This window comes from Nocardioides alkalitolerans DSM 16699, from assembly GCF_000426525.1.
GTDB lineage: Bacteria > Actinomycetota > Actinomycetes > Propionibacteriales > Nocardioidaceae > Nocardioides > Nocardioides alkalitolerans.
Genome location: NZ_AUFN01000010.1, coordinates 114,412 through 171,928, shown reverse-complemented (window position 1 = coordinate 171,928; position 57,517 = coordinate 114,412). Strand labels below are relative to the sequence as shown.

Here is a 57,517-nt window from a genome sequence, read left to right as displayed (position 1 = left end):
AGGTCGTCATGTTCTCTTCCGTGGTGTTCGGCCGGTGACGGCTGTGGTGCGGGTGTGGTGCGGGCGGGCTGTGCGGGTGTGCCGGTGCGGCAGGGCGTACGGCGCGAGCGGCGTCGCTCAGGCCTTGAAGCCCTTGTAGCGGCGCAGCAGCTTGGTCATCATCCAGCCGGTCTGGAGGATGGTGATGATGCCGAGGATCGGCCAGCCGAACGCCAGCAGGTCGGACTTGGTGTCGATCGGGATCTGCAGCCAGATGGCGGCCATGACGGCCACGATGATCAGCAGGACGGCGAGGGGCGCGAGGTAGGCCTGGCCCGCGCCGCGCTCCGCCTTGGCCTGGGCGGCCCAGTTGTCGGTCTGCGCGCGGGAGGCGAACTTCGTCCAGGCGCGCAGGAAGTGCCCGATCCGGATCCACATGTAGACCTCGGCGGGCGCCAGCAGCAGGGCGAAGAGGTAGTCGCGCCGGTTGGCGTAGTACATCGACTTCGCCACGCGGAAGTTCAGCAGGATCGCGGCCACCGGCGGCAGGAGCCACCACGGGGAGAACACGAACGCGTTGATCGAGGCCGAGCCGAGGAGCAGGAGCAGGAACAGCAGGCGGGTCGTGATGTTGATGACCATCGAGATGTGCTCGAACCAGCGCAGGCGCAGGTTCGGGTGCAGCGGCTGGCCGGGCGTGTCACCGCGCTGGCCGGGCCACATCAGGTCGATGGCGCCGAAGTTCCACTTCACCTGCTGCGCGTCGAGCGAGCGCAGGGTGGTCATGCCGCCCACGTGCGCGCGGGCCGCGGCGGAGATCTTCGTGAGGTAGCCGGCGCTCTTGATCTGCAGGGAGAGCAGCGAGTCCTCGACCTCGGAGTCCTTCACCCACGGGGTGCGCTGGTGGCTGTCCTCGAGCACGTCGCGCAGGGCCTGGGTGGCGAAGATGGAGAACTGGCCGCCGAGGACCGCCATGTTGCGGCCCCGGAGCAGGTTCTGCATGTTGAACGCGGAGAACTGCGCGCGCTGGCCGGCGATGAGGAACTTCGCCATCGGGCCCGAGAGCGCGCTGTCGTCGATGCTGTAGATGGCGGAGATGCCGCCGATCCGGTCGTCGCTCGCCATCTCGTTGACGAGCTCCTCGACCGCGTCCGGCTCGGGCGTGGTGTCGCCGTCGACGCCGAGGAGGTAGTCGTAGCCCTCCACCAGCGAGTAGCCGTAGTTGAGCGCGCCGACCTTCTTGTCGGGGTTCTTGCCGATGTCGTGGACGAAGATCTCGGTCATCTGCTCGCCGTTGCGCGTCATGCGCACGTGCTCGCCGGCGTAGTAGCCGGCCACCTCGACCGTGTCGTCGTTCGTGTTGTTGACGATCACGTGGATGACGTCGGGCAGGCGCGTCTGCGCCAGGAGCGCGTCGAGCACCCCGGCGATCGTCTCGCCCTCGTTGTAGGCCGGGATGACGCACCCGATGGTCGGGCGGTACGTCGGCAGGTCCTCCACCCCGGCGAGGAACTCGTCGGCGTACGACGCCATGCCGGCGTCGGGCACGCGGACGTACTGGTTGGGCGACGTGTTGCCCACGGCGGGCGGCGCCTGTCGGCCGGCCGCGTCAGGACTGTTCATGCTCACGTCCGTCAGTCTGCTGCCCAATCCTCGCGCCGGGGTGCGGAAACGACGAACTTCTCCTCAGTTTTCCCCCAACGGCGCCGTGGTGCCCGTCGCGGCCGCTCGGGCGGGTCGGGTCGACCCTCGGACGGGGCGCGGCGCGCCTCAGCGCGGCAGCGACGAGGAGCGCCACGCACCCGGTCCGGCGGCGTGGGCGGGGCGCACGCGGCGGTGGTGGGCCGACCACTCCGGCGTACGACGGGGCGCGGGAGCACCGCCCGACCCGGCGCCGATGGCCGCGAAGACCGCCACGAGGGCGGCGATCTCCTCGGGCGTGGCGTCCGGGTTGACGACCCGGAGCAGCGGTCGCTGCTCCGGAGCCGTCTCGTCGGTGGTCGCGCCGGTGTCCTCGGGACGCTCGTCGGTGCTCACAGCGGGATGTTCCCGTGCTTCTTCGGCGGCAGCGTCTCGCGCTTGGAGCGCAGCAGGCGCAGCGCGCGGACGATCTCGATGCGGGTCTCGTGGGGGGAGATGACCGCGTCGATGTAGCCGCGCTCCGCCGCGATGTACGGGTTCGCCAGGTGGCGGTCGTACTCGTCGACCAGCTCGGCGCGCTTGGCGTCGGCGGTGCCGTCCGCCGTCGCCTGCTTGATCTCCTTGCGGTAGAGGATGTTCACCGCCCCCTGCGCGCCCATCACGGCGATCTGGGCCGTGGGCCAGGCGAGGTTGATGTCGGCGCCCAGGTGCTTGGAGCCCATGACGTCGTACGCGCCGCCGTACGCCTTGCGCGTGATGATCGTGACCAGCGGCACCGTGGCCTCGGCGTACGCGTAGATGAGCTTCGCGCCGCGGCGGATGATCCCGTTGTACTCCTGGTCGGTGCCCGGCAGGAAGCCCGGCACGTCGACGAAGGTGAGCACGGGGATGTTGAAGGCGTCGCAGGTGCGCACGAAGCGCGCGGCCTTCTCGGAGGCGTCGATGTCGAGCGTGCCGGCGAACTGGATCGGCTGGTTCGCGACGATGCCGACGCTGCGGCCCTCGACGCGGCCGTAGCCGACGACGATGTTCGGCGCGAACAGGCCCTGGACCTCGAGGAACTCCTCGTCGTCCAGGACGGCCTCGATGACCTCGCGGATGTCGTAGGGCTGGTTCGGCGAGTCCGGGATGATCGTGTCGAGCGTGCGGTCGAGGTCGGTGACCTCGAGGTCGGCCGGCTCGTCGAAGACCGGCGGCTCGTCGAGGTTGTTCTGCGGCAGGTAGCTGAGCAGCGTCTTGACGAACTCGAGCGCGTCGGCCTCGTCGGCGCCCATGTAGTGGGCGTTGCCCGACTTCGTGTTGTGGGTGCGGGCGCCGCCGAGCTCCTCGATGGTGACGTCCTCGCCCGTGACGGTCTTGATGACGTCGGGGCCGGTGATGAACATCGCCGAGGTCTTGTCGACCATCACGGTGAAGTCGGTGACGGCGGGGGAGTAGACGTGGCCGCCGGCGCAGTTGCCCATGATGAGGCTGATCTGCGGGATGACGCCCGAGGCGTGCACGTTGCGGCGGAAGATCTCGCCGTACAGGCCCAGGGAGACGACGCCCTCCTGGATGCGGGCGCCGGCGCCCTCGTTGATGCCGATGATCGGGCACCCGGTCTTCATCGCGAGGTCCATGACCTTCGTGATCTTCTCGCCGTACACCTCGCCCAGCGAGCCGCCGTAGACGGTGAAGTCCTGGCTGAAGACGCAGACCTGGCGGCCGTCGATGGTGCCGTAGCCCGTCACGACGCCGTCGCCGTACGGGCGGTTCTTCTGCAGCCCGAACGCGGTGGAGCGGTGCCGGGCCAGCTCGTCGAGCTCGACGAAGGAGCCCTCGTCGAAGAGCTGCTCGATGCGCTCGCGCGCCGTCTGGCGACCCCGCGCGTGCTGCTTCTCGACCGCCTTCGCCGAGCCCGCGTGCACGGCCTCGTCCAGCCGACGCTCGAGGTCCGCCAGCTTGCCGGCCGTCGTGGTCACGTCGATCTCGTCGGGCACGTCCGTGCCCTCGCCCACCTGTGCGCTCATGGACGGCAATGTAGCGCCCCGTACCGATCGGACGTTCAAGGGCCCACCAGTCGATCCGGCGCCCCCGCAAGTGACCCGCGGGTAGGTCGGCAGGTCGACGGGACGGCTCAGCGGTAGAGCCAGTGCGACGTGCGGCGCCGGGCCTCCCGGTAGCGCGGCGAGGCCCCCGCGACGAGCTGCTCGGTCGGCTCGTCGTCCACCGGCGGGGTCGGGGTCGTCACGACGCGGACGGGTCCGCGGGGCCAGGTGGCGGCCCGGCGCCAGGCCGGGGGACCCACGCGGTCCGGCCACGCCGGCGCGGGGTGGGCGCGCCCGAGGTCGGCCAGCAGCGCGGCGATCGTCGAGGCGCCGTCGGCTGCGGGCAGGTCGGCGCAGGCGGCGGCGAGACCGGCCCGCACCCCCGCGTCGAGCAGCCGGTCCACGCCGGCGACCAGGTCGTCCGCCCCGGTCGCGGCGAGGGCGGCGCCGATCTCGGTGACCCCCCGGACCCGCGCGACCTGGTCGTCGGTCTCGTGGCCCGTGCTCGGCACGAAGAGGGTGGGCAGCCCGACGGCGAGCTGCTCGTGCACGGCGTTGTAGCCGGCGGCGCTGACGGCGGCGTCGAACGCCGGGAGGTAGCGGGCGAGGGGGTAGACGTCCTGGAGCACCACGACCTGGTCGCTCGCCCGGGTCGCGTGCCGGGCGATGGCCTGCCGCGTCACCGCGACCTGCCAGTCCGGCGCGACCTCGGCGACCCGGGCCAGCACCGCGGCCACGAGGGTGGACACGTCGGCGTACGCGCCCGATCCCGGGGCGAGCAGCAGGGCCGGCCGCGTCGGGTCGAGCCCGAGCGCGCGGCGCGCCTCGTCGCGCGGCAGCGGGGGGACGACGGAGGTCAACGACACCGGGGCGGTGCGGGTGGTCCCGGACCGGCCGGCGGTGGGCCCCGTGTCGGCGGCCGCGCCGAAGTCGCCGGGCTCCACCACGAGGTCGAACGCGTCCGAGCGGGCCAGCCACTCGGCGCCCACGCCCGCCTGCCACATGCCGCGTCGCACCCACACGAACGCCGTGGTCGGCATGGCCTCGCGGGCGGCGAGCAGGCCGGCGTACGGGACGACCCCGTCGAAGACCACGACCCGGGCGCCCGTCTCGGCGGCCAGGGTGCGCACGCGGTCGGCGAAGTAGTGATCCCAGGTCGCGCGCCACGCGACCTTGGCCGCCCCCTCGCCCTGCCACGGGCTCGTGCGGCTGGGGCAGTGCTCGAACCGGACCCCGACCGCCCCGGGCAGGCGTCCGTCGGCGCTCGCCCGCGCCACGGTGGGCAGCGCGCCGGAGAGGGAGAGCAGCATGACGTCGAGCTCGGCCGCGCCGGCGAGGGCCACGGTCAGCTGCCGGGTGAGGTGCCCCATCCCGACACCGTTGCTCGTCGCCAGCAGGACGGGGGTGCGCAGCGCGGTGGGGGACACGGGTGCGGAGTTTACGGCGCGAGGGTCCGCCGTCCCGCCGCCGTCGATGGCCTAGGTTGGCGGCGCCCGACCGACCCAGGAGGACCCGTGCCCGACACGTCCGACGCCGCACGCCGTACGGCGGACCCCGCGGCCCGCCCGCCGCTGCGGGCGAGCGACCTCGCCGCCCTGCCCGGGTGGACGGTCGAGGTCGTCGAGGCCTCGCCGTCGACGAACGCCGAGCTCGCCGACCGTGCCCGGGCCGGCGCACCGGCGGGCAGCGTCCTCGTCACCGAGCACCAGACCGCGGGCCGGGGCCGCATCGACCGGTCGTTCGTGACGCCCGCCCGGGCGGCGCTCACCTTCTCGGCCCTCCTGCGCCCGGACGTGCCGGTCACCGCCTGGCCGTGGCTCCCGCTCCTGACGGGCCTCGCCGCGCGGCGCGCGGTCGAGGCCCGGCACCCCGGCGTGGCGGTGCACCTCAAGTGGCCGAACGACGTGCTCGTCGCCCCCGCCGACGACCCGGACGCCGTCCCGGGCAAGGTCGCGGGCATCCTGCTCGAGCGGGTCGACACGCCGACGGGACCGGCGGCCGTCATCGGCATCGGCATCAACGTCTCCACCACCCGCGACGAGCTGCCCGTGCCCACCGCGGCGTCGCTCGCGACCGCCGGTGTCGCGGACGCCGAGCTCGACCGCACGCTGCTGCTCGAGGCGATCCTCGGTGAGCTCGCCGCGCACCTCGACCGCTGGCAGGCGGGCGACCTCGAGGCGCTCCGCGCGGCGTACGGCGCCGCCTGCACCACGGTCGGTCTCGACGTGCGCGTCGAGCTGCCCCACGCCGACGCGCTCGTCGGAAGAGCCGTCGCGATCGACACCGGGGGAGGGCTCGTGGTCGACACCGGGGGCGAGCTCACGGTCGTCGGCGCGGGCGACGTCGTGCACGTCCGGCCCCGGACGACCGGAGCGCCGCACGGCCGGAAGTGACAGAATCGCGCCGTGCCGTTCCCAGAGAAGCTCCTCAACCCCGGTGAGCACGTGGTCGTCAGCACGCGCACCCACGTCAAGGAGCTGTTCGGCGCCACCGCCGTGCTCCTGCTGACGCTCGCGGTCGCGGTCGCCGCCACGACGCTGGGCGACGGCGCCGACACGGTCGTGCGCGTGGCCCGCATCGCCGTCTGGGTGCTGGCGGCCGGGGTGCTCGTCTGGTTCGTGCTGCGGCCCCTCGTCCGCTGGCTGACGACCACCTACACCTTCACCAACCGCCGGTTCATCAAGCGGTCCGGCTTCATCGCGAAGGAGGGCCGCACGATCCCGCTCAACCGGATCAGCGGCGTCGACTTCGAGATCGGCATCGTCGACCGCGTGTTCGGGTGCGGCACGCTCGTGGTCTCCGACGCCAGCGAGCTCGGCCGCGTGGAGCTGCACGACATCCCCCGGGTCGAGAAGGTGCAGCTGCTCGTCTCGGAGGAGCTGCACCGCATCTCGGGCGCCCGCAGCGACGATGGCACCTGAGCCGGCGTCGGGCCCGACGCCCGACCTCCCGCCCGACCTGCCGCCCGACGTCCCGCCCGTCGCCGAGCCGCCCGAGGCCCGGCCGACCCGCGGTGACCTGGAGCGCGCCATCCTGGGCGAGGTGCCGGTCTTCACCGCCCACGACCTCGACGACTCGGGCATCCCGGTGGCCGACGTACGGCGCCTCTGGCGCGCTCTCGGGCTGCCGCTCAACGAGTCGTCGGTGACCTTCACCGGCTCCGACGCGACCTCGCTGGGCGCCCTGGTCGAGACCGTCGCGCGCGGCGGCATCGACATCGACACCGCCGTCAACCTGACCCGGGCGGTCGGCCAGACCATGTCGCGCCTCGCCGACTGGGAGGTCTCCACCCTCATCCCGCTGATCGAGCGCATCGAGTCGGGCCCGGACGCCACGGGCAGCCGGATCGGCTCCGCCGTGCGCATCGTCGAGGAGTTCCGCGACGTCTTCGAGCAGCTGACCCTCAACGCCTGGCGACGCCACCTCGCTGCGGCCGTGAGCCGGGTCGAGGGCCTCGACGAGCTCGACGACGAGACCGACACCTCCCGCATCACCGTGGGCTTCGCCGACCTGGTCAGCTTCACCGCCCTCTCGAACCGGCTCGACGAGGGCCGCATCGGCGACCTGGTCGAGCTGTTCGAGTCTCGCTGCCACGACGTCATCCAGGCGCACCAGGGCCGGCTCATCAAGAGCCTGGGGGACTCGGTGCTGTTCGTGAACGACGATCCCGTCGCCGCGCTGGAGATTGCCGAGGGCATCATCGCCGTCATCGGACGCGACACCCGCATGCCCGACGTGCGGGTCGGGATCGCCAGCGGCCACGTGGTGACGCGTCTCGGGGACGTGTTCGGCCCGCCGGTGAACATGGCGGCGCGCCTGACCCCGATCGCGCGCCGCAACCGCGTGATCATCGACCACGAGACCGCGGCCCTGCTGCCCACGGACAAGTTCGAGACGCGCCTGCTGCCGGCGCGGCCGGTGCGCGGTTTCGGTCTCGTCGAGCCCGTCACCGTCCGCCGGACTTGACCAGTCCCCGGGCCTAGGCAAAATTTCGACGGTTCCGCCGCGGGGACCCGCCCGGGTTCCTAGGTTTGACCCCGTGCTCGAGGTCCAAGGTGTCCGGGTCGATCCCGCCACGCGTCGCGTGTGGTCCGGGGTCGCCGAGGTGACCCTGTCGCGCAAGGAGTTCGACCTCCTCCACGCGCTCATCTCCCGAGCCGGCGAGATCGTCAGCCGCGACGAGCTGATGAAGGACGTGTGGCACACGACCTTCTGGACGTCGTCGAAGACCATCGACGTCCACCTCGGCTGGTTGCGCCGCAAGATCGGTGACGATCCCCGGTCGCCCCACCTCATCACCACCATCCGCGGCAAGGGCCTGCGCTTCGAGCTGCACGCCCCCGTCCGGGTCGCCGTCGGCGCACCCCGCACCGTCGAGGACGCAGCCGAGGTCGCAGCGCCGGCCGCCGGCACGCCGGCCATGAGCCCGGCCGACCCCGCCTGACCTCGTCTGGCCCCGCCCGACCCCGCCCCGCCCGCGCCGTCCGGCTCGCGGGCCGCGGCCCTGTGCCCGCGCCGGCCCACCGGCCGGGTAGGTTTGGGCACCGCTGCGGCCCCCCGGCCGTGACGCACCGGTCCCGGGCGGCTCCACCGCGCCGGCCGACCCGTACGACGCCGATCGGCCCCCGATCGACCCGAGCGAGAGGTGACCTGATGCGCACAGCCGTCGTGGTCCTGAACTACGGCGACCCCAGCGACACCCTCGCCTGCGTGGCGTCGCTGGAGCGCTCCGACGAGCTCGACCTCGAGCTCTACGTCGTCGACAACGGCCCGGAGGACGAGAGCCACCGCGCCCTGCGCGACGCGATCGGCAGCCGCGGCACCGTGATCGCCACGGGCGAGAACCTGGGCTACGCCGGCGGCAACAACGTCGGCGTGCGCCGGGCGCTCGAGGGCGACTGCGAGTTCGTCTGGATCCTCAACCCCGACACGCGGGTCGAGCCGGGCACGCTGGGCGCGCTGCTGGCCCACATGGCGGCGTACCCCGACTGCGGCATCGTCGGCTCGCGCATCGTGTACGACGGGCAGCCCGCCGTCATCTGGTTCGACGGCGCCACCATCGACCGCACCACGGGCGAGACGAAGCACCTCAACAACGGCAAGCGCGACGCGGTCACGCGTCGGGGCGTCGTCGACGTCGACTACGTGACCGGCGCGGCCCCGCTGATCCGGCGCACGACGCTGGAGGACGTGGGCCTGCTGCCCGAGCACTACTTCCTCTACTTCGAGGAGACCGACTGGTGCGTGCGGGCGCAGAACGCGGGCTGGCGCACGATGGTCGACCAGCACGCGCGGATGGTGCACCTGAAGCGGTCGAGCGGCACGCTCCCGAAGCCCTACTACATCTACTACATGACGCGGAACCGGTTCGGGTTCGCGCGCGACGCGCTCGGTGTCGACCCGGAGGCGGCCCTGCAGCAGATGCGGGACACGTTCCTGACGGCCTGGCGCAAGAAGGTCGAGGCCGGTGCGCCCGGGTGGGTGGCCGACTTCGACCAGCTCGTCGCCATGGCAGAGGCAGACGCCCGGGCCGGTAGGTTCGGGCGCAACGATGTGATCACTGGTTTCCGGACGGCGGAGGAAGAACTTGCCAGCGTTGAAGTATGACTACTCCTTCGACCCGGCGGACGAGAACAACACGGCGGCAGCCGTCGCCTCGTTCGCGCTGACCGGGGGCGACGACGTCCTCGACATCGGGTCGGGCCCGGGCTGGGTCTCGCGCTACCTCGCGGCCGAGCAGGGGCGCCACGTCACCTGCCTCGACTACGACCGTGACGCCCTCGCCTCCCTCGAGGAGGCGGGCCTGCGCGCCCTGTTCTGCGACCTCGAGACCGAGGAGTGGGACAGCGAGATCACCGGCGAGTCCTTCGACGTGGTGATCCTCGCCGACGTGCTCGAGCACCTGCGTCGACCCGACGCGGTGCTCCGCCGCCTGCGCGACCAGGGGCTGCTGCGCGACGACGGGCGCCTCGTCATCTCGGTGCCCAACGCCTCCCACCAGAGCGTCGTCGCCGAGCTGCTGGTCGGCGACTTCCGCTACACGGAGACGGGCATCCTCGACGAGACCCACATCCGCTGGTTCACGCTCACCAGCCTCCGCCGCCTGCTGGAGAGCTGCGGCTTCGTGATCGAGCAGGTGCACCGCACCACCCGCATCCTCGAGAACGTCGACTCCCGCTCCCGGGCCGCCCTCCTCGGCGACAAGGTCCGGCGCGAGATGTCGGAGCTCAACCACGACTCCACGACGTACCAGTTCGTCGTGCTCGCCCGTCCCCGCGCCTTCGCCGGCGAGCTCTCGCAGCGCGACGCCGAGCACGACCGCGAGACGCGCGAGCTCTTCGACTCCCGTGAGCGCCTGCGGGCCGACCTCGCCCGCAAGGAGCGCGAGGTCGAGGAGGCGCGCATCCGCGCCGACGAGGCGCGCACGCTGCTGGAGGAGGAGCGCGTCTACTTCGCCTCCGAGCTCGCGCTCGGGGCCGACGAGGTCGCCGGCATGCAGGCCGAGCTCGCCAACGTGCGCCAGGGGAGCGTCAACATCCAGCGGCAGCTGGAGAAGTGGAAGCGCGAGTACGACCGGCTCGTCGACCCCGACGGCACGCCCCGCGCGGGCGCCGTGGTCTACCGCCGCGCGCGCCGCAAGGCCAAGAAGGTCGTGCAGGGCAACCCGACGCTCCACCGGGTGGCGCGTCGCGTCCGCTCGGCCGTCAAGGGCAAGTGATGGCGGCAGTCACCCTGCCCGACGACCGGCGCGAGGCCTACGAGGCGCTGTGCCGCGGCGAGTACGCGCACGGCACGCGCGAGTCCGTCGTGTTCTGCGTCTACACCGACGACCTCGCCGAGGGGCGCGGCGACATCTACGTCGCCGCCGGCCTCGGCCTGGAGCTGGTGGCGCTCGGCCACGGCGTCCGCCTGGTGCGGCGCCAGGAGTGGGCCCACATCACCGACGCCGACGTCGTCGTGGCGATGCTCCCCGACCTCGACCCGTCCGGCCTGCCGGACGCGGCGTGGAAGGTCGCGTGGGTGCGCAACGAGGTGCTGCGCTGGACCCGGACGGGCTCGCTCCGCGGCTACGACCAGGTGCTCGCCTCGTCGCGCCTCGCCGCCGACCGGCTCGCCCACCACACCGACCGCGTGCACCCCGAGCTGATCTCGATCGCCGCCGACGCGAAGCTCTTCGTGCCGCCGGCCGCCGAGCGACGCGACGCGACCGCCGTCACGACGGCCAACTTCTGGGGCTCGCTGCGTGACGTCCACCAGGTGCTGGTCGACCTGCCGAAGGACGCCGACGTCACGATGTACGGCGAGGCGAAGCGGGCCCCCGCGCGGCTCAAGCGCTGGCACAAGGGCACCCGCTCCTACTTCGACCTGCCGGCCGTGTACGGCGCGCACGCCTTCGTGATCGACGACGTCAACAAGTCGAACGTGGGCTTCGGTGCGCTCAACAGCCGGCTCTACGAGAGCGCGGCCTGCGGTGCCCTGCCCATCGTGAACAGCGGCCTCGGCCTCGCCGACGCCGGGTTCGAGGACCTGCCGCGCTACCGCACCGCCGAGGACCTGATGGCGGTGCTGCGCGAGCTGCGCGCCGACCCGGCCCGGACGGCGCGCCTGGCCGCGCAGACCCGTGCGACCGTGCTGGAGCGCCACACCTACGAGCGTCGCGCCCAGCAGTTCGTCGCGGCGCTGGAGACCGGTCGCACGACCCACGCCGCGGCCCCCCGCGGCCGGGCCGTGCACTTCTTCCCGGACTACTCGCCGACGAACCCGTACCAGCCGATGCTCTACTCCGGCCTCGCGGACGTGGGCGCCTACGCCACCTCGGTGGCCGACGCGCAGCTGCACCTGGACGCGGCCGTGACCCGTCCGGGCGGCCCGGGCACCTTCAACATCCAGTGGACGAACCCGATCCTGCAGCCCAGCCGCGGCCCGTTCGCCGCGCGCCTGGCGCTCGACAGGTTCGCCGCGTCGCTGCGCCGCTTCAAGGAGGCCGGCGGCCGTCTCGTCTGGACGGTCCACAACGTCCTGCCCCACGAGGCGAAGTTCCGGTGGGCGGAGATCGAGCTCGCCCAGCTGCTCGCCGACGAGGCCGACGTGGTCCACCTGCTGTCGCCCGGCACGGTCGACGCGGCCGCGCCGTACTACCGGATCGACCCGGCGAAGACGGTGCTCGTCGAGCACTCCAGCTACGCCGGGCAGTACCCGTCGTGGATCTCGCGCGCGGGTGCCCGGGCGCGGCTCGGCATCACGCCGAGCGAGAAGGTGCTCGTCGCGCTCGGGGGAGTGCGTCCCTACAAGGGCCTCGACCGGCTCGTCGACGTGTTCGACCAGATGTCGAAGCAGGACCCGGCGCTGCGCCTGCTGATCGCGGGCCGACCCGGCAAGGAGGCCGACTCGGCCGCCTTCGAGTCGCGCTGCCTGCGCCACCCGCGGATCGTCACGCACTTCTCGTTCGTGCCCGACGCCACCCTGCAGGTGTGGATGAACGCGGCCGACGTGGCCGTGCTCGCCTACACCAACATCCTCAACTCCGGCTCCTTCATGCTCTCCCAGACGTTCGGCCTGCCGACCGTCCTGCCGCGCTCCGGCGCGCTCGCGGAGTTCGAGGGCGCCGAGCAGGTGCGGATGTTCGACCCGGCCGACGACGACTCGCTGCGCGCGGCGATCGACGACGCGCTGCGCAGCTGGGTCGGCGACCCGGCGGCCGGCGCACGCGCCCGCGACGCCGCGCTGGCGCTGGCCCGGGAGCGGTCCCCGCGCCGCATGGGCGAGCAGTTCGCGGCGGCCGTGGCCTCGCTCGATGGCTGAGCCGGGGGTCCCGGGCCCCACGCCGACGACGGCGCCCACCGTGGCCGTCATCGGCGGGGGCCAGCTGGCCCGCATGCTCGCGGAGCCGGCGGCGGCGCTCGCCGTACCGCTGCGGCTGCTGGCCGAGGGGCCGGACGTCTCGGCGGCGCAGGTGATCGGCGACCACCGCGTGGGCGACCACCGCGACCTCGACGACCTCCGGGCCGTCACGGCGGGCTGCGCGGTCGTCACCTTCGACCACGAGCACGTGCCGACCGAGCACCTCCACGCGCTGGCGGCCGACGGCATCGCCGTCCGGCCCGGGCCCGACGCGCTCGTGCACGCCCAGGACAAGGCGGTCATGCGCCGTCGGCTCACCGAGCTCGGCGTGCCGTGCCCGCGCCACGCCGTCGTCGCCACCCGTGACGACGTCGCCGGCTTCGGGCTGCCCTGCGTGCTCAAGACCACGCGGGGCGGCTACGACGGCAAGGGCGTCTGGGTCGTGCGTGCCCTCGACGAGGCCGACGCCGCGTTCGCCGCGGCGCATGCCGCCGGGGTCGAGGTGCTGGCCGAGGAGCTGGTCGACTTCGCGCGGGAGCTCTCGGCGATCGTCGCGCGCTCCCCGAGCGGGCAGGCGGCGGCGTACCCCGTCGTGGAGACCGTCCAGCGCGACGGCGTGTGCCACGAGGTGACCGCCCCGGCCCCCGACCTGGCGCCCGACCTCGCGGCCCACGCGCAGGAGATCGCGCTGCGGGTCGCCGGCGAGCTCGGCGTGGTCGGCCTGCTGGCCGTCGAGCTGTTCGAGACCTCGGACGGTCGCGTGCTGGTCAACGAGCTCGCCATGCGGCCCCACAACACGGGCCACTGGACGCAGGACGGCGCGGTCACGTCGCAGTTCGAGAACCACCTGCGGGCCGTGCTCGACCTGCCCCTCGGCTCGCCCGCCCCCCGGGCGAGGTGGACCGTGATGGTCAACATCCTGGGCGGCGCGCACGACGCCGGGCGGCTCTACGACGGCTACCCCCACGCACTGGCGCGCGACCCCGGTCTGCGCGTCCACCTCTACGGCAAGGCCCTGCGGCCGGGCCGCAAGGTCGGGCACGTCAACGTGTACGGCGACGACCTCGACGAGTGCCGGGAGCGGGCGCGGCACGCCGCCGCGTGGTTCGCCGGCGACCTGGGCGACGAGAGCGAGTGACATGAGCGAGCAGAGCACCACCGGGACGACGGGCGCCACCGCCGGGGGCGCCCGCGTCGGGATCGTGATGGGGTCCGACTCGGACTGGCCCGTCATGGAGGCCGCCGCGACCGCGCTGGCCGAGTTCGACGTGCCGTTCGAGGCCGACGTCGTCTCGGCCCACCGGATGCCGGAGGAGATGATCGCGTACGGGCGCGACGCCGCCGACCGCGGACTGTCGGTGATCATCGCTGGCGCCGGGGGAGCGGCCCACCTGCCGGGCATGCTCGCCGCGGTGACCCCGCTGCCGGTGATCGGGGTGCCCGTCCCGCTGCGCTACCTCGACGGCATGGACTCGCTGCTCTCGATCGTCCAGATGCCCGCCGGGGTGCCGGTCGCGACGGTGGCGGTCGGCGGTGCCCGCAACGCGGGCCTGCTGGCGGTGCGCATCCTCGCGGCCACCGACCCGGGGCTCCGGGCCCGCATGGTGACCTTCCAGGCGGGGCTCCGCGACGCGGCCCACGCCAAGGGCGAGGTCGTGCGCAGCGCCTCGGCCGGGGCAGCCGGCGCCCGCCGCGCCGGCTTCTGACCCGGTGGCCCTGAGCCGGTCCTCCTCGTGACGACCGGTACGGCACGGCTCGTCGGGCTGGACGTCGCGCGGTGCCTCGCGCTGGTCGGGATGATTGCGACCCACACGTACGTCGACCGGACCCCGGAGGGCGACCTCACGCTCGTGCAGGCGGTGGCCGGGGGCCGCTCCTCGGCCCTCTTCGCGGTGCTCGCGGGCGTCGGCATCGCGCTGGCGACCCGCGAGCGGGCCACGACCGGGGCACCGCTCGGCGCCTCCGGCGCCTCCGGCGCCTCCGGCGCCGCCCGCGCCGCACGGGGTCGGGAACGGCTCGCGCTGTCGTCCGGGATCGTGGTGCGGGCGCTGCTCGTCGGGCTCCTCGGACTGCTGCTCGGCGGTCTCGAGTCCGGCCTGGCGGTGATCCTCACCTCCTACGCCGTCCTGTTCGTCCTGCTGCTGCCCTTCGTCGGGCTGCGGGCGCCGGTGCTGTTCGCGCTCGCCGGCCTGTGGGCCGTGGTGGTGCCCGTCGGGTCGCACCTCGTCCGGCCCTCGCTGCCGCCCCGCGGCTTCGACAGCCCGTCCCTCTCCCAGCTCGGGGAGCCCGTTCGGCTGCTGTCGGAGCTCACGGTCACCGGCTACTACCCGGCGCTCACCTGGCTCGCCTACGGGCTGCTGGGGCTCGCCGTCGGACGCTGCGACCTCGCCGGACGCGTGGTGCCGGCCGTGCTGGCCCTCGTCGGTGCCGCCCTCGTCGTGGTCGTGCCGCTCGTCTCGGCGTGGCTGGTCGGCGCGCCCGGCGTGGTCGCGACCCTGGCCGGTCGACCCGGCGGGCCCGACACGGCCTTCGACGCGACGACCGTGGACCGTCTCGCGGAGCAGCTCTCGGGCACGACCCCCACCGGAGGTCCGTGGCAGTGGCTGCTGGTGACGGGCCAGCACAGCGGCACGCCCGCCGACCTGCTGCAGACCCAGGGGAGCGCCCTGCTCGTCATCGGCTCGGCCCTGCTGCTCGCCGGGGCCGTGGGCGCGACCGGTCGGCGGGTGCTGGCCGTGGGGGCGGGCGCCGGGTCGATGACGCTGTCGCTCTACAGCCTCCACGTCGTGGCACGGCAGCCCGACGTCTGGCCGCCGGACGACGGCACGGAGGCGTGGGTCTGGCACACGCTCCTCGTGCTCGCCCTCGGCGCGGCGTTCGCCGCCGCGGGCCGGCGCGGGCCCCTCGAGGCCGTGGTGTCCCGGGCCTCGCGGGGCGCCGCCGACGCCGTACGACGCCCGTCGAGGCGCTGAGGCGCCGGTGCCTCCGTCGGGCTCAGCCCCGGCGGCGCCACTCGATCGCGGGGCAGGTGTCCATGACCGCGAGCAGGCCGGCACCGCGAGCGCGCTCGAAGGCCTCCGCGTCGACGACGCCCAGCTGCAGCCACACGCCCTTGGCGCCGATGGCGATCGCCTCGTCGACGAAGGCACCGGCGGCCTCGGAGCGGCGGAACACGTCGACCACGTCGACCGGGAAGGGGATGTCGGCGAGCGTCGCGTAGCCCCGCTGGCCGAGCACCGTCGGTGCCTTCGGGTGCACGGGCACGACCGTCTTGCCGCGCTCGATGAGCAGCTCCGCGATCCGGTACGCCGTGCGGTCGGGGTTGTCGGACAGGCCGACCACCGCCCAGGTGTCGAGCTCGTCGAGCATCGTCGCGACCGCGGCCGGGTCCTGCCAGGACGTCACGACCGGTCACCGAAGACGTCGGGGACCTCCGAGGCCCGCGAGGTGAAGTCGGGCGCCCGCTTCTCCAGGAACGCGGCCACGCCCTCCTTGCCGTCGCCCTGCGACGCGTAGTAGATCGCGAGCGAGTCCGAGCGGTGCGCGTCGATCGGGTGCGGGGCGCCGGCGTTGCGGTAGAGCAGCTGGCGGCTGAGGGCGACCGCGACCGGCGAGCGCGACTCGACGAACTTCCGGGCGAGCGCGTACGCCGCCGGGAGCAGGTCCTCGGGCTCGTGCACCGAGCGCAGCAGGCCGCCGGCGTGCGCCTCCTCGGCGGTCAGGATGTCGGCTGCGTAGACCCACTCCAGCGCCTGCGAGAGGCCGACGAGCCGCGGCAGGAACCACGAGGAGCAGGCCTCCGGGGTGATGCCGATGCGGCCGAACACGAACCCGACCCGTGCCTTGGTCGAGGCCATCCGCACGTCCATCGCCAGCGTCATCGTGGCGCCGATCCCGACGGCCGCGCCGTTGACAGCGGCGATCACGGGCTTGGTGCAGTCGAAGATGGCGAGCACGACCCGGCCGCCGGTGTCGCGGACGCCGTCGTGGATCTCGGGCGCGTCGAGCCGGTCGACCATGTCCTGCGGGGTGGGGGCGAGGCTCTCGTCGAGGCCGAAGACGTTGCCCTCGCGCGAGAGGTCCATGCCGGCGCAGAAGGCCTTGCCGGCGCCGGTCACGACGACCGCGCGCACCTCGTCGTGCTGGTTGACCCGGCGGAACGCGTCCTCCAGCTCGTCGGCCATCGTGACGGTGAACGAGTTCATGGCCTCGGGCCGGTCGAGCGTCAGCGTGAGGATGCCGTCGTCGACGGTCCAGTCGAGGGTCTCGTACGTCGGGGTGGGGTGCGTCGTCATGGCGCCAGTCCGTTCGCGGTGCAGAGGTCGTCGGTGATCAGGTCGGGGTCGTCGGTGGCCAGGGCCGAGAAGAGCTGGTCGGCACGTTCGGTGTCGCGGCTCTCCGCGGAGCCGTCGGTGACCGGCACGGTGCAGTTGCGGGCGCCCCCGCCGATCGCGCGCAGCGCCAGACCGGCCCGCGCCGCCTCGACGACGTTGGTCTGCTCGTCGACCGCGACGAAGTCGGTGGCGGCCGAGTTGAGGGAGACGTAGCGCCAGGGGAGCAGGATGTTGAGCGGCGAGGCGACCCGCTTGCCGACCGACGCCACGACCTCGCGCTGGTTCTGCACGCGGTCGAGGTCGGAGGAGACGAACGGGCACTCGGGCGGCCCGTTCTTCGAGCAGCGGGCCCGGGAGTAGGAGAGAGCGGTGACGCCGTCGACGTCCTGGCACCCGGCCTCCATCTCGAGGTGGGCGCCGTCGTCCTTGATGCTGGCCTCGGGACACAGCTCGATGCCGCCGATCGCGTCGACGATGCCGGCCACGCCGCCCATCCCGATCTCCACGTAGTGGTCGATGCGGACGCCCGTGTTCTGCTCGATCGTCGCGACGAGCAGCTGGGGCCCGCCCTGGGAGTAGACGGCGTTGATCCGCGTGCTGTCGCCGCCGGGCACGTCGACGAAGAGGTCGCGCGGGAACGAGACCACGACCGGCTCGCCGCCGCCCGTGTGGAGCATCATGATCGTGTCGGTCCGGTCGCCCTCGTTGCTGCCGGTGCCGAGGCGGCGGCGCTCCTCGTCGCTGAGGCCCGCGCGCGAGTCGCTGCCGACGACGAGGTACGTCGTGCCGGGCTGGTCGGCCGGCCGGTCGCCGGTCGGCATGGCGTCGATGCGCTCCACGTTGTTCCACGCCCAGATCGGCACGGCGACCAGGAACACGACCCAGAGGAGCAGCAGCACGAGCAGGACCCGGAACACGGGGAAGCGGCGGCGACGGCGCGGTCGGGCGGCCGCCGGGGGCGGGGGAGAGACCGGTCCCCGCGGCGGGGGCGGTGGCTGCCGGCGCGGAGGCGGGGGCGGCGGGGGAGCGCCGCGACCGCGGCCGTCGTACAGGTCCTGCGCGGGCGGACCCGTCGGCAGCAGTCGCGTGCCCTCGTCGGCGGCAGCGGACGGGGCGTCGCGCCGTGCCCGGCGGCCGGGCCTGGTGGACGGCCCGGACGGGTCCGGCGGAGGTGTCGCTCCGCCTCCTGCCCCGTAGAGCCACTCGTACTCGGGAGTGCCCTCCTGGGGCCTGCCGCTCCCGCGCGGTCGATCTGCCATGGGGTGACGCTACCGCGCGGGTCCCCGCACGACTGGGCGCGTCGCCACCGGCGTGGCTGCACGCCAGTGACGCATGGGACTGGTGATACTTGCCCGGCATGCCCAGGCGTCCCTTCCCCGGCGAGAAAGGCCTGCTGATGCCGCCCACCGACACGACCCCTCCGGCGCCCTCCGCCGAGGAGTCAGCGCGCGCGCAGACGAAACCCGCCGTCCGCGCACCGCAGGCCGTCCGTCTTCCCCGATCCACCCGTACCGCCGCCCCCGTGCGCGCCGCCCGCGTGCGGTTCCGCCGCGCGGTCACGCTCATGCTGATGACCCTGGTCCTGCCGGGCTCGGCGCAGCTCGTCGCCGGCAACCGCCGCGTGGGCAGGATCGCCCTGCGCATCTGGCTCGTCCTCGTCGCCACCCTCGTCGTGCTGGCGCTCGCCGGCATGACCTGGAACGGGCTCGTCATCCAGCTGGGCCTCAACCTCGAGGTGCTGGCCGTCGTCCGCCTCGTGCTCATCGCGCTGGCCGTCGGCTGGGCGGCGTTGTTCGTCGACGCCTGGCGCATCGGCGAGCCGATGACCCTCGTGCGCAACCAGCGGCTCGTCGTCGTCGGCATCAACGGGGCGCTCTGCCTCTCCGTGGCCGGCACGCTGCTCTTCGGTGCCCACCTGGTGGGCTCGACCCGCGACATGGTGCAGGCCGTCGCCGGCGACGGCCCGGTCACCGAGGCCGAGGCCGGCCGCTACAACGTGCTGCTCCTCGGGGCCGACGCGGGCAAGGGCCGGGTCGGCCTCCGCACGGACTCCATGACGCTGGCGAGCATCGACGAGGAGACGGGCGAGACGGTCCTCATCTCGCTGCCGCGCAACATGGCCAAGTTCCCGTTCGCGGACGGGTCGGTGATGGCGCGCGAGTTCCCGGACGGGTTCGACTGCGACGGCTGCTACCTCAACGGCGTGACCACCTGGGCCACCGACAACGCGGACCTCTTCGGGGCCTCGGGCGACGTCAGCGACGCCCGCCTGGAGGAGATCGGCATGGAGGCCACCCTCTCGGCCGTGGAGGGCATCACCGACCTCGACGTGAACTACTGGGCCATGGTCGACATGCGCGGCTTCGAGACCCTCATCGACGCCGTCGGCGGCGTGGAGATGGACGTGCGGTCCCGGATCCCGATCGGTGGCGTGGGCTCGCCGGTCTACGGCTACATCGAGCCCGGCGTGCAGACGCTCAGCGGCTACGAGGCGCTGTGGTTCTCGCGGTCGCGCGAGGACTCCGACGACTACTCGCGGATGGCCCGGCAGAAGTGCGTGATGGGGGCGATGCTGCAGCAGCTCGACCCGGCCACCCTGCTGCGCAGGTACGGCGACATCGCCGCGGCCGGCTCGGCCATGGTCGAGACGAGCATCCCGGCGAGCGAGCTGGACCGGTTCGCCGACCTCGCGCTGAAGGCGAAGGACCACCCGATGTCGAGCGTCTCGATCGTGCCGCCGGCCGTGAACACCGGTGACCCGGACATGGACGTCGTGCACACGATGATCGACGACGCGATCGCGCGGGCCGAGGGCGAGACGCCCGCGGCGCCCGAGCCGACGACCGACGAGGCCGCGGCGGACGTCGCGGACACCGAGGAGGCGGCTCCCGCCGAGGCCGCCACGGAGACCCCGGTGACCGGTGGCTCGCTCGGGTCGCGCGACGAGGGCTACGTGGCGAACGACACCGCCGACCTCGCGTCCTCCTGCTGAGCCCGCTCCCACCGCACGACGGCCCGTTCCGGAAGGCGCCGGTCCCCTCGGGGACCGGCGCCTTTTCCGCGCCCCTGCTCGCTCCCTGAGGGGGAGCGGCGCCGCAGGATCCCCGGTTCCGGCCCGCGAACGACGCCGAGAAGGCAGAATTTCTGGGACGACTCGGCGTGTCGACTGGAAATTACAGTCGTGTAGTTACTCAGTTCGGCTTGTGTGGTGCTGATGTGACGTGTGTGAATGTCGTTGCTTGTGTGACCACTTCCCCCACGCAGGAGCACCCGTTGCGTCCCAGTCAGGCCCGTTTCATCACCCTGTGCCAGCAGCTGCTGGCCCTCGCCGTCGTCCTCGCGTTCCTCGCTCCGGCGACGAACGTGATCTCCCTCGACGTCAGCCACGCCCCCGAGGCCTCGGCACCGACCCTGCCCGCTGCGGCGGACCCGGTCGCCGAGGCCCCCGTCGAGACCGCACCCGTCGAGTCGACGGTGGAGGAGACGCCGCTCGAGGCCGACGCCCCGACCGACGCCCCGAGTGACGGCTCGACGTCCGGCTCCACGGAGACCCCGGCCGAGGTCCCGACCGGCACCCCGTCGGAGGCGCCGACCGGCACCCCGTCGGAGACGCCGACCGAGACGCCGACCGACGTCCCGGCCACCGAGGTCACGAGCGACCCGCGGCCCGTCACGGGCTACGGCGCCGTCGGCGTCACGTGGAGCCCGGAGACGCCGATCGCCGCTGACGAGATCTCCTTCGAGGTCCGCCACGCGACCGCCGGCACCTGGTCGGAGTGGGAGGAGCTGCCCTACGAGGCGCTCGAGGACGGCACCGCCACCGACGACCCCGAGGCCGAGGACACGCGTCCCGGCACGGAGCTGTTCTTCGTGGGCGAGGTCGACGAGGCCCAGGTGCGGGCCACGGCGCCGGGCGGCCTGCCGGACGACCTGACCGTCGCGGTCATCGACCCGGGCGAGTCCACCGTCGTCGAGGAGGCGCCGGCCTACAGCGCGGCCACCCTGCCCGCGACCGAGGGCACGGCCGACACCGAGGGCACCGAGGGCACCGCCACCGACGACGACACGATCGCGCTGCAGTCCGCCGCCGCGGCCACCACCGTCCCGCGGCCCGCCATCTACTCCCGTGCCCAGTGGGGGGCCGACGAGTCGATGCGCGACGGGGCTCCCCGTTACGCCGCCGTCAAGGGTGCGGTCATCCACCACACGGTCAACGCGAACAACTACACGGCCGAGCAGGTGCCGGGCATCATCCGCGGCATCTACGCGTACCACACCAAGTCGCAGGGCTGGAGCGACGTCGGCTACAACTTCCTCGTCGACCGCTTCGGCCGGCTGTGGGAGGGCCGGTACGGCGGGGTCACCGCCGCCGTGCGCGGCGCGCACATCTCGGCGTACAACGACTACGCCTTCGGCATCTCGGCGATCGGCAACTACGACATCGCCGAGCCCTCGAGCGAGATGGTCGCCGCCATCACCCGGCTCATCGCCTGGAAGCTGGCGATCCACGGCATCGACGCCACGTCGACCCAGACGTGGGGCAGCGTGCGCATGCCGGCGATCATCGGGCACCGCGACGGCGGGTCCACGGCGTGCCCGGGTCGCTACCTCTACGCCAAGATCCCCGGCATCCGCACCGCGGTGAAGAAGATCCAGACGACCGGGGGCGAGACGGCGCCGACCCCGACGCCGACGCCTCCGGCGCCGCAGAACAAGGCGACGACCCCGAACCTGACCGACACGAACCTCATGGGCAGCGCGGACCCCGACCTCGCGTTCCGCATGAACGACGGCAGGGTCTACGTCCTCCCCGGGTTCGGCGGGCACCGCTACAACGCCCCCGTGCGCATCGCCGGCAACGTCGCGGGCGCCCAGGGCATGACGATCACCCCCGACCTCACGGGTGACGGCAAGCCGGACTTCGTGGTGGTCGACCGCGGCGGCAAGGCCTGGATCGCCCCGGGGGCCGGCGGTGGCAAGTTCTCCACGGCACGGGTCGCCAGCACCTCGATGTTCAAGGGCACCGACAACCTGACGCCCGTCGGCGACATCGACGGCGACGGGCACAACGACCTGGTCGCCCGGTTCGCGAACGGTCGCACGATCGCCTACCTCGGCACGGGACGCGGTACCTTCAAGGCGGTCGTCCTGTCGTCCGACTGGAGCGGCTACGACATGTTCACGAGCGTCGGCGACGTGACCGGTGACGGTCGGGCCGACCTGCTGATGCGCGACCGGGCGGGCAAGCTCTGGATCGTCCCGCTGGGCGCGGCCGGCACGGTCCGGGGCCAGAAGGTCGGCATCGGCCAGCGCATCCCCGTGCCCGGCGAGTTCGGTGGCATCACGGCCATGGGCGGCTGGGGCGACGCGACCGGCGACGGCAAGGCCGACCTCGTCATGCGGCTGAGCAGCGGCACGCTCTACGTGCTGCCGTCCAACGGCGCCGGTGCCTTCGGCCCGGCCCGCGGACCCCTCGGCGGCAACAACCTGACGAACCTCTCCGGCGCCGGGAACCTCATCGGCAGCGGGGCACCCGACCTCGTGGGCCGGCAGGGCGACTACGCCTACATCGTCCCGCACGCCGGCACGCTCGACCACCTGGGCGCGGTGCCGACGAACCTGGTGCTGCCCGAGGCCGCCGCGCTCTTCAACGTCGGCGACTGGGACAAGGACGGCCGCGGCGACCTGATCGTCCGGGCCAAGGACGGCAACCTGACGCTCTACCGGGGCAGCAACGACGGCCAGTTCTGGTCGCCCACGTCGCTCGGCACGGGGTTCGAGGGCGTGAGCCAGCTGCGGTTCGTCGGCGACGTGACCGGCGACGGCTACGGCGACTTCATGGGCGTCGACGCCGCGGGCACGCTCCGGGTCTACCCGGGTCGTGGCACGGCGGGCTTCGGCACGAGCCAGACGGCGACCCCCGCGCTGCGCACGTGGTTCACGTTCCCGAAGATCAGCATGGCCGGGTACGACATCGCCCTCGCGACCGCGTCGTGGACCCGGGGCAGCCGCCCCGACCTGGTGCTGCGGCACAAGGCCACCGGCCAGCTGCGGCTCGTCCAGTTCAACGCGAGCGGTGCGATCGTCACCAACCGCATCATCGCGGAGGCCTCCGTGCGGGTGAACATGATGGGCTGAGCGCCCGCCGTACGTCAGCAGGAACCCGCCCGAGCCGTCCGGCTCAGGCCGCCCCGCCCTCGAGCCGCTCGTCGCGCTCGAGGGCGGAGCGCTTCTCGGGCCACCACGGGGCGGACGGCGCCGCCGGGTCGACGAGCACCAGCGAGCCGCCGGCGGCCAGGACCCCCACGGCCCCGTCCAGGCCGGCGACGGTCGACAGGTCGGTCGTCAGCACCCGCAGCGCCGGTCCGTCCGGCGGGGACAGCAGGTCGCCCTGGACCCGACCCGGGCGCGCCTCGTCCTCGGGCGTGGGCGGGTCGATCGCGACGTACGCGTCGGGCAGCGACCAGATCTCGACGCCGACGTCGTGCACCCCGTCGGGCACCCCGCCGGCGAAGGGACGCCCCAGCGGGGTGAGCGCGCAGGCCAGCACGACGAGGTCGTCCGCGCGGTCGGACCACCGGTCGAGGGAGGCAGGACCGCAGACGACGGCGGCGAGGTCGCCCTCGGCGACGGACCCGCCCGCAGCACCCGCGGCCAGGTCCTCCGGCAGCACGACGACGAGACCCGCGGTCCAGGCGGCGCCCCAGAGCACGGGCGTCAGCCAGTGCGTCGGCAGGTCGAGCAGCAGCCGGTCGCCGCGCTCCAGGTCGAGCTCGTCGGTGAGCAGGCCCGCGGCTTTGGCCACCCAGTTGGCGTACGTCGTCGTCGACAGCTCGGTGCGGTCGACGACCGCGCCGTCGGCGTCGTACCCGTAGTAGGTCACCAACGGTCGCCCGGGCTCGTCGCCGAGGAGACGGCCCAGCAGGGTCGCGAAGGTGACGGGGGAGTGACGGTCGGCTCGGTTCGGGAGGTTCACGTCAGCCATCGTCGCAGCCTTCTCTACGATGCCGACCATGACTCTTCCCTCCGTCGAGGCGGTGATCGTGGCCGGTGGGTTCGGCTCACGGTTGCTGCCCCTGACCGCACGCCGGCCGAAGCACCTCCTCGACGTCGGCGGTGTCCCCTTCCTCGAGCACCAGATCGCCCGCCTCGCGGGGGCCGGGGTCGAGCACGTCGTGCTGGCCACGTCGTACCACGCCGACCAGTTCGCGCCGGTGCTCGGCGACGGCAGCCGCTGGGGCATCCGCATCGACTACGTGCTCGAGGACGAGCCGCTCGGCACGGGCGGCGCGATCCGCAACGTCGCGGACGCGCTCACCGACGACCCCGACGGCGCCGTGATCATCCTCAACGGCGACGTGCTCTCCGGGCACGACCTGCCGGGCCAGCTGGAGGACTTCGCCACCCCGCGCGACGGTCGCCGGGTCGACGTCAGCCTGCACCTCGTGCAGGTCGAGGACGCGCGTGCCTTCGGCTGCGTGCCCACCGACGGCACGGGCCGCGTGACGGGGTTCGTGGAGAAGTCGGAGAACCCGGTCACGAACCAGGTCAACGCCGGCTGCTACATCTTCCGGCGCGACGTCATCGACACCATCCCCGCAGGTCAGGTGGTGTCCGTGGAGCGCGAGACCTTCCCGGGCCTCGTGGCCGACGACCAGCTCGTCGTGGGCTTCGTCGAGACCGCCTACTGGCGTGACGTGGGCACGCCGGCGGCCCTCGTCGGGGCGTCGCGGGACGTCGTGCTCGGCGTCGCGCCCACCCCGGCGGCCGAGCCCGGCCCCGACGGCGCCCGGGTCGCGCCCAGCGCGCGGGTCGCGGACGACGCCGAGGTCGGCGGGGGCTCGGTGCTGATGGCCGACGCCGTCGTCGCCTCCGGGGCCGTCGTGCGCGGCAGCATCGTGATGACCGGTGCGCAGGTCGAGGCCGGGGCCGAGGTCGTCGACTCCGTGGTGGGTCCGGGCGCCCGGATCGGTGCCGGCGCCCGGCTGCAGGACGCCACCGTCGGCGACGACGCCGTCGTGGCGCCCGAGGCCTCCGTGGTGGACGTCCGGGTCGACGTGGGCGCGCACGTCTGAGCCGTCACCGCCCCCGAGCGCGGGAGCGGGTACGACGAGGGGCCCGGGTCGACGTGACCCGGGCCCCTCGTCGTACGTGCTGGTGCTCTGCCTGGTGGCGCTCAGGCGCCGAGCGGCTCCACGGAGTTCGTGTAGGGCCAGCGGAGCATGAAGTCGTTGAGGGCCTCGCCACTGGGCTCGCTGCAGTACTCGAGGATGCCGTAGCCGCTCTCGCCGGGCTCGCCGTCGAACTCGGGGGCGTCGCCCTGCTCGGGCTCGAGCGTGCTGGTCCACCGGCCGATGGCGATGTGCTGGCCCTCGGGGAACGCCTCGCCGCCGTCGGCCTCGCCCTCCCACGGGACGGCCTTGAACTTGAGCCGGAGGTTGTCGGTGCCCTGGAGCTTCGAGGAGATGCCGCGGATGTCGGCCATCATCTCGTCGTCGGCGGCGGCGGTCTCGTCGTACCAGAGGATCGCGTAGCCGTGCTCCGAGTTGTGGATCAGCTGCTCGATCTCGGGGCGGTCCTCGGGCGTGTAGAACTTGCGGTCCATCGGTGCCGGCGAGGGGCGGTGGGGACCGAACACGGGGGGCGACGTCTCGTACTCGATGTCGCCCGTCTCCCGGTGGTCCTGCTCGCCGGTGGCGGCCAGGATCTGCTCGGGCTGGCACACCGACGCGGGCGCGCCGATCGCCGCGAGGTCGATGTCGTTGAACTGCCGCAGCTCCCACCAGTTCATCACCGGACGGTAGGCCGCGGCCCCCACGATGAGGACCCCGACGGCGATGCAGATGCCGACGATCATGAAGCTGCCGCGGCGCTCCGCACTGCGCTGCTGCGCCTTCATCTTCTTGACGACCGCGGAGCGGTCGGTCTTCTCGGACTTTGCCACGGTCAGGCTTTCCTCACGGGTCTGGGGACGTTCGCGGGCAGAGTCTACGGACTCGGGCGCGTGAGCCTGACCTCGGTCGTCCCGGGGGTGTCGGTCGCCCCTGCGGGGGTCGTGCCGGCGCTCGGCGCCGCGGCCCACCTCCACCCGTGCGCCCGGGTGAGCGCCGTCAGCACGACGGCGTCGGTGTCCCGCACCGTGGCGACCAGGCCGTCCCCGGTGTCGGCGACCCGCGCCTCGACGCCGAGGACGCGGGCGACGGCCCCGGCCAGGTCGTCGGCGCCGGCGGGCCCCCCGAAGCCGTCGACCAGCTCGGCCGGGTCGGAGGCGGCGGCGAGCGCGGCCACGACGGCCTCGCGGGCGCCGTACCCGAACATGTCGCGCGCCGGGTCGCGCACGAGGGCCCGCGCACCCGGTCCGTCGTCGTCGCCGGGGAGCACCAGGTCGGCGCGTCCGCGGACGAGGGCCAGCGGACGGCCGCCGAGCTTGCCCTGCGCCAGCTCCGCGGCGCCGGCGATCTCGTCGGCGACGGCGGGCGCGGTGACCGCGAGCTCGTTGCCGTAGGAGTCGTGGCGGCCCGCGTGGTCCTCGAGCACCGCGAGGCCGGCCGCGCCCACGGCGATGTCGGTCTGCCCCTCGCGCCACGCCCGGCCGGCGGTGTCGGTGACGACGACCCCCACGTCGACGCCGGCCCGCTCCCGCACCCCGCGGCGCAGGGCCCGGGCGGACGCGTCCGGGTCGAGCGGCAGCAGCACGACGCTGCCCCGCACGACGTTGGAGTTGTCGACGCCGGCCGCGGCCAGCGTGAGGCCGTGCCGGGTCCGGGAGATGCGGGTCGGGCCGCGGCGGGCGACGACGCGCACCGTCTCGTCGTCGATGGCGCGCTCGCGGTCGAGGGTGCTGGCGCGGCCCTCGGCCTTGGCGACGACCTTGCTCGTCACGACCACGACGTCACCGTCGCGGGGGGCGAGGAGCTCGACCACGAGACCGACCAGGTCGGTGCCCGCGGTGACCTCGCCGACGCCGTCGGGGGCGTGGACCTCGAGGTGGCCGCTCACCCGGCGGCCCCGTCCGAGCGCGTCGCCAGGGCCAGCTCGACGGCCGTCGCGGCCATCCGCGCCGTCGCGTCCTCGTCGGTCATCATGAGCGGCACGGCACGCGAGCGCAGGCCCACGGAGGTCGCGACCTCCACCTGGTCGGCGTCGCGCTCGTCGACGAGCCACGCGTCGAGCACGCCGCCGTTGCTGCGCGCGCCGTAGTGCGCGCCGACGGCGCCGGCGCTGACCTCGACGCCGATCGAGGTCAGCATCTGGTGGGCCATGCCGCGCACGTGGGTGCCGCCGACGATGGGGGAGAGCCCCACGACGGGGGCGGCGGTGTCGGCCAGGGCCCGCCGCACGCCGGGGACGCCCAGGATCGTGCCGACCGAGACGACGGGGTTGGACGGCGGGAGGATGACGACGTCCGCCTCCGCGATGGCCTCGAGCACGCCGGGGCCGGGCGTGGCGTCGCCGATGCCGACGGCGACGACCGTCTCCGCGGGCACCTCGGCGCGCATCCGGATCCAGTACTCCTGGAAGTGGACGACCCGTCGCCCGCTCGGCGAGTCGGGGTCCGCCACGGCGACGTGGGTCTCCACGCGGTCGTCGGTCATCGGCAGGAGGCGCACGCCGGGCTGCCACCGTCGGCAGAGCGCCTCCGTGACCGCGGAGAGCGGGTAGCCCGCGTCCAGCATCTGCGTGCGCACGAGGTGGGTCGCGACGTCACGGTCGCCCAGGCCGAACCACGTGGGCTCCACGCCGTACGCCGCGAGCTCGTTCTTGACGCTCCACGTCTCCTCGCGCCGGCCCCAGCCGCGGACGGGGTCGATGCCGTCGCCGAGGGTGTACATGACCGTGTCGAGGTCGGGGCAGACCTTGAGGCCGTGCACCCAGATGTCGTCGGCGGTGTTGGCCACGACGGTGATCTCGGTGTCCTCGTCGGCCCCCGGGACGAGCCCGGTGCGCAGGCCGTGGCGCAGGCCCTGGAGGAAGCGGGCGCCGCCCATGCCGCCCGAGAGGACCGTCACCCGTCGTACGACTGCGTTCTCGCTGCTCATGGGGCCATCCTCGCCGCTCGCGCCGCGCAGTGGTGGTGAGGGGTCCACGGCGTGCGGCAGACAAAGGGGTGAGACCGCTCCTCTACCAGATCCGGGCTTGACTTCCGGTGTACGACAGGCATGTAATTCCCACAGTGTTCTTCCGGCGTCACGGCGGGCACGCCCGGTCCGCCGGGCGGAGGTGTCGACCCCGACGCCTCGTCCGTCACCGTCGACGTCCGGCACCGGTGATCCTGCCGGTGAGGGAGCACCGGGCTGCACCGCTGACGGGGGTCAGCAGGGTCGAAGACGGGTCGAAAGGGCGAATGCCGTGAGAGAACTGTTTCTCCTCGACGGAGACGCCGAAGAACTGGGATGGCAGGAGCGCGCACTGTGCGCTCAGACCGATCCCGAGGCGTTCTTCCCGGAGAAGGGCGGGTCGACGAGGGAGGCCAAGAAGGTCTGCCTCACGTGCGACGTGCGCGACGACTGCCTCGAGTACGCACTGATGAACGACGAGCGCTTCGGCATCTGGGGCGGTCTCTCCGAGAGGGAGCGTCGCAAGCTCAAGAAGCACGCGGTCGTCTGAACCCACGCGGTGGTGCCGGGGGCCTCTGCCCTGCAGGCACCCCGCTGGGAACGGACCGTAGGGTGACCGACCGTGACCGCAGCCGATCTCCCCACCGATCCCGGGCCCACCGGTCCCGCTGATCACTGGGCCGACCTCCGCCGCGACGCCGAGGCCCACGCCGAGTCGCTCCGCCGCCCGAGCGTCGACGCCGGCGACGTCACCGTGGTGCTGGTCGCCCACGACGGCGCCACCTGGCTGCCCACCGTCCTCGAGGGCCTCGCGGCCCAGACCGTCCCCCCGGCCCGCGTCGTCGCGGTCGACACCGGCAGCACCGACGGCAGCGCCGACCTCCTCGAGGTCGCCCTCGGGCACGCCGCCGTGATCGAGGCCCCCGTCTCCACCTCCTACGCCGAGGCCGTCGACCTGGCCCGCGACCACCTCGCCGCCACCGGGCTCGACCCCCGCTCCGGCTGGCTCTGGCTGCTCCACGACGACTCCGTCCCCGCCCCGGACGCGCTGCAGCGGCTGCTCGAGTGCGCCCACCTGGACCCCGCGGCCGAGGTGATCGGCCCGAAGCTGCGCGAGTGGCCCTCGCTGCGCCGCCTGCTCGAGGTCGGGGTGACCGTCAGCGGCACCGCCCGCCGCGAGACCGGGCTCGAGCGCGGCGAGTACGACCAGGGGCAGTACGCCGCGTCGCGCCGCGTGCTCGCGGTGAACACCGCCGGCATGCTCGTGCGTCCCGCGCTCCTGAGCGACCTCGGCGGGCTCGAGCGGACCCTGCCGGTGCTCGGGGCCGATCTCGACCTCGGCTGGCGGGCCGCCGCCGCGGGCCGTCGCACCGTCGTCGCCCCCGACGCGGTCGTCTTCCACGCGGAGGCCAGCCACCGCGGACTGCGGAGCACGCCCCTCCTCGGCCGCCACCCCCACCTCGCCGACCGCCGGGCCGCCCTCTTCGTGGTGCTGGCGAACTGCTCGACGAGGGCCTTCCTCCTCCAGGCCGTGCGCCTCGCCCTGGGCAGCCTGCTGCGCGCGCTCGGCTTCCTCGCCACCCGCAGCCCCGGCGCGGCGGCGGACGAGGTGCTCGCCGTGGCCGCCGTCTACGCCCGCCCGGGCGACCTGCGACGGGCGCGCAGGGCCCGGCGGGCGACGCGGACGGTGGCGCAGCGCGACGTACGACGCCTGCTGGCCCCGTGGTGGGTGCCCTACCGCCACGGCCTCGACCTCGTCGGCGACGTCGTGTCGGCCGCCACCACGCACGCGACCGACGTCGCGGACCGCCGGCGCGACGCCCGCTCGGCGGCCGAGCGCGACCGCGTGGCGGCCACCCGCACCGGCACCCGGGCCGCCACGGTCGACGAGTCCGGCGGGGAGGACGACGAGCTGGCCGCCGAGAGCGGCTGGCTCGCCCGCTACCTCACCAGCCCGCTCGCCCTGCTCCTCACCGCCGTCGTCGTGCTGTGCCTGGTCGGGGCGCGCGAGGCCCTCGGCGGGATCGCCGGGGGAGCGCTGGCGCCCGCGCCCGCCGACACCTCGACGTGGTGGCACCTGCACGCCGCGAGCTCGTCGCCGCTCGGCACCGGGACCGACGTGCCCGCGCCGCCGTACGTCGCGCCGCTCGCCCTCCTCGCCTGGCTGCTGCCGGGCGGTCCCGGGGCCACGGTGGCCCTGCTGATGCTGCTCGCGGTGCCCTTCGGCATCTGGGGGGCCTGGCGCCTCCTCGGGGTCGCGGGGCGTCTCCTCGACCCCCGCGGCACCTCCCGCTGGCTGCTGCTGGTCGGCGCGGTCACCTACGGCCTCGTGCCCGTCACCAGCGGCGCGTGGGCCCAGGGCCGGTTCGGGATCGTGGTCGCCGCCGCCCTGCTGCCGTGGCTGGCGCACGCCGCGCTCGGCTTCGCGGACCCCGAGCGCGAGCGCCGCTGGCGCGCCGGGTGGCGCACGGGCCTGCTCCTGACGCTCGTCGTGGCGCTCGTCCCGGTCGCCGCGGTGCTCGCGCTCTCGATGGCGGTCGTGACGCTCGCCTTCGGCGTCGTCGTCGCCCGTCGCGCCCTCCTCTCCCGCGAGGTCCTGCGCGGCACGGTCGCCCCGGTCGCGCTGGCGCTCGTGCTGCCGGCGGTGCTGCTCTCGCCCTGGCTGCTGCCGACCCTCCTGCACGGCGACCTCGTCGCGCTGGCGGGCGAGGCCGGCCGCCTGCCCTACCCGGCGCTCGCGCCGCTCGACGTCGCGCTGGGCCGCCTCGGTGACGGCGCCGGCACGACGGAGGCCGGGGTCGTGCTCGTCGCGCTGGCGGTGCTGGCGCTCGCGGTGCCCGCGACCCGGATCGCGGTCGTCGGCTGCTGGGCCGTCGCCGCTGCGGTGCTCGCGCCCGCGGCGCTCCTGGCGCTCCCGACCTTCGACCTCGCCGCCGGCGAGACCCCCGCCGCCCTCGGCCTCGTGGTCGTCGTCGTGGCCGGGGCCGCCGTGACCGCCGCGGTCCTCGGCGCCCAGGGCCTCGCGTGGACCCTCGTGGGCCGCCGCGCCGACGGGAGGCCGTCCGCCGGTGCCGTCCGCCGCGTCGTCGCCGCGCTGCCGACGCTGGCCCTGGCCGCGGTCGCCGTCTCCGGCCTCGCCTGGTTCGTCGGCCCGGGCGGCTCGGTCGCGGCCGACGACCGCGACGTCGACATCCCGGCCTACATGGCCCAGCGGTCCGAGACGTCCCCGTCGTACGGCGTGCTGCTGCTGCGGGGGAGCATCGACGACGGCCTCACCTACGACGTGCGCCGCGACGACGGCGTGCGGCTGGGCGAGGAGGAGGTCGCCGCGCTGACGCCGGTCGACGAGGCGATGGCCGCCGACGTCCGCGCCCTGGCCTCGAGCCCGACGGAGGAGGTCGTCGACCGCCTGCGGTCCGCCGGCATCGCCTACGTCGTGCAGCCCGCCCCTGGTGACCCGGAGATCCGCGCCACCCTCGACTCCGTCGCCGGGCTGGCGCCCGCGAGCGCCGCCGACCCGAGCACCCGGGCGTGGGAGCTCGCCGAGCCGCCGTCGGCCGACGCCGTCGACGACGGCTCCGTCGGCCTCGGCCGCGCCGTGCTGCTCCTGGTGCAGGGCGTGGCGCTGGTCGTGGTGCTGGTCATGGCCGGCCCCAACCGCCGCAGCGTCGAGCGACGTTCCGCCCCGATCGAGGAGACCCGGTGAGCGACCCGACGACCGAGACGTCCGAGACGCCCGTGACGCCAGGCCGGCGCCGGGCCGCGGCCGCGCCCGGTGGCCGACGGCGGTTCGACCCCGTGCTCCTGGCGGCCGTCGTCGTGCCCGTGCTGGCCCTGCTCGTGGGGCTCGGCGTGCGTGTCGACGCCCCCGGCGCGGCCGAGCCGACCGCGCCCGACGTGGAGCCGCGCACCTCCGCGACCGTCGTGTGCCCGTCGACCGGGGTCGCCTCGGGCAGCGCCGAGGACCCGTCCGCCGTCGTGCCCGAGGCGGGCCGGCTGTCGGTCGCCACGTCCCCCGAGGTGACCGGGGGAGAGGTCGACCTGGCGGGCGAGACCGTGGCGGTCGACGACGGCGCCGTCGTGACGTCCGAGTCGGGCGAGCCCACCACCGCCACCGCGACGGGGGAGGCCGCCCGAGGTCTCCACGCGGCGCGCTACGACGCGAGCGGCGCGACCGGCTGGACCTGCCGGGAGCCCGACACCGGCGGCTGGTTCGTCGGTCTCGGCGGAGGCGCCGAGCGGGCCTCGGTCGTCGAGCTGACCAACCCCGACAGCGGCACCGCGGCCGCCGCGCTGACCCTGTACGGCGAGAGCGGCCCCGTCGACGCGGAGGCGATCCGCTCCGTCGTCGTCGGGCCCGGCGAGACCCGTCGCTTCGACCTCGCGGCGATCGCGCCCGTGCGCGGCGAGCTGGCCCTCCACGTCGACGTCACCCGCGGGCGCCTCGGCATGGGCGTCCTGCAGGCGCTCGACCCGCTCGCCGGTGGCGCCGTCACGACCACGTGGGCCGCGATCCAGGAGGCGCCGGCACGGGAGCTCACCCTGCTCGGCAGCCCGGGGGACACCACGGCGGCCCGGACGCTCGTCGTCACCAACCCCGGCGAGAACCAGGCCCGGGTGACGGTCGAGGTCGTCGGCGTGACCGGGATCTTCGAGCCCGCGGGCGTCGAGGCCCTGGAGGTCGCCCCGGGCGGCGTCGCCTCCCTCGACCTCACGGAGGCCCTCGCCGCCGTGGACGACGGCGTGCTGGGCGTCCGCGTGACGGGCACCGAGCCGGTCGCCGCGGCCCTGCGGACCGGGACCGGCGCGGGCGAGGCCAGCGCGGTCGTCGCGGAGCCGCTGACCAGCGGTGGCGCGCTGCTGCCCGCCGGGGCGACGGCGGCGCGGCTGGTGCTCACCGGTGACGGCGACGAGACCGAGGTCGAGGTGGTGGCGCGCGACGCCGCGGGCGCGGAGCTGGCCCGCCGGGCGGTCACGCTGGCCGACGCGGTCTCCGGCGTGGTCGACCTCGCCCCGGGCACGGCGCGGGTGGAGGTCGTGGGTGCGACCGATGCCGGCGGGGTGCGCGGCGCGGTCGTGGTGACGGCAGGCGGACGACCGAGCGTGGTCGCCCTCAGCCCCGTCGTGGTCGACGAGCGGGTGCCGGCGGCCCGACCCGCCTGGCCGTGAGCCGGCGCACCGGGCCGTGAGGCCCCGGGGGCCGAGGCGCTAGTCCTCCTCGTAGTCCGGGTCGACGTCGCGCGGCACCAGGCCGAGCAGCTCGGCGACCTGCTCGGCCGCCACCCGGCGCACGAGGTCCTCGAGCTCGGCGCGGGACTCCGTGCGCCGCTCCAGCGGGCGTCGGAAGAGCACGACACGGGCTGGGCTCGCGACGGTCGGCCGCACGAGCGACCCCAGCGGCACCTCGTCGGACCAGTCACGGGGGAGGAGCGGCATGTCCTCCACGGCGTACTCGACGGGCACGTCGACCGGCCCGAGCCGCGCCCGCCAGCGCGTGTCGAGGTCCGTCACGACCGCCAGCGCCACGGCGTCGAACCGGGCGCGCGACCCGGGTCGGGGGTCCCGGCGACCCGGGGCCGGACGCACCGGGGTGAAGGGGCGGCCGCGGTCGTGACGGTCACGCCGCCTGACGGGTCGCTCCGCCGGGTGGGGCACGGGCTGCTCGCTCAACGGTTTCTCCTCGCTCGGGCCGCGAGCCTAGTCCGGTCGGCCGACCGGGCGGAGTAGCGTCCTCGTCGTGAGGTCTGCCCGTCGTTGTTCGCGCACCGCCTGCGGTCGTCCCGCGGTGATGACGCTGACCTATGTCTACGCCGACCAGACCGCGGTGCTCGGCCCGCTGTCGACGGCCGCCGAGCCCCACGCCTACGACCTCTGCGAGCAGCACAGCGAGCGGCTCTCGGCCCCCCGGGGCTGGGAGGTGCTGCGGCTCGCCGCCGCGTCGACGCGTCCGGGGCCCTCCGACGACGACCTGCTCGCGCTGGCGGACGCCGTGCGCGAGGCCGCCGTCCGTCCGTCCGCGCCCGCCCCCGGCGGTCCGGGGCGGGTCGTCGGCGACGACCGCGACGAGCGGGGGGCGCGCCGCGAGCTCCACGAGGGCGACCCGACGGACCCGGCAGCGCCGTACCGACCGGCGGGCGGGCGCCCGCGGGGCGGTCACCTGCGCGTCCTGACGACCGACCCGGGCTGAGCGGGTCGGACCTCCGGCTGACGCCACGCACCGCGGGCCGCTAGGCTCCCGTCCATGGCGCTCAGCGGAACGCTCGACCCGTCCAACCTCCAGGCCGTCTTCAAGGCGTACGACGTCCGGGGCACCGTCCCCGACCAGCTCGACGAGGACTTCGCGCGCCGCGTGGGTGCCGCGTTCGTGCAGGTCACCGGTGCACCCACGGTCGTCGTCGGCCACGACATGCGGCCCTCCTCGCCGGGCATGGCGGGCGCGTTCGCGCAGGGCGCCGCCGACCAGGGCGCCGACGTCGTCCTCATCGGCCTCGCGTCCACCGACCAGCTCTACTTCGCCTCGGGCCACCTCGGCCACGCTGGCGCGATGTTCACGGCCAGCCACAATCCGGCGCAGTACAACGGCATCAAGATGTGTCGCGCCAACGCGGTGCCGATCGGCACCGACACCGGTCTCTCCGAGATCCGCGACCTCGTCGGCGGCCCCGCGCCGGCCCCCGCCTCCTCGACCGGCAACATCACCGAGCACGACGTGCTGGAGGCCTACGCCGCCCACGTGCTCTCCCTGGCGCCCGTGAAGGGCCGTCGGCTGAAGGTGGTCGTCGACGCCGGCAACGGCATGGCCGGCCTCACGGCCCCCGCCGTCTTCGAGCGGCTCGGCGACGACCGCGCCGAGATCGTGCCGATGTACTTCGAGCTCGACGGCAGCTTCCCGAACCACGAGGCCAACCCGATCGACGAGGAGACGCTCACCGACCTGAAGGCGCGCGTGGTCGCCGAGTCGGCCGACATCGGGCTCGCCTTCGACGGCGACGCCGACCGCTGCTTCCTCGTCGACGAGAACGGGCGCGCGGTCTCGCCGTCGACGCTCACCGCCCTCATCGCCGACCGCGAGCTGACGCGGGTGCCCGGCTCCAAGGTGATCCACAACCTCATCACCAGCAAGGCCGTGCCCGAGATCGTCGCCGAGAAGGGCGGCACCGCCGTCCGCACCCGCGTGGGGCACTCCTACATCAAGGCCACCATGGCCGAGACCGACGCCGTCTTCGGCGGCGAGCACAGCGGCCACTTCTACTTCCGCGACTTCTGGCGCGCCGACTCGGGCATGCTGGCGGCGCTCCACGCCCTCGCCGCGCTGGCCGAGACGGACGTGACGCTCTCGCAGCTGCTCGCGTCCTACGAGCGCTACCCGATGAGCGGCGAGATCAACTCCACCGTCGGCGACCAGGCGGCGGTCCTGGCGCAGCTGGAGTCGACGTACGGCGCCCAGGACGGCGTGACGCTCGACGAGCTCGACGGCCTCACCGTCGACCACGCGGACTGGTGGTTCAACGTGCGGGCCTCGAACACGGAGCCGCTGCTGCGGCTCAACGTGGAGGGCAAGGACGAACCCACGATGGCCCGGGTCCGCGACGAGGTGCTGGCGGTGATCCGCCGATGAACATCGACGCCACGCTGCTGCGCATCATCGTGTGCCCCGAGTGCCACGCCCGTCTCGAGCAGGTCGAGGTCGCCGGCGCCCCCGAGGGCACGGGCGAGCTCGCCTGCACCGGCTGCACGCTGGTCTACCCGGTCCGCGACGACATCCCGGTGCTGCTGGTCGACGAGGCCCGCCGGACCGGCTGACCCGATGACCTGGTTCGACGAGTCGCGGCTGGACGACGAGCAGGCGCTCGCGTCCCTCGACCCGGTGCTCCGCCGGCTGGCGGAGTCCGGGGCCCGCGTGCGCCGGGAGGCCGGCGACGCGGCGGACTCGGTGGCCGACCGGGTCGACGAGGCCCGCGAGCGCTCGCGGCCCCGCGCGGTCGTCGCCGCCGGACCCGACTCCCGCCTGCTCCGCGCCGTGCTGGAGCAGACGTGCCCCGTGCCGTTCGTGGCGTGGACGGGCCCCGGGCTGCCCGGCTGGGCCGGTCCGCTGGACCTCGTCGTGCTGCTCGCGCCCCAGGGCTCCGACGTGCTCGCGGCCTCCGCGGCGTCCGAGGCCGTCCGTCGCGGGTGCGACGTGCTGGTCGCGTGCCCGCCCGCCTCGCTCGTGGCCGAGCACGCGGTCGGCCGCGACGTGCTCATGCTGCCGACGAGCACGGGGGACCAGCTCGCGACGGCCGTCGTGGTCCTCGACTTCCTGGCCTCGGCCGGCCTCGGTCGGCCCGCCGACGCGGACGCCGTGGCGGGGGCCCTCGACGCGGTGGCCGTGACCTGCTCGCCGTTCCGCGACCTCGCGAGCAACCCGGCGAAGGAGGTCGCCATCGGCCTCGCCGACGCGTCCCCCCTGGTCTGGGGCGGCTCGGTCCTCGCGGCGCGGGCCGCGCGGCGTCTCGCGGAGGAGCTGCGGCGCACGACCGGCCGGGCCGCCGTCGCCGCCGACGCGGACCAGCTGCTGCCGCTCGTCGAGGCCGCCCGCCCCCGCGACGTGTTCGCCGATCCCTTCGAGGGCGGCGGGGCGGCCTCGCGGCCCGTGCTCCTCGTCCTGGACGACGGGAGCACCGACGCGGTCGTGCGGGAGCAGTCGGGGCGGCTGCGCGCGGCGGCGGCGGCCCACGACGTCCGCGTCGTCACGCTGACCGCCGACACGGGCAGCGAGGTCGCGCGCTACGCCTCGCTCGTGCTCGAGGGCCGGTACGCCGCGGCCTACCTGCAGCTCATGGAGGTCCCGGGCTGATCGGCCCGTCCGGGGGTGTGGGCTCCCGTCCCCATCGGGGGTCCCGACTGGCCTAGGGTGTCGCGCATGACCTCAGACGCCGGGAGCCGGGCATGAGCGGCGGGCTGTTCGCCCTCCTCGACGACATCTCCGTGCTGGCACGCACGGCCGCCGCGTCCGTCGACGACATCGGTGCCGCCGCCAGCCGCGCGAGCGTCAAGGCCGCCGGCGTCGTGGTCGACGACACCGCGGTGACCCCGCAGTACGTCCAGGGCGTCGCGGCGAAGCGCGAGCTGCCGATGATCCGCAAGATCGCGATCGGGTCGCTGCGCAACAAGCTGCTGATCATCCTGCCGGCGGCGCTGCTGCTCAGCCAGTTCGCGCCGTGGGCGCTGACCCCGATCCTCATGCTGGGCGGGGCCTTCCTGTGCTTCGAGGGTGCCGAGAAGATCTGGGGCAAGCTCTCCGGTCACGGCAAGGCCCACGCGAAGCCGGTGACCGAGCTCGGACCCGAGCAGGAGAAGACGATGGTCGCGGGCGCCATCCGCACCGACCTCATCCTCTCGGCCGAGATCATGGTGATCTCGCTCAACGAGGTCGCGGCCGAGGGCTTCTGGTCCCGCGCGATCATCCTCGTGGTGGTGGCGATCGGCATCACGGTGCTCGTGTACGGCGTCGTGGCCGTCATCGTGAAGATGGACGACGTCGGGCTCGCGCTGGCCCAGCGCTCCTCCGCGCTCGCGCAGAAGGTCGGTCGCGGCCTGGTCAAGGGGATGCCGACGCTGCTGTCCGTCATCAGCGTCGTCGGCACCGCCGCGATGCTCTGGGTCGGCGGCCACATCCTCCTCGTCGGCGTCGACGACCTCGGCTGGCACGCGCCGTACGAGGCCGTGCACCACCTCGAGGTGGCCGTGCACGACGCGCTCGGCGCCGCCGGCGCCGTCGCCGGGTGGATCGTCAACACGGTGCTCTCCGCGATCGTCGGCCTCGTGGTCGGCGCGGTCGTCGTCGCCGTGCTGCACGTCCTGCCGTTCGGTCCGGGCGGGCACGACGACGAGGAGCACGCGCCCGCCACGTCCTGACGGAGCGGTCCGAGAATTCGGGTTCGGCGGGCGAAGCGTTCTAGGCTCGACCGCGTCCGCGTGGGAGAACCCACAGAGCGCAGATGCGCGACGCAGACCTGGCTCCACCTGTTCGAGGAGACAACCCGATGGACTTCAAGGTCGCAGACCTCTCCCTGGCCGACTTCGGCCGCACCGAGATCTCTCTCGCCGAGCACGAGATGCCGGGCCTGATGGCGATGCGCGAGCGCTACGGCGACTCGAAGCCGCTGGCCGGTGCCCGCATCGCCGGATCGCTCCACATGACGGTGCAGACCGCCGTCCTCATCGAGACGCTCACCGCGCTCGGTGCCGAGGTCCGCTGGGCCTCGTGCAACATCTTCTCCACCCAGGACCACGCGGCCGCGGCGATCGCCGTCGGTCCCGAGGGCACCGTCGACGCCCCCGCCGGCGTGCCGGTCTTCGCCTGGAAGGGCGAGACGCTGGAGGAGTACTGGTGGTGCACCCAGCAGATCCTCCAGTGGCCCGGTGACGAGGGCGCCAACATGATCCTCGACGACGGTGGCGACGCCACGCTCCTCGTGCACCTCGGTGTCGAGGCGGAGAAGACGGGCCAGGCGCCCGACCCCGCCACGGCCAAGAGCCACGAGCAGAAGATCATCTTCGACGTGCTCAACGCCTCGCTCGCCGAGAGCAAGGACCGCTGGACCCAGGTCGCCGCCTCGATCAAGGGCGTCACCGAGGAGACCACCACCGGCGTGCTGCGCCTCTACGACATGATGCGCGAGGGCTCGCTCCTCTTCCCGGCCATCAACGTCAACGACTCCGTCACGAAGTCGAAGTTCGACAACAAGTACGGCTGCCGTCACAGCCTCATCGACGGCATCAACCGCGCCACCGACGTCCTCATCGGCGGCAAGGTCGCGGTCGTCTGCGGGTACGGCGACGTGGGCAAGGGCTGCGCGGAGTCGCTCCGCGGCCAGGGCGCGCGCGTCATCGTCACCGAGATCGACCCGATCTGCGCGCTGCAGGCCGCGATGGACGGCTACCAGGTCTCCGCGCTCGACTCCGTCATCGACGTCGCCGACATCATCATCACGGCCACGGGCAACAAGGACGTCGTGACGGTCGAGCAGATGGCGAAGATGAAGCACCAGGCGATCCTGGGCAACATCGGCCACTTCGACAACGAGATCGACATGGCCGGCCTCGAGTCCCTCGAGGGCGTGCACCGCAAGAACGTCAAGCCGCAGGTCGACGTCTGGACCTTCCCTGAGAACGTCGGCGGCCGCTCGATCATCGTGCTGTCCGAGGGCCGCCTCATGAACCTCGGCAACGCGACGGGTCACCCCTCCTTCGTGATGTCGAACTCGTTCACGAACCAGGTGCTCGCGCAGATCGAGATCTTCACGAAGCCGCAGGACTACCCGGTGGGCGTCTACGTGCTCCCGAAGCACCTCGACGAGGAGGTCGCCCGCCTCCACCTCGCCGCCCTCGGCGTCGAGCTCACCACGCTCAGCGACGACCAGGCCAGCTACCTCGGCGTCGACGTGGCGGGTCCGTACAAGTCGGACCAGTACCGCTACTGACACCCCTCGTCGGCACCGCTGTCCCGCTCGGGGGCGCAGCGGTGCCGACGTCGTCTCCGCACCAGTTCTCCCCGAGAGAGTCATACTGATCGCCGTGACCAGCCCAGACCGCACCTCGGCCCCCGGCTCGGACGCCGACCGCCGCGGACGCATCCTCGTCGTCGACGACGACGCCTCGCTGGCCGAGATGCTCACGATCGTCCTGCGCCAGGAGGGCTTCGAGCCCGCCGTGTGCCTGCGGGGCGACGAGGCGCTGGCCGCCTTCCGCGAGTTCCGCCCCGACCTGCTCCTGCTCGACCTCATGCTGCCCGGCAAGGACGGCATCGACGTGTGCAAGGAGATCCGCGCCGAGTCCGGCATCCCGATCGTCATGCTGACCGCCAAGGGCGACACCGTCGACGTGGTGGTGGGCCTCGAGTCCGGCGCCGACGACTACGTCGTGAAGCCGTTCAAGCCCAAGGAGCTGGTGGCGCGCATCCGCGCCCGGGTCCGCCGGCTCGACACGCCGTCGCAGGAGAACCTCACCATCGGCGACCTCGTCATCGACGTCTCCGGCCACCAGGTGACCCGCGCCGGCGTCGCCATCAGCCTGACGCCGCTCGAGTTCGACCTCCTCGTCTGCCTGGCCCGCAAGCCGTGGCAGGCCTTCAGCCGCGAGGTCCTCCTGGAGGAGGTCTGGGGCTACCGCCACGCCGCCGACACGCGACTGGTCAACGTGCACGTGCAGCGGCTGCGCTCGAAGGTCGAGCACGACCCGGAGCGTCCCGAGATCGTCGTCACCGTCCGAGGTGTCGGCTACAAGGCCGGTCCGTCCTGAGGCGCCTGCCCTCCTTCCCGCGCGGCGCCGAGGTGTCGGCGGCCGTGCGCCGCGCGCTCACGGTGTGGCGCCGCTCGATCTCCGCACGCGTCGTCTTCAGCACCATGCTGCTCTCGGCCGTCGTGGTCGGTGGCGTGAGCTGGCTGCTGGTCGTGCAGACCCGCGACGGCCTGCTCGACAACCGCGTCGAGGCCGCGACGATCGAGGCGCAGAACGAGACCGACCAGGCCGTCGACCGGCTCCTGGCGACGCCGGGCACCGACTTCGACGTGGCCGAGCAGCTGCAGCAGGTGGCGGCCCCCCTCACCCAGCGCGGCACGGTCCGCGGATTCTCCGTGCTGCTGTCGCGCTCCGACGCCGACCTCGACGTCGGCCTCGACGAGGTGGGCTCGCTCTCCTCGCCGGGCCTGGAGTCGAGCAGCGTGCCGGCCGCGCTGCGCGCCCACTTCGCGGAGAGCGGCCAGCTCGCGTGGTCCTACACGCGGGTGCGCACCTCGGACGCCGGCGAGGAGTCGTCCGTGCCCGGGATCGTGGTCGGCACCCAGCTGCAGCTGCCGGCCGACGGCGAGACCTACACGCTCTACCTGCTCTTCCCGCTGACCGGCGAGCAGCAGACGCTCGACCTCGTCGCCCGGGCCGCCCTCACCGCCGCCGGGCTGCTGGTCGTGCTCATCGGCGCCGTCACCTGGGTGGTGGCGCGCCAGGTCGTGACCCCGATCCGGATGGCCCGCAAGGTGGCGGAGCGGCTCGCCGCCGGTCGCCTGCAGGAGCGCCTGCGCGTGACGGGGCAGGACGACCTCGCCCGCCTCGCCACGTCGTTCAACCAGATGGCCTCCAACCTCCAGCGGCAGATCCAGCAGCTGGAGGAGCTCAGCCGCGTGCAGCGCCGGTTCGTCGCGGACGTCTCCCACGAGCTCCGCACCCCGCTCACGACGGTGCGGATGGCCGGTGACGTCCTCTTCGACGCCCGCGCCGACTTCGACGCGCCGACGGCGCGGGCGGCCGAGCTCCTGCAGGTCGAGCTCGACCGCTTCGAGGGACTGCTGGGCGACCTGCTCGAGATCAGCCGGTACGACGCGGGCGCCGTCGCGCTCGAGCTCGAGGAGGTCGACCTGAGGGAGCTCGCCCGCCGGGTCGTCGCGCAGACCGCCTCGCTGGCGGCGCAGAGCGGCGTCGAGGTCCGCGTACGGGCCTCGAGCGTGCCGTGCACCGCGGAGGCCGACGCGCGGCGCATCGAGCGGGTCGTGCGCAACCTGGTGTCGAACGCCATCGACCACGCCGAGTCCCGCGACATCACGCTCGCCGTGGACGTCGACGAGCACAGCGCGGCGATCGCCGTGCGCGACTACGGCGTCGGGCTGGCCCCGGGGGAGTCGGCCATGGTCTTCAACCGCTTCTGGCGCGCCGACCCGGCACGGGCCCGGACGTCGGGCGGCACCGGCCTCGGCCTGTCGATCGCCCTCGAGGACGCGCACCTCCACGGCGGCTGGCTCCAGGCCTGGGGCGCCCCCGGCGCGGGTGCCCAGTTCCGGCTGACGCTGCCGCGGGTGGCGGGCGACCAGCTGCGCCACAGCCCGATCCCCCTGCTGCCGTCCGACGCGGAGGTCGCCCGATGAGCGCCACCCCCCGCCGCTGGTCCGGGCCCCGCCGGTCCGGACCCCGGCGCCCCTTCCTCGGCGTCGCGCTGGCGCTGGCGCTGCTCGCCCTGCTCGTCGGGTGCGTCCAGCTGCCCGACGGCGGCGACGTCACGGTGCCGTCCGGACGCTCGACCGACACCTCGACGGCCGGGGTCGACTTCGTGCCGCCGGGCCCGACGCCGGGGGAGAGCCCGGACGAGATCGTGCAGCACTTCCTCGAGGCGATGCGGGCCACCTCGCTGCAGACCAACGTGGCCCGCTCGTTCCTCACCCGGACCGCGCAGGAGACGTGGGCTCCCGAGCGCGAGACCGTCGTCTACGAGGACCTCGGCCGGCCGGTGGTGGGCGCCCGCGTGACCGTCGAGCTGCGCGACGTGGGCGTGCTCGACGAGCGGGGCGCCTGGCAGGGGCAGGGCCAGGGGCAGCAGACGGAGGCGGGCGTCGTCGCGGACGACCCGTCCGACCTGGTGGTCTCGTACCGCCTCGTCGTCGAGGACGGCGAGTGGCGCATCGACGGCCTCGCCGACGCGCTCGTCGTGCCGCGCACCTGGCTGGCGAGCCGGTACGAGCAGGTGATGCTCTACTTCTTCGACCCGACCGGGCGCATCCTCGTGCCGGAGCCGGTCTTCCGCCCGCGCGGCGACCAGCTCGCCACGCAGCTGGTCACGGGTCTGCTGACCGGCCCCGAGCCCGACCTGGACGGCGTCGAGATCTCGAGGCTCGGCACCACCGCGCGGCTCGAGCAGACGGTGGTGGTGACGCCCTCGGGCCTCGCGGAGGTGGCCCTGGAGGAGGGCGCGCTGCCCCTGGAGGGGCTCACCGAGCAGATGGTCGCCCAGCTCTCCTGGACGTTGCGCCAGGACCCCTCGATCGCCCGGGTCCGGGTGACGGTCGGCGGCGTGCCGCTGCCGACGCCCAACGGCGAGGAGCAGTTCGCGGTCAACGCCGGGGAGCGCTACAGCCCGAGCGTGGTGGGTGCCGAGGCCCGGTTGTTCGGCGTCGCCGACGGCGGCATCGTCACGGTGGACGACGACGGACGACGACCGGTGGACGGCACCGAACCGCTGGCCGCGCTCGGCCCGACCCGTGTCGCGGTCAACCTCTCGGGCACCCGGATGGCGGGGGTGACCCCGGCCGGCGAGGTGGCCGTGGCCTCCCTCGACGTCCCCGCCTCGGCGCCCCTCGTGCTGCCGACCTCGGGGGCGACGACGCCGTCGTGGGACGTCGCCGACCGGATGTGGGTCGCCGACGGAGGTGCCCAGGGCCGGGTCCAGGTGCTCAACCAGGGCACGGCCGAGACCGTCGCGGTGCCCGGCGTGAGCGGGGAGCGCATCACCCGGCTGCTCGTCGCGCGGGACGGCTCCCGGATCGTCAGTGTCGTGGGCGAGGCGGGCGCACAGCGGGTGGTCGTCAACCGCGTGCGGTACGACGAGCGCGGGGGCGTCGTGCGCGTACTCCCGGGCCGGACCGTCCTCGCGCTGCCCCGCGAGGGCCAGGGGCGCGCCGAGACCGTGCGCGACATCTCCTGGCGCTCGCCCACCGACCTCGTCGCGCTCGTGGGCCTCGACGAGACCCTGGTCGAGCTGCGGCGTCTCTCCGTCGACGGCTCGCCCGGCGGGTCCGACACCTCGAGCGTGCTCGTCAGCTCGGCCCAGCGGGTCGTCACCTCGCCCACGGCCGGCAGCTCGGTGCTCCTCGTCGGCCCCGACGGTGTCGAGGAGCGCGGCGACGGCGTGTCCGAGCCGTTCCCGCCCGGTGACGGTGTCCTCGGGCTCACGTACGCCGGCTGACCGCTCGTCCACAGGCAGGCTCGTCGACGGTGGCGGGGGAGCAGGCCGTCTGCTGTGCTCAGCGGGTGCCCCGTCGTGACCTGTCCCCGACCGCGCCCCCGCGCGGCGACGGGCGCTGGCTCGGCGACGCCGTCGCCGACCTGCTGACGGGCAGCCGCTGCGTGGGCTGCGCGACGCCCGGCGCGTTGCTCTGCACCCGCTGCCGGGACGGGCTGCCCACCCGGGCCGGGCCGGCGGTGCTCGACCCGTGGCCGCGCGGTCTCGGGCCGGTGTGGTCGGCGGGGCCGCACGCCGGGGTGCTCCGCGCGCTCGTCGTCGGTCACAAAGAGGAGAGCCAGCTCGTCCTCCGGGCGCCGCTGGCCGCGCTCCTGGCCCTGGCCGTCGCCGACGGCTGCGCCGCGGTGCGTCACGGGGCACCCGTGCCCGGACCGCTCCTGCTCTGCCCGGTGCCCTCGCGCCCCGGCGCGGCCCGTCGCCGCGGGCACGATCCGCTGGGCGTCGTGGTGGCGAGGGCCGCCCGCGTCCTGCGCCGGTGGGGGCACGACGCCCACGTCGCCGACCTGCTGCGTCAGGCGCCCGGGGTGCGGGGCGTCCGCGACCAGGGCGAGCTCGGTGCGGAGGGCCGGGCGACGAACGTCGCCGGCACGCTCTTCTGCCCCACGGCGCGGCTGGACCGGACCGCCCGGCGCCACCCGCACGGCCGGGTGGTGCTGTGCGACGACGTCGTCACCACCGGCGCGACCCTGCAGGAGTCGTCGCGCGCCCTGCGCGCCGTCGGGGTGCCGGTGCTGGTGGCGGCCACGATCACCACGACGCCGCGGCGTTCCACCCCTGGTCGTCCGGGGTTCCCCGCCGATTCCCGCGCGCGTTCCCTTCCCCCGGTAGGGGGCACCCACTAACGTCGACGCATGGAGTCCGTCCGGGTCCGTGGTCGTACCGCCCCGGTACGTCGAGCCCTCCCAGGGCCGCGCGGATCCCGGCACGCAGACCCGAGGTCCGGTGAGGGCCACGCGGTCCCCACCGCCCCGGGCCGACCGGCTCCATCCATGCTCCCGACGCCGTCACCCCACCCCCGGCCCTGCCGGGGGACGGACGTCGTACGCGCGTGCCGGAGGAGGGACGCGCCCGGGAGCTGACACACCTACCGTTTCAGGAGGCTCGTATGGACATTGTGGTCACCGGTCGACACGTCGAGGTGTCGGAGGGATTCCGTTCCCACGTCGAGGAGAAGCTGTCGCGGCTCGAGAAGCACGACCACCGGATCATCCGGTTGCAGGTCGAGGTCTCGAACGAGCGCAATCCCCGACAGTCGGACCGTTGCGAGCGGGTGCAGCTGACGGCCTTCACCAAGGGTCCCGTCGTGCGCGCCGAGGCGGCGGCCGACCACAAGATGGCGGCCCTCGACCTCGCTCTCGACAAGATGGCCTCCCAGATGCGCAAGGCGTCCGACCGCCGGCGCATCCACCGCGGGCGGCACGTGCCCGTCTCCGTGGGCGAGGCGCTCGCCGGGGCGGTCCCCGACGACCTCCTGCCCCCCGCTCCCGACGACGCCGAGACCGCGGCCGAGCCGGCCGGCTCCCGGTCCGGTCCCCTCGCGGTCGACGGTGACGGACCCCTGGTGGTCCGCGAGAAGACCCACGCGGCGGAGCCCATGACGCTCGACCAGGCCCTCTACGAGATGGAGCTGGTCGGCCACGACTTCTACCTGTTCGTCGACAAGGCCACCGACCGGCCGTCGGTGGTCTACCGGCGCCGCGGCTACGACTACGGCGTGATCGCGCTCGACCTCGGGCACGACCTCGACGCGGTCGCCGACGGCGGCCTGCAGGCCTAGTGCGCAGGGGCAGGGAGCGGGACGCTCCGGAGGGTCGTGGCAGGATGCGCGCGTGAGCATCCCTCTCGGATCGTCCGACCTCCCTGCCCCGACGGGCGTCGAGCCCGTCCGGGTCCTGGTCGTCGACGACCAGGAGCTCTTCCGCCGCGGCCTCACCATGCTCCTCGGCGTCGAGGAGGGCATCGAGGTCGTGGGCGAGGCGGGGGACGGCGACGAGGGTCTGCGGATCGCCACCATCTCGGCTCCCGACGTGGTCCTCCTCGACGTGCGGATGCCGAAGCGCTCGGGCATCGAGGCGTGCCGGGCGATCAAGGAGGCCGTGCCGTCGGCCAAGATCATCATGCTCACCGTCTCCGACGAGGAGGGCGACCTCTACGAGGCCGTCAAGGGGGGCGCGTCGGGCTACCTCCTGAAGGACTCCTCGATCGACGAGGTGGCGCAGGCCGTCCGGGTCGTCTCCGACGGACAGTCGCTCATCAGCCCGTCGATGGCGGTCAAGCTCATCGACGAGTTCAAGCAGATGTCGCAGGTCGAGAAGGCCAGCGTGCCGGGGCTCCGGCTCACCGAGCGCGAGCTCGAGGTCCTCCGCCTCGTCGCCACCGGCATCAACAACCGCGAGATCGCGAAGCGCCTGTTCATCTCGGAGAACACCGTGAAGAACCACGTGCGCAACATCCTCGAGAAGCTCCAGCTGCACTCCCGCATGGAGGCCGTCATGTACGCCGTGCGGGCGAAGCTCCTCGACCCGCCGTGACCGTGACCCCCGGCCCCCGGCCGCTGCCTCTCTCCCAGGCGCAGGCGCGACGGGTCGCACTGGCGGCGCAGGGGTTCCGCGACCCGGAGCACGCCGCGCCCACGATGCGCACGTTCGACCGCGCGCTCGCCCGCACCGGGGTGCTGCAGATCGACTCCGTCAACGTGCTGCAGCGCGCCCACTTCATGCCGCTCTACTCCCGCATGGGTCCGTACGACGTCGACCTGCTGCGCCGGGCGAGCTCCACCCCGCCCCGTCGCGTCGTCGAGTACTGGGCCCACGTGGCGGCGTACATGCCCGTCGACCTGTGGCCCGTCATGCGCTTCCGGATGGAGTCCGTCCGGGCGCAGCGGAGCGACGAGGGCATCGCGGCCGAGAAACCGGAGCTGGTGGCCTCCGTGCTGGCCGAGGTCACCGAGGGCGGCGCAGCGACGCCGCGCGACCTCGACGCCGGACTGCCCCGCAAGAAGGACCACTGGGGCTGGAACTGGTCGGAGACCAAGCGCGCCCTCGAGCACCTCTTCCTGGTCGGCGACCTGGCCGTCGCCGGCCGCAACAGCGCGTTCGAGCGCCTCTACGACCTGCCCGAGCGGGTGATCCCCGAGGAGGTGCTCGCGCGCCCGGCGCTCTCCCACGCCGATGCCGCGCGGGAGCTGGTGCGGCGTGCCGCCCGCAGCCACGGGGTCGGGACCGCCGGCTGCTTCAAGGACTACTACCGCCTGCGCGGGCCCGTGGCCGACCAGGCGGTGCTCGACCTCGTCGACTCGGGGGAGCTGCTGCCCGCCCGGATCGAGGGCTGGGACCGGCCCGCCTACCTCCACGTCGACGCCGCCCGGCCGCGGCGCGTCGACGCCCGCGCGCTGCTGAGCCCGTTCGACCCGGTCGTGTGGGAGCGCGAGCGCACGCTCCGGCTCTTCGACCTCCACTACCGCATCGAGATCTACGTGCCGGCCCACCTGCGCACCCACGGGTACTACGTGCTGCCGTTCCTGCTGGGCGACCGGATCGTCGGGCGGGTCGACCTCAAGGCGGACCGCAAGGCCGACGGGGGAGCCGGGCGCCTCGTGGTGCAGGCGGCGTACGCCGAGCCGGGCGCGCCGCCGGACACCGCCGCCGAGCTGGCCGCCGAGCTGGCCCGGCTCGCCGCCTGGCTGGGCCTGGCGGCCGCCGAGGTCGTCGGGCGGGGCGACCTGGCCCCCGGGCTGGCGGCCGAGCTGTCGTCGTACGTGCCCACCCGCTGACCCGTCGCCCTCACCCCGCCGGGCGGGGCGGCGATGTCTGGGGAGCGTGGGTAGCATGACCGATGCGTCCGTCGTGCCAGCGACGGTCGACGCGCGTGCGGGGCCCCCTCGGCGCGCCCCGAAGCACCGACACACCGACCTGACCCAGGAGTTCCATCCGTGGCGATCATCGACAAGCTGCTTCGTGCCGGCGAGGGCAAGATCATCCGTCAGCTCGAAGCAGTGGCCTCCGCCGTCAACGCGATCGAGGACGACTTCGTCGCGATGAGCGACGACGAGCTGCGCGGCATGACCGACGAGTTCAGGAAGCGCATCGAGGACGGCGAGAGCCTCGACGACCTCATGCCGGAGGCGTTCGCCACCGTGCGGGAGGCGGCGAACCGCGTCATCGGCCAGCGCCACTACGACGTGCAGATCATGGGTGGCGCCGCCCTCCACCTCGGCAACATCGCCGAGATGAAGACGGGTGAGGGCAAGACCCTGGTCGCGACCCTGCCGACCTACCTCAACGCCCTCGCGGGCAAGGGCGTCCACGTCGTCACGGTGAACGACTACCTGGCCAAGTACCACGCCGAGTGGATGGGCCGGATCCACCACTTCCTCGGCCTCACGACCGGTGTCATCGCCCCGGCGATGCGCCCCGCCGAGCGCCGCGAGGCCTACAACTGCGACATCACCTACTCGACGAACAACGAGCTGGGCTTCGACTACCTGCGCGACAACATGGCGACCTCGGTCTCCGACTGCGTGCAGCGCGGCCACAACTTCGCCGTCGTCGACGAGGTCGACTCGATCCTCATCGACGAGGCCCGCACGCCGCTGATCATCTCGGGCCCCACGCAGGACGAGGTGAAGTGGTACGGCGAGTTCGCGAAGATCGCGCGCAAGCTCGAGAAGGACGTCGACTACGAGGTCGACGAGAAGAAGCGCACGATCTCCGTCCTCGAGCCCGGCATCACCAAGGTGGAGGACCACCTGGGCATCGAGAACCTCTACGAGGCGGTCAACACCCCGCTCATCTCGTTCCTCAACAACTGCATCAAGGCCAAGGAGCTCTTCCGCCGCGACAAGGAGTACGTCGTGCAGGGCGACGAGGTGCTCATCGTCGACGAGCACACGGGCCGCATGCTGTCGGGGCGCCGCTACAACGACGGCCTCCACCAGGCGATCGAGGCCAAGGAGGGCGTGAAGGTCCGCGAGGAGTACCAGACGCTCGCCACCATCACGCTGCAGAACTACTTCCGTCTCTACGACACGCTCTCCGGCATGACCGGAACGGCCATGACCGAGGCGTCGGAGTTCGACAAGATCTACAGCCTCGGCGTCGTGCCCATCCGCACGAACAAGCCGCCGCAGCGCGTCGACCAGCCCGACCTCGTCTACCGCACGGAGCAGGCGAAGTACGAGGCGGTCGTGGAGGACATCGCGGAGCGCAACAAGGAGGGCCAGCCGGTCCTCGTCGGCACGGTCTCGGTGGAGAAGTCCGAGCTGCTCTCGGACATGCTCAAGAAGAAGAACGTGCCCCACACGGTGCTCAACGCGAAGGCCCACGCCAACGAGGCGAAGATCGTCGCGATGGCGGGCCACAAGGGCGCCGTCACCGTGGCCACGAACATGGCCGGTCGAGGCACCGACATCATGCTCGGCGGCTCGGTCGAGTTCCTCGCCGACGACGAGCTGCGCAAGAAGGGTCTCGACCCGGTCGACAACAACGAGGAGTACGAGGCCGCCTGGCCCGAGACCCTCGAGCGCATCAAGAAGCAGGTCGCCGACGAGCACGACGCCGTCCGTGAGCTCGGCGGCCTCTACGTGATCGGCACGGAGCGGCACGAGTCGCGCCGCATCGACAACCAGCTGCGCGGTCGCTCCGGCCGTCAGGGCGACCCGGGCGAGTCCCGGTTCTACCTCTCGCTCGAGGACGAGCTGATGCGCCTGTTCAAGGCGGAGTGGGTCGACCGCGTGATGACCGTCATGCGCGTGCCCGACGACGTCCCGATCGAGGCCAAGCGGGTCACGAAGACGATCGCGAACGCCCAGGGCCAGGTCGAGGCGCAGAACTTCGAGTCGCGCAAGAACGTCCTCAAGTACGACGACGTGATGAGCCGCCAGCGCGAGGTCATCTACCGCGAACGCCGCCAGGTGCTCGAGGGCGAGGACCTCTCCGAGCAGGTGCGCACGTTCATCGAGGACGTCGTCACGGGCTACGTCCGCGCCGCCACCGAGGAGTACCCGGAGGACTGGGACCTCGAGGCGCTGTGGACCGCCCTGCGCCAGCTCTACCCCGTCACGCTCGAGGCGAGCGAGCTCGAGGAGAAGGCCGGCAACCGGGCGGCGATGAGCCGCGACGAGCTCGCCGCCGACCTCAGCAAGGACGCGCTGGCGGCGTACGACGCCCGCGAGGCCGAGGTGGGCGCCGAGGTGCTCCGCGAGCTGGAGCGTCGCGTCGTGCTCACCGTGCTCGACCGCAAATGGCGTGAGCACCTCTACGAGATGGACTACCTGCGCGAGGGCATCTCGCTGCGGGCCTACGCGCAGCGCGATCCGCTGGTCGAGTACCAGCGCGAGGGCTTCGACATGTTCGGCGCCATGATGGACGGGATCAAGGAGGAGGCCGTCGGCTACCTCTTCAACCTGGACGTCCAGGTCGACGAGACGCCGGCCACCGACGAGGCGGCCGCCACCGCGGCCCCGGAGGCCGAGGTGGCCCCCGAGGTCCAGACCGAGGACGGCGAGCCCGCCGCGGGCGACAGCGCCGTACCGCTCGTGAAGGACCGTCCGGTGATCCGGGCCAAGGGTCTCGAGCCGGCCCGGGCGCCCCAGGGCCTCGCCTACTCCGCACCGTCGGAGGACGGAGAGGTCGTCACGAAGCGGGAGACCGCGTCCAAGGCCGACGACCCGTACGCGGAGACGGGCCGCAACTCGCTGTGCCCGTGCGGCTCCGGCAAGAAGTTCAAGCGCTGCCACGGCGCGCCCGGTGGCCCGACGGGCCTCACCGCCCGGGTGAACGGCTGACCTTCGGCCGACTCGGCCGTGCGTACGGCGTCCGCACCGACCTCGGGGTCGGTGCGGGCGCCGTGCTGCTGTCTCAGGCGAACTCGAGCGCGGTGCAGAGCCAGTGCTCCCCGCGACGCTCGAAGCGGGCGGCGACGGCGCGGGAGCGCTCCCCGTATCGCACGTGCGCCCCGACCTCGGCGACGTCGTCGGCCACGAGGCAGGTCCGCACGCTGCGCACCTGCGGACGCACGAGGGTGCGGCTGCGGGTGACGCCGCCGCGGACCCCGGCCTGCGCCACGAGCTGGGCGCGACGCGCGAGGTCTGTGTAGACCCGCGGCGCCGTCCAGCGCAGCAGCTGCGTCACGGGTCGGTCGCCGCCGGCGATCTCGACGGCGGCCTGGCAGTAGCGGTGCGCCCAGTGCTCGACCGCCTCGCGTGCGGCGACGTCGCTCGCCGGGAGGTCCGGGGGCGGGGTCTGCGTCGGCGTGGCGACCGCCTGCAGGAGGCGTCGCCGACGCGGTGCGGTCGGCGGGTCCAGGTCGGGCGTGAGGTCGAGGGCGAGCGTGCCCTGGACGGTCGTGCGCAGCGGCGCGGTCGGGCGGGTCGACGCCCGCCCCCGACCGGTCGGGGCGACGAGCGGGGCGACGGTGCCGTGGTGGGTGGTCATCGGAGCTCCTCGGGGTGGGTGGGTGGGGGTGGGCGCCCGGTCAGGCGCCCGGGACGGGCGGTGCGGCCAGGCGCAGGCGCTGACCGGGGAGGACGAGGTCCGGGTCGTCGCCGACGACGTCCCGGTTGAGCGCGTGCAGGCGTCGCGTCGCGGCGAGCACGTCCGCCGCGGCGGCGTCGCGGGGCAGACCTGCCGCCGCGACGGCCCAGAGGGTGTCGCCGGCGCGCACCACGTGGTGGGCCGCCGTCCCCGACGTCTCGGTCGGCGCCGCCGCCGGGGGCACCGCCGCCGGGCCGTCCGTCCCGGGCCGGTCGGGCAGGGGGAGGCCGTCGAGCAGGTCGGCCAGGTCGTCGGTGTCGGGGGCGCCGTCGACACCGCGGGCGGCGCCGCCGAGGGCGCCGGGGAGGGCGTCGAGGACGGGCGCCGCGTCCCGCCGATCGACGGCGGCGGTGGCGACGACGGACCGGCCGGCGTCTCCGGAGCCGCCCGGCGCGAGCCCGACCGGCGTGCCGGAGGACGCGGTCGCGGGCACGGCGGACGCCGACAGGATCGCGACGCCGCAGGCGGCCAGCACCCAGCGTCGCAGTGCGGCGGGGCACCCCGGCGGCGTCCGGTCGCGACCACGCACCGCGTCGAGCACGAGGACGGTGGTCACGATCCAGCACCAGGGTGCCGCCACCAGGGCGACCGCGGCACAGGCGCCGACGAGGAGGTCGTCGAACGCCGGTGCGGGGCCTGCGGCGAGCAGGCCGGCGAGCGCGTCGTGGACGGCCGCGACGGCCAGGGCCACGACGGTGGCCGTGGCGGCGGTGAGGAGGCACCAGACGAGCAGGGCCCGTGGTGGTGCCGCAGCGCTGAGGTGAGTCATCCCGAGAACCTTTGCGTTTGCGTCTGTTTGCTTATCTCAACGCACGTTTGAGATCGATGTCAAAGGTTTCTCCACAGTTGATCGACGCCGATCGGGATGCCAGGGTCGGGTCATGTCCTGGGAGGAGCAGCTCTTCGCACTGTTCGACGACCTCGAGCAGCAGGCCACGGCGGCGTACGACGTCGAGCGCTCGTGGGAGGTCGCGGACCGCAGCCGCGCGGAGTACCGCAGCGTGACGCTGGCGAGCCGCCTGATGGCCTCGGTGGACGCCGAGGTCGTCCTCGACGTCCGAGGCGTCGGTCCCGTGTCCGGGGCGCTGCGGCGCGTGGGGGAGGGCTGGTGCCTCGTGGAGGCCCGCGGCAGCGACTGGGTGCTGCGCACGGAGGCGCTCGACGTGGTGCGGGGTGCCTCCGAGCGTTCCCGCCCGGAGGCCGCCTGGTCACCCGTGCAGCGGCTCGGCGTGGCGACGGCGCTGCGGCGGCTGGCCGATGCCGCCGTGCCCTGCGTGCTCCACCTCGTCACCGGGGCGCGTCACCACGCGGTGGTCGTGCGGGTGGGGTCGGACTTCCTGGAGGTCAGGGTCGGGGAGCGGGAGCGGGGGACGGCGCCCCGCGTGCTGCTCGTCGCGCTCGCCGCCGTCGCCGCGGTGCAGAGCGAGCCCCACGCCGAGGCGTGAGGCGGCCGGCGTGCCTCAGGTGGCCTCGGGGTCGTACGGCGGGAGCTCGCCCGGCTCGAGCGGCCGGAGACCGGAGCGCACGGGCTCGTCGGCCTCGTCGGCCATGGCCTCCATGATGTGCTTGCGCACGATCACCCGGGGGTCGAGGTCGCGCAGCTCGAGATCGGCGTAGTCCGGGCCCAGCTCCTCGCGGAGGTCGTCACGGGCGTTCGTCGCCATCCGCCGGACCTGGCGCAGCATCTGGCCGGCCTGCTTGGCGACCTCCGGCAACCGGTCCGGTCCGAGCACGACCATGGCGACGAGCGCGAGGAGGCCGAGCTCGGCCAGACCGATGCCGAACACGCGTCAGAACTTCGCGGTCGGCGTCAGGCCGAGCTGCATGCCCGCGAGGCCGCGGCCCCGGCCGGTGAGCGTCCGGGCGATCGAGGTCAGCTCGAGCGCGGCCGGGGCGGTCGGGTCGGCCTCGACGATCGGCTTGCCGACGTCGCCGCCCTCCCGCAGCGCGGGGTCGAGCGGGATGCGCCCGACGACGCGCACGTCGTACCCGAAGCGCTCGGAGAGCGTGGCCGCGACGCGGTCGCCACCGCCGCTGCCGAAGAGCTCGAGGTGCGCCCCCGACTCGGGGCTGACGAAGTAGCTCATGTTCTCGACGACGCCCACGACGCGCTGGTGCATCATCGAGGCCATCGTGCCGGCGCGCTCGGCGACCTCGGCGGCGGCCTCCTGTGGCGTGGTGACCACGACGACCTCGGCGCTCGGCAGGTGCTGGCCGAGCGAGATGGCCACGTCGCCCGTGCCGGGCGGCAGGTCGAGGAGCAGGACGTCCAGGTCGCCCCAGAAGACGTCGGAGAGCATCTGCACGAGCGCCCGGTCGAGCATCGGGCCGCGCCACGCGACGACCTGGTCGCGGCGCGGCTTCAGCATGCCGATCGAGATGACGGAGACGCCGGAGGCGGTCGGCACGGGCATGATCAGGTCGTCGACCTGGGTGGGACGCGCGTCCGCGACCCCCATCATCGCGGGCACGGAGTGGCCGTAGATGTCGGCGTCGACGACGCCGACCTTGAGGCCCTCCTTCGCCATGGCGAGGGCCAGGTTGACGGTGACGGACGACTTGCCGACACCGCCCTTGCCGCTCGCGATCGCGAAGACGCGGGTGAGGGAGCCGGGCTGCGCGAAGGGGATCTCGCGCTGCGCCTGGCCGCCGTTGAGGATCTCCTTGAGCCCGGCGCGCTGCTCGGCGGTCATCACGCCGAGGTCGATGTCGACACCGGTGACGCCGTCGAGCCGCGTGACGGCGGCGGTGACGTCGTTGTTGATCGTGTCCTTCAGCGGGCAGCCGGCGACGGTCAGCAGGACCCTGACGTCGACCCGGCCGTCGTCACCGACGACGACCTCGTCGACCATGCCGAGCTCGGTGATGGGGCGCTTGATCTCGGGGTCGTTCACGCCGGCGAGAGCGGTCATGACCTGCTCGACGCTCGGGCGCGGCGGGCCTGCGGGGGAGGTGGTGCTCATGGTCGCCCAGCCTAGCCGTCGCGCCCACGGCGGCGGGCCTCGACCTCGGAGTCCGTTCCCGGCTCGTCGTCCTGCAGCTCGGCCAGGAGGGCCCGCAGCTCGCTGCGCATGAAGTCGCGGGTCGCGACCTCGCCCACGGCCATCCGCAGCGACGCCACCTCGCGGGCGAGGAACTCCATGTCCGCGTGGGCCCGGGCGTTCGCCCGCCGGTCCTGCTCGGCGATCACCTTGTCGCGGTTCTCCTGCCGGTTCTGGGCGAGCAGGATCAGCGGCGCGGCGTACGACGCCTGCAGGCTCAGCATCAGCGTCAGGAAGATGAAGGGGTACGGGTCGAACTTCGACGCGCCGGGCGCGGCGACGTTCCACAGCACCCACAGCAGCACGAACAGCGTCATGTACATGAGGAACTTCGCCGTGCCCATGAACCGGGCGAACTGCTCGGCGAAGACCCCGAAGGTGTCGGAGTCGTAGGACTTGCGACGCGTCAGGCCGCGGCGGGGGTCCTTGGGCGTGTCGAGACGGGGGCGGTCACGGGGGGCGTTCATGCGCGCTTCTCCGGGGAGACGGCCCGAGCCTCGGCGCGGGCGTTCGCCCGGTCGCGCCAGTCCTCGGGGAGCAGGTGGTCGAGGAGATCGTCGACGGTGACCGCGCCGAGCAGGCGGCCCTGGTCGTCGGTGACCGGGGCGGCGACGAGGTTGTACGTCGCCAGGTGCGCCGCCACCTCGTCGATGGTGGCGTCGGGGCGCAGCGGGTCGAGGGACTGGTCCAGCGCGGCCGCCGCCAGCGACGACGGCGGCTCCCGCAGGAGGCGCTGGATGTGGGCGGCGCCGATCAGCTTGCCCGTCGGGGTCTCCAGCGGCGGGCGGCAGATGAACACCAGGGCGGCGAGCGACGGGGGGATGTCGGGGTTGCGGGCGTGCGCCAGCGCGTCGGCGACCGTCGCGTCCGGGGCCAGGATGATCGGCTCCGGCGTCATCATCGCGCCGGCGGTCTCCTCGGTGTAGGACATCATCCGGCGCACGTCCGCCGCGTCCTCCGGCTCCATGAGCGCCAGCAGCTGGGCGGCGGTGTCCGCAGGCAGGCCGGCGACGAGGTCGGCCGCGTCGTCGGGCGACATCTCCTCGAGCACGTCGGCGGCGCGCTCCGAGTCGAGGAGGGCCAGCGTCGAGACCTGGTCGTCCTCGCCCATCTCCTCCAGCACGTCGGCGAGGCGCTCGTCGTCCAGGGCGAGCACGACCGTGCGGCGACGCTCGGGCGGCAGCTCGTGGATCATGCGGGCGGCGTCGGCCGGGCGCATCTCGTCCAGGGCGGCGAGCAGGCGCGTGGCGCCCTGGGCCTCGTCGCGCTGCATCAGCCCGTCGACCTCGCGCCACTCGACGATGTGGGTCTGCCCGCGACGGCGGAAGCCGCGGGAGGCCTCGCGCACGGCGATCCGGCTCACGAACCAGTCCCGCGTGCGCGACTGCTCGATCGCGATGTCGAAGACGGCGCCGACGACGTCGGTGTTGCGCAGCGCGACCCGGCGGTCGAGCATCTGCGCGATCACGAGGATCTCGGTGGCCCGCTGCTCGAAGCGGCGCACGTTGAGCAGGCCCGTGGTGGTGACGTGGTCGGTCTCGATCGAGAGCACCCGGGTCATCGGCATGAACACGCGACGGCGCCCGAAGACCTCCGTCACCAGGCCCACCACACGGGGGGCGCCACCGTCGCTGCGCAGCACGACGACGACGTCGCGGACCTTGCCGACCTGCTCGCCCTGGGGGTCGAAGACGGGCAGGCCCAGCAGTCGGGCGACGTAGACGCGCAGGGGAGTCGAGCTCACGTCCGCAACGCTACCGCTACGCGCGATGGGGGAGCGTGGTCACCGCAGCGGTGACATTCGTCCGGTGGAGGGCTCTCCTTCTCGATTACTGACCAGTAGCATCGGACGTGACGCCACGCACTACGCTGCCGCGAGCAACGCCCTACGCCCGGAAGGAACACCCATGCCCCGGCTCTGCCAGACCGACGGACTCACCGACGTCCAGACCGAGATCGTCAAGGCCGTCCGCCAGTTCGTCGAGGACAAGATCATCCCGGTCGCCTCCGAGCTCGAGCACAAGGACGAGTACCCCACGGAGATCGTCGAGGGGCTCAAGGAGCTCGGCGTCTTCGGCCTGATGATCCCCGAGGAGTACGGCGGGCTGGGGGAGTCCCTGCTGACCTACGCGCTGTGCGTGGAGGAGATCGCGCGGGGCTGGATGAGCGTCTCGGGCGTCATCAACACCCACTTCATCGTGGCCTACATGCTGATGCACCACGGCACCGAGGAGCAGAAGCAAAAGTACCTGCCGAAGATGGCGCTGGGCGAGGTGCGCGGCGCGTTCTCGATGTCGGAGCCCTCGTTGGGCTCGGACGTGGCGGCGATCAGCACGAAGGCCGTGAAGAACGACGACGGCTACGCCATCACCGGCCAGAAGATGTGGCTGACCAACGGCGGGTCCTCGACCCTGGTGGCGGTGCTGGTCAAGACCGACGAGGGCGCCGAGAGCGTCTACAAGAACATGACGACGTTCCTGGTCGAGAAGGAGCCCGGCTTCGGCGAGACCGCGCAGGGCGTCACGGTGCCCGGCAAGATCGACAAGATGGGCTACAAGGGCATCGACACCACGGAGATGATTTTCGAGGGCCACCAGATCTCCGCCGACCAGATCCTCGGCGGCGAGCCGGGCAAGGGCTTCTACCAGATGATGGACGGCGTCGAGGTCGGGCGCGTCAACGTCGCCGCCCGGGCCTGCGGCATCGCGAACCGGGCCTTCGAGCTCGGCATCTCCTACGCCCAGCAGCGCGAGACCTTCGGCAAGCCGATCGCCCAACACCAGGCCATCAGCTTCCGCCTGGCCGAGATGGCGACGAAGGTCGAGACCGCCCACACGATGATGGTCAAGGCCGCGCGCAAGAAGGACGACGGGCAGCGCAACGACGTCGAGGCCGGCATGGCCAAGATGCTGGCGTCGGAGTACTGCAACGAGGTCGTCGAGGCGTCGTTCCGCATCCACGGCGGCTACGGCTACTCCAAGGAGTACGAGATCGAGCGCCTCTACCGCGAGGCCGCGTTCATGCTCATCGGCGAGGGCACCTCCGACATCCAGAAGATGATCATCGGCCGCGCCGTGCTCAAGGAGTACCAGCTGCGCTGACGCGCCCCGTCGTACGTCGCACGCGGCGTCGTCCCGGACCACCGGGGCGGCGCCGCGTCGTACGTCGGGGGTGCCTCAGCGGGTCAGCGCGACGACCAGCACGACGACCAGGGCGACCAGCACGAGCCCGCCCACCACGAGGGCGGCCAGCGCCTGGCCCTGGAGGCCGCGCGACGGCGGTGGCGCGGGTGCGCCGCC

The 57,517-nt window shown here is 73.6% G+C and carries 52 protein-coding genes (2 of these 52 running past the window's edge); 32 read left to right on the top strand and 20 right to left on the bottom strand.

The annotated features are described in order from the left end of the window. The 5 genes from K329_RS0101520 to K329_RS23885 form a co-directional block, all read right to left on the bottom strand. Window positions 1-10 carry the start of a hypothetical protein gene (locus K329_RS0101520; RefSeq protein ID WP_028471673.1) on the bottom strand. 770 nt of this gene lie to the left of the window's left edge, so only the first 10 of its 780 coding nucleotides appear in the window; its start codon is at window positions 8-10; its stop codon lies beyond the left edge, outside the window. A gap of 107 nt (window positions 11-117) precedes the next feature. After that, window positions 118-1,602 (bottom strand): glycosyltransferase family 2 protein, encoded by a 1,485-nt coding sequence (locus tag K329_RS0101515; RefSeq protein WP_028471672.1) that lies wholly within the window; start codon window positions 1,600-1,602, stop codon window positions 118-120. Window positions 1,603-1,749: 147 nt separating this feature from the next. Further along, complete coding sequence (locus tag K329_RS0101510; RefSeq protein WP_052336240.1) at window positions 1,750-2,016, bottom strand: acyl-CoA carboxylase subunit epsilon; 267 nt, start codon at window positions 2,014-2,016, stop codon at window positions 1,750-1,752. Beyond that, window positions 2,013-3,629 (bottom strand): acyl-CoA carboxylase subunit beta, encoded by a 1,617-nt coding sequence (locus tag K329_RS0101505; RefSeq protein WP_028471670.1) that lies wholly within the window; start codon window positions 3,627-3,629, stop codon window positions 2,013-2,015. Before K329_RS0101505 ends, K329_RS0101510 begins: the two co-directional genes overlap by 4 nt. 107 nt (window positions 3,630-3,736) lie before the next feature. Beyond that, complete coding sequence (locus K329_RS23885) at window positions 3,737-5,074, bottom strand: glycosyltransferase family protein (RefSeq protein ID WP_052336239.1); 1,338 nt, start codon at window positions 5,072-5,074, stop codon at window positions 3,737-3,739. A gap of 87 nt (window positions 5,075-5,161) precedes the next feature. Here K329_RS23885 and K329_RS0101495 point away from each other — a divergent pair, with 87 nt between their 5' ends. From K329_RS0101495 to K329_RS23855, 10 genes are all read left to right on the top strand, one after another. Next, the gene (locus K329_RS0101495; protein ID WP_028471669.1) at window positions 5,162-6,040 is read left to right on the top strand and encodes a biotin--[acetyl-CoA-carboxylase] ligase; all 879 of its coding nucleotides are present in this window, start codon (window positions 5,162-5,164) and stop codon (window positions 6,038-6,040) included. Window positions 6,041-6,052: 12 nt separating this feature from the next. Continuing rightward, window positions 6,053-6,568: a PH domain-containing protein gene (locus K329_RS23880; RefSeq protein WP_043641851.1), complete on the top strand. Its 516-nt coding sequence runs from the start codon at window positions 6,053-6,055 to the stop codon at window positions 6,566-6,568. Continuing rightward, window positions 6,558-7,613 (top strand): adenylate/guanylate cyclase domain-containing protein, encoded by a 1,056-nt coding sequence (locus K329_RS0101485; protein WP_084540911.1) that lies wholly within the window; start codon window positions 6,558-6,560, stop codon window positions 7,611-7,613. Before K329_RS23880 ends, K329_RS0101485 begins: the two co-directional genes overlap by 11 nt. Before the next feature lie 73 nt (window positions 7,614-7,686). Then, window positions 7,687-8,091 carry a winged helix-turn-helix domain-containing protein gene (locus K329_RS23875; protein ID WP_084540910.1) on the top strand — a complete coding sequence of 135 codons (405 nt, stop codon included), beginning with the start codon at window positions 7,687-7,689 and terminating at the stop codon, window positions 8,089-8,091. A gap of 209 nt (window positions 8,092-8,300) precedes the next feature. Then, window positions 8,301-9,254: a glycosyltransferase family 2 protein gene (locus tag K329_RS23870; protein ID WP_052336238.1), complete on the top strand. Its 954-nt coding sequence runs from the start codon at window positions 8,301-8,303 to the stop codon at window positions 9,252-9,254. Further along, window positions 9,235-10,365, top strand: a complete 1,131-nt coding sequence (locus K329_RS29220) for a class I SAM-dependent methyltransferase (protein ID WP_084540909.1) — start codon at window positions 9,235-9,237, stop codon at window positions 10,363-10,365. The genes K329_RS23870 and K329_RS29220 overlap by 20 nt, the downstream gene beginning before the upstream one ends. Next, window positions 10,365-12,449, top strand: a complete 2,085-nt coding sequence (locus K329_RS0101465) for a glycosyltransferase family protein (RefSeq protein ID WP_028471667.1) — start codon at window positions 10,365-10,367, stop codon at window positions 12,447-12,449. The genes K329_RS29220 and K329_RS0101465 overlap by 1 nt, the downstream gene beginning before the upstream one ends. Next, on the top strand, window positions 12,442-13,626 hold the full coding sequence (locus K329_RS0101460; RefSeq protein ID WP_052336236.1) for a 5-(carboxyamino)imidazole ribonucleotide synthase: 1,185 nt from the start codon (window positions 12,442-12,444) through the stop codon (window positions 13,624-13,626). The genes K329_RS0101465 and K329_RS0101460 overlap by 8 nt, the downstream gene beginning before the upstream one ends. Window position 13,627: 1 nt before the next feature. Next, entirely contained in the window at window positions 13,628-14,194 is a 567-nt protein-coding gene (purE, locus tag K329_RS23860) for a 5-(carboxyamino)imidazole ribonucleotide mutase (protein ID WP_052336235.1), read from the top strand. A 27-nt stretch (window positions 14,195-14,221) separates the two neighbouring features. After that, entirely contained in the window at window positions 14,222-15,460 is a 1,239-nt protein-coding gene (locus K329_RS23855) for a heparan-alpha-glucosaminide N-acetyltransferase domain-containing protein (protein WP_052336234.1), read from the top strand. 22 nt (window positions 15,461-15,482) lie between these two features. On the opposite strand, the gene K329_RS0101445 is transcribed toward K329_RS23855, so the two are convergent. Genes K329_RS0101445 through K329_RS0101435 form a run of 3 tightly spaced genes read right to left on the bottom strand, consistent with a single transcriptional unit; the run spans window position 15,483 to window position 17,739 of the window. Continuing rightward, entirely contained in the window at window positions 15,483-15,893 is a 411-nt protein-coding gene (locus K329_RS0101445; RefSeq protein WP_028471665.1) for a CoA-binding protein, read from the bottom strand. Then, a complete protein-coding gene (locus tag K329_RS0101440) occupies window positions 15,890-16,783 on the bottom strand; it encodes a crotonase/enoyl-CoA hydratase family protein (protein WP_028471664.1) in 894 nt (297 codons plus the stop codon). The genes K329_RS0101445 and K329_RS0101440 overlap by 4 nt, the downstream gene beginning before the upstream one ends. Beyond that, on the bottom strand, window positions 16,780-17,739 hold the full coding sequence (locus K329_RS0101435) for an LCP family protein (RefSeq protein ID WP_052336233.1): 960 nt from the start codon (window positions 17,737-17,739) through the stop codon (window positions 16,780-16,782). Before K329_RS0101435 ends, K329_RS0101440 begins: the two co-directional genes overlap by 4 nt. 605 nt (window positions 17,740-18,344) lie before the next feature. On the opposite strand from K329_RS0101435, the gene K329_RS23850 reads away from it, so the two are divergent. Both K329_RS23850 and K329_RS29215 read left to right on the top strand, forming a co-directional pair. Beyond that, window positions 18,345-19,814, top strand: a complete 1,470-nt coding sequence (locus tag K329_RS23850) for an LCP family protein (RefSeq protein ID WP_043641849.1) — start codon at window positions 18,345-18,347, stop codon at window positions 19,812-19,814. Window positions 19,815-20,065: 251 nt separating this feature from the next. Further along, entirely contained in the window at window positions 20,066-22,960 is a 2,895-nt protein-coding gene (locus tag K329_RS29215) for an FG-GAP-like repeat-containing protein (protein WP_157571509.1), read from the top strand. Between the two features lie 43 nt (window positions 22,961-23,003). On the opposite strand, the gene K329_RS23840 is transcribed toward K329_RS29215, so the two are convergent. Next, the gene (locus K329_RS23840) at window positions 23,004-23,807 is read right to left on the bottom strand and encodes a TIGR03089 family protein (RefSeq protein ID WP_084541029.1); all 804 of its coding nucleotides are present in this window, start codon (window positions 23,805-23,807) and stop codon (window positions 23,004-23,006) included. Window positions 23,808-23,835: 28 nt separating this feature from the next. Here K329_RS23840 and K329_RS0101415 point away from each other — a divergent pair, with 28 nt between their 5' ends. Continuing rightward, on the top strand, window positions 23,836-24,897 hold the full coding sequence (locus K329_RS0101415) for a nucleotidyltransferase family protein (protein WP_028471662.1): 1,062 nt from the start codon (window positions 23,836-23,838) through the stop codon (window positions 24,895-24,897). A 101-nt stretch (window positions 24,898-24,998) separates the two neighbouring features. Here K329_RS0101415 and K329_RS0101410 read toward each other — a convergent pair whose 3' ends face one another. From K329_RS0101410 to cofD, 3 genes are read right to left on the bottom strand one after another with little or no spacing between them, the layout of a single operon-like run. Then, window positions 24,999-25,766, bottom strand: coding sequence for a DUF3105 domain-containing protein (locus K329_RS0101410; protein ID WP_028471661.1), 768 nt, complete (start codon window positions 25,764-25,766; stop codon window positions 24,999-25,001). 44 nt (window positions 25,767-25,810) lie between these two features. Then, a complete protein-coding gene (gene cofE, locus K329_RS23835) occupies window positions 25,811-26,821 on the bottom strand; it encodes a coenzyme F420-0:L-glutamate ligase (RefSeq protein ID WP_084540907.1) in 1,011 nt (336 codons plus the stop codon). Continuing rightward, complete coding sequence (cofD, locus tag K329_RS0101400; protein WP_028471660.1) at window positions 26,818-27,861, bottom strand: 2-phospho-L-lactate transferase; 1,044 nt, start codon at window positions 27,859-27,861, stop codon at window positions 26,818-26,820. The genes cofE and cofD overlap by 4 nt, the downstream gene beginning before the upstream one ends. Before the next feature lie 310 nt (window positions 27,862-28,171). Between cofD and K329_RS0101395 the strand changes: the two genes are divergently transcribed. The 3 genes from K329_RS0101395 to K329_RS23830 all read left to right on the top strand — a co-directional run bounded on the left by K329_RS0101395 (window position 28,172) and on the right by K329_RS23830 (window position 33,048). Beyond that, window positions 28,172-28,429: a WhiB family transcriptional regulator gene (locus tag K329_RS0101395; protein WP_028471659.1), complete on the top strand. Its 258-nt coding sequence runs from the start codon at window positions 28,172-28,174 to the stop codon at window positions 28,427-28,429. A 72-nt stretch (window positions 28,430-28,501) separates the two neighbouring features. Then, window positions 28,502-31,585 (top strand): glycosyltransferase family 2 protein, encoded by a 3,084-nt coding sequence (locus tag K329_RS0101390; protein WP_028471658.1) that lies wholly within the window; start codon window positions 28,502-28,504, stop codon window positions 31,583-31,585. After that, window positions 31,582-33,048: a DUF5719 family protein gene (locus tag K329_RS23830; RefSeq protein ID WP_043641848.1), complete on the top strand. Its 1,467-nt coding sequence runs from the start codon at window positions 31,582-31,584 to the stop codon at window positions 33,046-33,048. The genes K329_RS0101390 and K329_RS23830 overlap by 4 nt, the downstream gene beginning before the upstream one ends. Before the next feature lie 39 nt (window positions 33,049-33,087). On the opposite strand, the gene K329_RS0101380 is transcribed toward K329_RS23830, so the two are convergent. Further along, the gene (locus tag K329_RS0101380; protein WP_245596403.1) at window positions 33,088-33,549 is read right to left on the bottom strand and encodes a metallopeptidase family protein; all 462 of its coding nucleotides are present in this window, start codon (window positions 33,547-33,549) and stop codon (window positions 33,088-33,090) included. 67 nt (window positions 33,550-33,616) lie between these two features. Between K329_RS0101380 and K329_RS30095 the strand changes: the two genes are divergently transcribed. From K329_RS30095 to secA, 14 genes are all read left to right on the top strand, one after another. Then, window positions 33,617-34,066: a DUF3499 domain-containing protein gene (locus tag K329_RS30095; protein WP_084540906.1), complete on the top strand. Its 450-nt coding sequence runs from the start codon at window positions 33,617-33,619 to the stop codon at window positions 34,064-34,066. A 54-nt stretch (window positions 34,067-34,120) separates the two neighbouring features. After that, window positions 34,121-35,497, top strand: a complete 1,377-nt coding sequence (locus K329_RS0101370) for a phosphomannomutase/phosphoglucomutase (protein WP_028471656.1) — start codon at window positions 34,121-34,123, stop codon at window positions 35,495-35,497. Beyond that, window positions 35,494-35,682 (top strand): Trm112 family protein, encoded by a 189-nt coding sequence (locus tag K329_RS0101365; protein WP_028471655.1) that lies wholly within the window; start codon window positions 35,494-35,496, stop codon window positions 35,680-35,682. Before K329_RS0101370 ends, K329_RS0101365 begins: the two co-directional genes overlap by 4 nt. A 4-nt stretch (window positions 35,683-35,686) precedes the next feature. Next, window positions 35,687-36,715 (top strand): SIS domain-containing protein, encoded by a 1,029-nt coding sequence (locus tag K329_RS0101360; RefSeq protein WP_028471654.1) that lies wholly within the window; start codon window positions 35,687-35,689, stop codon window positions 36,713-36,715. A gap of 92 nt (window positions 36,716-36,807) precedes the next feature. Further along, entirely contained in the window at window positions 36,808-37,776 is a 969-nt protein-coding gene (locus K329_RS0101355; protein WP_028471653.1) for a DUF808 domain-containing protein, read from the top strand. 128 nt (window positions 37,777-37,904) lie between these two features. Then, window positions 37,905-39,344 carry an adenosylhomocysteinase gene (gene ahcY / locus K329_RS0101350; protein WP_028471652.1) on the top strand — a complete coding sequence of 480 codons (1,440 nt, stop codon included), beginning with the start codon at window positions 37,905-37,907 and terminating at the stop codon, window positions 39,342-39,344. Between the two features lie 94 nt (window positions 39,345-39,438). After that, entirely contained in the window at window positions 39,439-40,161 is a 723-nt protein-coding gene (gene mtrA, locus K329_RS0101345) for an MtrAB system response regulator MtrA (protein WP_211225707.1), read from the top strand. A 44-nt stretch (window positions 40,162-40,205) separates the two neighbouring features. Then, window positions 40,206-41,777, top strand: coding sequence for an MtrAB system histidine kinase MtrB (gene mtrB / locus K329_RS23820; RefSeq protein ID WP_245596402.1), 1,572 nt, complete (start codon window positions 40,206-40,208; stop codon window positions 41,775-41,777). Then, window positions 41,774-43,588 (top strand): LpqB family beta-propeller domain-containing protein, encoded by a 1,815-nt coding sequence (locus K329_RS0101335; RefSeq protein ID WP_028471650.1) that lies wholly within the window; start codon window positions 41,774-41,776, stop codon window positions 43,586-43,588. The genes mtrB and K329_RS0101335 overlap by 4 nt, the downstream gene beginning before the upstream one ends. A gap of 65 nt (window positions 43,589-43,653) precedes the next feature. Next, window positions 43,654-44,487: a ComF family protein gene (locus K329_RS23815; RefSeq protein ID WP_052336230.1), complete on the top strand. Its 834-nt coding sequence runs from the start codon at window positions 43,654-43,656 to the stop codon at window positions 44,485-44,487. A gap of 263 nt (window positions 44,488-44,750) precedes the next feature. Continuing rightward, on the top strand, window positions 44,751-45,422 hold the full coding sequence (gene hpf / locus K329_RS23810) for a ribosome hibernation-promoting factor, HPF/YfiA family (protein ID WP_052336229.1): 672 nt from the start codon (window positions 44,751-44,753) through the stop codon (window positions 45,420-45,422). A 52-nt stretch (window positions 45,423-45,474) separates the two neighbouring features. Beyond that, window positions 45,475-46,176: a response regulator gene (locus K329_RS23805; protein WP_052336228.1), complete on the top strand. Its 702-nt coding sequence runs from the start codon at window positions 45,475-45,477 to the stop codon at window positions 46,174-46,176. Beyond that, window positions 46,173-47,417, top strand: a complete 1,245-nt coding sequence (locus K329_RS23800) for a winged helix-turn-helix domain-containing protein (protein WP_245596401.1) — start codon at window positions 46,173-46,175, stop codon at window positions 47,415-47,417. The genes K329_RS23805 and K329_RS23800 overlap by 4 nt, the downstream gene beginning before the upstream one ends. A gap of 159 nt (window positions 47,418-47,576) precedes the next feature. Beyond that, a complete protein-coding gene (gene secA, locus K329_RS0101310) occupies window positions 47,577-50,429 on the top strand; it encodes a preprotein translocase subunit SecA (protein ID WP_028471649.1) in 2,853 nt (950 codons plus the stop codon). Between the two features lie 73 nt (window positions 50,430-50,502). Here secA and K329_RS29210 read toward each other — a convergent pair whose 3' ends face one another. Together K329_RS29210 and K329_RS0101300 are read right to left on the bottom strand one after the other, a co-directional pair. Further along, window positions 50,503-51,078 (bottom strand): Rv3235 family protein, encoded by a 576-nt coding sequence (locus tag K329_RS29210; RefSeq protein ID WP_052336227.1) that lies wholly within the window; start codon window positions 51,076-51,078, stop codon window positions 50,503-50,505. A gap of 40 nt (window positions 51,079-51,118) precedes the next feature. Then, on the bottom strand, window positions 51,119-51,946 hold the full coding sequence (locus K329_RS0101300) for a LysM peptidoglycan-binding domain-containing protein (protein WP_028471647.1): 828 nt from the start codon (window positions 51,944-51,946) through the stop codon (window positions 51,119-51,121). A gap of 112 nt (window positions 51,947-52,058) precedes the next feature. Between K329_RS0101300 and K329_RS0101295 the strand changes: the two genes are divergently transcribed. Further along, the gene (locus K329_RS0101295; protein ID WP_028471646.1) at window positions 52,059-52,622 is read left to right on the top strand and encodes a hypothetical protein; all 564 of its coding nucleotides are present in this window, start codon (window positions 52,059-52,061) and stop codon (window positions 52,620-52,622) included. 15 nt (window positions 52,623-52,637) lie between these two features. On the opposite strand, the gene K329_RS0101290 is transcribed toward K329_RS0101295, so the two are convergent. The 4 genes from K329_RS0101290 to K329_RS23790 are packed head-to-tail and all read right to left on the bottom strand — an operon-like array spanning window position 52,638 to window position 55,962. Then, window positions 52,638-52,964, bottom strand: coding sequence for a sec-independent translocase (locus K329_RS0101290; RefSeq protein WP_028471645.1), 327 nt, complete (start codon window positions 52,962-52,964; stop codon window positions 52,638-52,640). A 3-nt stretch (window positions 52,965-52,967) separates the two neighbouring features. After that, window positions 52,968-54,140 (bottom strand): Mrp/NBP35 family ATP-binding protein, encoded by a 1,173-nt coding sequence (locus K329_RS0101285; protein ID WP_084540905.1) that lies wholly within the window; start codon window positions 54,138-54,140, stop codon window positions 52,968-52,970. 11 nt (window positions 54,141-54,151) lie between these two features. After that, window positions 54,152-54,685, bottom strand: coding sequence for a DUF1003 domain-containing protein (locus K329_RS23795; protein WP_043641843.1), 534 nt, complete (start codon window positions 54,683-54,685; stop codon window positions 54,152-54,154). Further along, the gene (locus K329_RS23790; RefSeq protein WP_043641841.1) at window positions 54,682-55,962 is read right to left on the bottom strand and encodes a magnesium transporter MgtE N-terminal domain-containing protein; all 1,281 of its coding nucleotides are present in this window, start codon (window positions 55,960-55,962) and stop codon (window positions 54,682-54,684) included. Before K329_RS23790 ends, K329_RS23795 begins: the two co-directional genes overlap by 4 nt. A 163-nt stretch (window positions 55,963-56,125) precedes the next feature. Here K329_RS23790 and K329_RS0101270 point away from each other — a divergent pair, with 163 nt between their 5' ends. Then, window positions 56,126-57,319 carry an acyl-CoA dehydrogenase family protein gene (locus K329_RS0101270; protein ID WP_028471643.1) on the top strand — a complete coding sequence of 398 codons (1,194 nt, stop codon included), beginning with the start codon at window positions 56,126-56,128 and terminating at the stop codon, window positions 57,317-57,319. A gap of 75 nt (window positions 57,320-57,394) precedes the next feature. On the opposite strand, the gene K329_RS31845 is transcribed toward K329_RS0101270, so the two are convergent. Next, a protein-coding gene (locus K329_RS31845) for a serine/threonine-protein kinase (RefSeq protein WP_052336226.1) crosses the window boundary here: on the bottom strand, window positions 57,395-57,517 show its 3' end. The gene runs 1,248 nt beyond the window's last position; only the last 123 of its 1,371 coding nucleotides appear in the window; its start codon lies beyond the right edge, outside the window — the gene reads right to left on this strand; its stop codon occupies window positions 57,395-57,397.

What these genes read in the sequence shown, in the direction of transcription:
- K329_RS29210 (WP_052336227.1), bottom strand. Translation starts at nt 51,078, where the DNA reads ATGACCACCCACCACGGCACCGTCGCCCCGCTCGTCGCCCCGACCGGT.
- K329_RS0101460 (WP_052336236.1), top strand. Translation starts at nt 12,442, where the DNA reads ATGGCTGAGCCGGGGGTCCCGGGCCCCACGCCGACGACGGCGCCCACC.
- K329_RS0101270 (WP_028471643.1), top strand. Translation starts at nt 56,126, where the DNA reads ATGCCCCGGCTCTGCCAGACCGACGGACTCACCGACGTCCAGACCGAG.
- K329_RS0101285 (WP_084540905.1), bottom strand. Translation starts at nt 54,140, where the DNA reads ATGAGCACCACCTCCCCCGCAGGCCCGCCGCGCCCGAGCGTCGAGCAG.
- K329_RS0101300 (WP_028471647.1), bottom strand. Translation starts at nt 51,946, where the DNA reads ATGACTCACCTCAGCGCTGCGGCACCACCACGGGCCCTGCTCGTCTGG.
- K329_RS23870 (WP_052336238.1), top strand. Translation starts at nt 8,301, where the DNA reads ATGCGCACAGCCGTCGTGGTCCTGAACTACGGCGACCCCAGCGACACC.
- K329_RS0101440 (WP_028471664.1), bottom strand. Translation starts at nt 16,783, where the DNA reads ATGACGACGCACCCCACCCCGACGTACGAGACCCTCGACTGGACCGTC.
- cofD (WP_028471660.1), bottom strand. Translation starts at nt 27,861, where the DNA reads ATGAGCAGCGAGAACGCAGTCGTACGACGGGTGACGGTCCTCTCGGGC.
- K329_RS0101415 (WP_028471662.1), top strand. Translation starts at nt 23,836, where the DNA reads ATGACTCTTCCCTCCGTCGAGGCGGTGATCGTGGCCGGTGGGTTCGGC.
- K329_RS0101360 (WP_028471654.1), top strand. Translation starts at nt 35,687, where the DNA reads ATGACCTGGTTCGACGAGTCGCGGCTGGACGACGAGCAGGCGCTCGCG.
- K329_RS23795 (WP_043641843.1), bottom strand. Translation starts at nt 54,685, where the DNA reads ATGAACGCCCCCCGTGACCGCCCCCGTCTCGACACGCCCAAGGACCCC.
- purE (WP_052336235.1), top strand. Translation starts at nt 13,628, where the DNA reads ATGAGCGAGCAGAGCACCACCGGGACGACGGGCGCCACCGCCGGGGGC.
- K329_RS0101370 (WP_028471656.1), top strand. Translation starts at nt 34,121, where the DNA reads ATGGCGCTCAGCGGAACGCTCGACCCGTCCAACCTCCAGGCCGTCTTC.
- K329_RS0101505 (WP_028471670.1), bottom strand. Translation starts at nt 3,629, where the DNA reads ATGAGCGCACAGGTGGGCGAGGGCACGGACGTGCCCGACGAGATCGAC.
- K329_RS0101355 (WP_028471653.1), top strand. Translation starts at nt 36,808, where the DNA reads ATGAGCGGCGGGCTGTTCGCCCTCCTCGACGACATCTCCGTGCTGGCA.
- K329_RS0101515 (WP_028471672.1), bottom strand. Translation starts at nt 1,602, where the DNA reads ATGAACAGTCCTGACGCGGCCGGCCGACAGGCGCCGCCCGCCGTGGGC.
- K329_RS0101485 (WP_084540911.1), top strand. Translation starts at nt 6,558, where the DNA reads ATGGCACCTGAGCCGGCGTCGGGCCCGACGCCCGACCTCCCGCCCGAC.
- K329_RS23840 (WP_084541029.1), bottom strand. Translation starts at nt 23,807, where the DNA reads ATGGCTGACGTGAACCTCCCGAACCGAGCCGACCGTCACTCCCCCGTC.
- hpf (WP_052336229.1), top strand. Translation starts at nt 44,751, where the DNA reads ATGGACATTGTGGTCACCGGTCGACACGTCGAGGTGTCGGAGGGATTC.
- ahcY (WP_028471652.1), top strand. Translation starts at nt 37,905, where the DNA reads ATGGACTTCAAGGTCGCAGACCTCTCCCTGGCCGACTTCGGCCGCACC.
- K329_RS0101465 (WP_028471667.1), top strand. Translation starts at nt 10,365, where the DNA reads ATGGCGGCAGTCACCCTGCCCGACGACCGGCGCGAGGCCTACGAGGCG.
- K329_RS0101295 (WP_028471646.1), top strand. Translation starts at nt 52,059, where the DNA reads ATGTCCTGGGAGGAGCAGCTCTTCGCACTGTTCGACGACCTCGAGCAG.
- K329_RS0101365 (WP_028471655.1), top strand. Translation starts at nt 35,494, where the DNA reads ATGAACATCGACGCCACGCTGCTGCGCATCATCGTGTGCCCCGAGTGC.
- K329_RS0101335 (WP_028471650.1), top strand. Translation starts at nt 41,774, where the DNA reads ATGAGCGCCACCCCCCGCCGCTGGTCCGGGCCCCGCCGGTCCGGACCC.